Genomic DNA, 56114 nt, shown 5'->3' with positions numbered 1-56114 from the left:
CATCCCCTGGGCGAACAATTCGGCGGCCTCGAACCGCACCCGTTCCCGCCGGGCCCGTTGCTCCGCGGTCAGACCACCACCATCGGAATACCGCATCCCACCGGCATACACCCACCGGCATACACCCGCCGGCAAGAGCAACCGTCACCCCGAAACGAAAAGATCGGTATCCAGACCATCACCTCGCAGGGGCGGGCACCCGGCTACGCGGTCGTCGGCCTGGTGCAGGACCCGCGTAAGGAGGTCGTCTCCTTCCGGCACCTGTTCAGCACCCGCGTGGCTTTGCGACTGGACGAACCGCAACAGGTGGACATGGTCCTTGGCGACGGCGTTCGACAGCGCGGCGCGGCGGCCCACGTGATCAGTGAGAACACGCCGGGCGTGGCCTGGGTGAAGCAGGACGGGCAGCGGGAGCCGGAACGGGCTCGGGCCTTCCACGTGACCGATGCCGACCTTGTCGAGCTGAGTATCTACCTGGCCGACGCGACCGTTCATGACTTCCAGACTCGGCCGGATGGCACCAGGGAGGAGGCGGCGTGAGCGAGTACCTGACTCGGGCGGACCGGATGAAGCAGCCGGCGGCGCTCGATGTGGCTCGGGCGGTGGCTGAGGAGCACGGCGTCTGTGTCCGGCCGCTGGCGAAGGAGCGGATCGACCTGGACACCGGTCGGGTGGAGATCGTGCCCGTGGCGTGCGGTTCGACCGTGGCCAGTGTGTGCCCGACCTGCGCGGAGAAGAACCGGCGGTTGCGGATGGCGCAGTGCCGCGAGGGGTGGCATCTGACCGAGGAACCCGACTTCACTCCGCACGCTCCCAGCGACGATCAGCGGGCGTTGACGGCGTACCGGGCGGATCTGGTCAAGGCGTACCGCCAGGCCGTGGAAGAGGGAGATGAGATCGGCGCGGAGGAGGTGCGGGAGGAGGTTGCCGGTGTCGATGCCGAACTTCGGCAACGGGGAGTCCGCGGTGCGTTTCCTCCGTTGGAGGTGCGGTCTCGGGCGGTGCGGAAGCGGTCTACGCGTCGGCGGCAGGATGCGCCGAACCTGCCTCGGCGGCCGGTCCAGAAGCGGACCGTTGGCCGGGTCTTCGGGGGCAAGTACCAGCCTTCGACGTTCCTCACGCTGACGCTCGACAGCTACGGGAAGGTACGCAGCGACGGCACGCCGGTTGATCCGGCTCGCTACGACTACCGGCGGGCGGCTCGGGACGCGGTGCACTTCGCGGCACTGCTGGACCGGTTCGTACAGAACCTGCGGCGGTGCGTCGGGTGGGATGTGCAGTACTTCTCCACGGTCGAGCCTCAGCGGCGTCTGGCGCCGCACTGGCACGCGGCTGTTCGGGGTTCGATCTCGCGCGCGGAGCTGCGGGCGGTCGCTGAGGCCACCTATCACCAGGTCTGGTGGCCGAACCATGACGAGATCAAGTACAGCGGCGACAACCGGCCGGTGTGGGACTCGCGGACGAAGGGGTTCGTCGACCCGGTCACCCGCGAACCGCTGCCTACCTGGGAGGAAGCTCTCGACCAGGTGGAGCGTCCGGCGCATGTGGCGCGGTTCGGAGTGCAGGTGCACTCGAAGGGCATCCTCGGCGGCACCGAAGAGGCCGGTCGGCACATCGGCTACCTGACGAAGTACCTGACCAAGAGCATCGGTGAGTGCTTCGACGCCCAGACCAGCCGCCAGGAGGACCACGCCGAACGGCTGTGTGCGGAGCTGGCCGTGACGCCGTGCTCTCCGCAGTGCCCGGTGTGGCTGCTCTACGGCGTCCAACCGAAGGGCGCTCGGCTGTCGATGGAGCCCGGCCGGTGCAAGGGCAAGGCGCACAAGCGCTCCACCCTCGGCGTGGCCGGTCGCCGGGTGTTGGTGTCGCGGAAGTGGTCGGGCAAGTCGCTCGCTGACCACAAGCACGACCGGGTGACGTTCGTTCGGCAACTGCTTGCCGATGTCGGGATCAAGCAGGAAGACCAGCCCGCGCGGGTTGTGTGGAACAACGTCCAGCCCGGCGATCCGAACGTGCCTCCTCGGCCTCACCTGCTGCTGCGGGCGGTCGCGGAGCGGCGGCGCTGGAAAGCGGAGTACACGGCGGCGCTGCTCGCGTCGGCCGGTGCGCAAGAGAGTTCGGCAACTGACCAAGCGGCTTGATCTGGGGGGATCACCGATGCACGAGAAAGAGCACTTCAGCGTGCCCGAAGCGGCCGAGTACATGAGCACGACCGAGCGGTTCGTCCGCCGGCTGATCGCGGAGCGGCGCATCCCGTTCCACCGGCTTGGGCGGTTCATCCGGTTCAAGCGGGCTGACCTCGACGCCTTCATCGAGGCCGGTCGGGTGGAGGCGTTCGACCCGGCTGCCGTTCGGCAACACCTGCGGCGGGCGTCATGAGTGACAAGCGACGTCGGTTCGGGCGGGTCCGACAACTGCCGTCGGGGCGGTGGCAGGCGCGATACCAGGGGCCGGACGACAGGCAGCACACCGCGCCGATGACGTTCGAGCGGGAGAAGGACGCTGACCAGTGGCTCGCTGAGGTCGAGACGGACATTCGGCGGAACGACTGGACCAACCCCGACGCAGGCAAGATCAAGCTGCGCGACTACGCCGAAGCGTGGATCAAAGAGCGGGACCTGGCTGTGCGGACGGTCGAGCTGTACGACGGCCTGCTTCGCAACCACGTCGGACCGAGGATCGGTGACGTGATGCTCGCTGACCTCACCCCGTCTCGGGTCCGGAGGTGGCGGAAGGAGATGCAGGACGACGGTGTGGGTGACGTGACCGTGGCCAAGGCGTACCGGTTCCTGCGGGCGGTCCTCAACACGGCGTCGGCACCGGAGGAACGGCTCCTCAAGCACAACCCGTGCACGATCAAGGGCGGCGGCAAGGAGGAGAGCCCGGAGCGGCCCACCGCCACGCTGAAGCAGGTGTTCGCGGCGGCTGACGCCATCGAGGAGCGGTACCGCCTGATGGTGTTGCTCGCGACGTTCGGCAGCCTGCGGTTCGCTGAGATGGTGGGTCTCAAGCGGGGTGACTTCTCGGTCGTCCACGACGGTGAGCGGACGTTCTGCGTGGTCCAGGTCGAGCGGCAGACCGTGCAGCCGGACTCCGGGCCGTTGTTCGAGGACGATCCCAAGGCCAAGAGCAAGCGGCCGGTCACGCTGCCGCCGTTCCTCGGTGAGGAGATCGAGCGGCACCTTGACGCCTTCGTGGACGACGACGAGGACGCCTGGGTGTTCGTCGGGCCGAAGGGTGGCAGGCCGAAGCGCAACAACTTCTGGCACATCTGGAACGCGGCCAGGCAAGCCGCGGGAATGCCTGACGTCCACCTCCACGACCTCCGGCACACCGGCAACACCCTGGCGGCCGAGACTGGGGCGACGCTTCGGGAGCTGATGGATCGGATGGGCCACAGCTCTACCCGCGCGGCTCTCATCTACCTCCACGCGCGGGAGGAGAGGGGGCGGAAGATCGCCGCTGGGATTGAGGCGATGATCACCGCCGAGAAGGGCACGCCGGAGGAGAAGGGGCACGCGAGGGGCACGGAAGATCATCAGAAAGCAAAAGACCGTCCACGTGGGACGGTCCGCAAGCGATCTACCAGCAAGAAGAAGGTGGAGCGGGTGACGGGAATCGAACCCGCATGACCAGCTTGGAAGGCTGGGGCTCTACCATTGAGCTACACCCGCGACGCGCCTACCGGGGTGGGCGCGGGGTTAGCTTAGCGGGTCGCGATAGGCTGGGGTGGACCGGGGCGTGGCGCAGTTTGGTAGCGCACCCGCTTTGGGAGCGGGGGGTCGCAGGTTCAAATCCTGTCGCCCCGACGAGGTCAGAGGCCCTTTCCTCCTCCGGGAGGAGGGGGCCTCTCCCCATCTCGGGAGAAATCTGGGAGATGATCTTGGGTTTGTGAGCCATCGCGACACCCCCGTAGCAGGCGACCGGACGGAGGCCTCAGCGTCCGGAGGCCACGCCGAGTCCCATCCTGACCTGCGCGAAGTCGACCAGCCCCGCGCCCGCTGCTCGGCCTGCGCTAGCCACGTGGGCACGACCGGTCGGCCGCGCGCTGCACGTGCTGTTCCGCCGTGAGGGCTTCGCCGATGTTCAGTACGGCTGGCGATCCCGTCGCGCTGGAATCACCCAGATGGATCAACTGTCCGGTGCGTGGCCGGATGGCGGAGGCGGTACTCGTCGTCATTCAGCGACAGCACTGGAGGAGATGCGTGCAGGCGAAGGCTGGCTCACGAACTCGGCGACTCAAGACCCGCGAGGTCGCCGAGGTCACAGGCATCCCTGAGTCGACCCTTCGAGCCTGGCGGCACAGAAACCGCGGTCCTGAGTCCTACACGCTGTGCGGATCGGTCGTATACGACGAGGATCAGCTGAACGCCTGGATCGCTGAGCAGAAGGCGCAGAGCGTTCGTGGTGGGACACGTGAGTCGGTCCGCGCCCGTGAGCGCCGTCGTGGTTCCCGCCAGTAGAGCCCGCGCGTCGCTACTTGAGATGCCGCACGGCGGTCACGCGCTCAACTACGGTGCCGCGCATGACGGAGCCTTTGATCCCGACTGAGTTGCCCGAGTCGGACCAGAAAGACCAGCCCACCTGGACAATGCGCGGTGAGCAATGGGCCAGGGTGTCCCGCCACCAGTGGGGCGTTGACGTCGACCTGGAGATCGACGGCCGGTTCGCTGCGGTGCTCAATCCCGAGCGGGCCTATGCCCTGGGCCTGGCCTTGATGGCGGCAGCTCAGGGCCCGCACTTGCCTCGGGAGACAGGCGAGTACTGGGGTGGCGGAACGTGGAGGAGCCCGAACGACTGAGGGCAGCCGCCACGCAGTTCCGGGGCCCGTCGCCATCCGCGACGGGCCCCGGCAACCCGAACCGAGTCGTCATCTCGCGGTCCGACCTGCTCGGCTGGCGTTCAGTCGCCGGCCTGGAGTGTTGCCGCCACGCGTGCGAGCAGTGTTCGCGCGTCGTTGCCTTCGAGCGCGACCGTCCACAGCCGGTCGGTGAGCTTGCTGTAGATCGCGACCTGCTCCGGGTCGTTCACCCGCACCTCGGAGTGCACCAGCTCGATGAAGACCTCGTCATCGACGATCCAGTAGCCGTGCGGCAGCAAGTGCGGGTACTGGACGTGCAGCGGCAGCACGCCGAGACGCACGTTCGGCAGGCCGATTACCGACTGGAGGCGGTCGACCTGGGCGCGCATCTCGGCGGCCGGGCACACGGCCATGCCGAGCGCGGCTTCGGCGACCAGGAGTTCGATCCGCCTGTCCGGCTCGTACAGCACGCGCTGACGCCGCATCCTCGCGTTCACGGCGGCGTCGACGTCGCCAGCCGGCACCTCGAGCAACTCCGCTTGGGTCACGAGGATGCGGCGGGCGTAGTCCGGCGTCTGCACGAGGCCGGGCACGGCCATCACGTCGACGGCGCGGATAACCGCAGCGGCTTGCTCCTCCCGCTCATCCTGCTCCTGGCGGGCGCGGTGACCGCTGCGCAGCTGCCGCCGCCAGGTCGACTGCGCGATGCGGAGGTCACGCAGCTGGTTGCGGAGTTCGTCGACCAGCTCGGCCGGTGCGCCCACGGCGTCGAGCCACGTGCGGAGCTCGTCGTCGCTGGGCGTCTGCTTGCCGGTCTCGATCCGGGAGACCTTCGAGGCGTGCCAGCCGAGCGACGCGGCGAAGTCCTTGGCCGCCAGGCTGGTCCGCTCGACTCGCAACGCCACCAACCGGTCGGCGAAGGCCAATCGCTGGTTCTCGAAGGTGCTGCTCACGGTCTCCTCAGGAGTGGTTCACGGTTGCCTCGCGGCCCATTCGCGGTACGGCACCGCGGCGGAGAGCGCGCGGTGCTGCACGGCACGGTAGCGGTTGACCTCGGCCGGGTCGTCGATCAGCTCGGCGGTGGCCACGCCCGTGTCGCCGAACCGGAGCACGGCCACCAGGTGGTCGTCGAAGAACCAGAAGTCTTCACGCGGAAGGTCGAGCCGAGCAGCATCGGCGGGCGTGAGTAGTCGGATGTCCTCGCCGGCGTCGACCGCGTGTCCGGTGAAGGACAGCTCAAACCGGAGGTAGTCCGTCAGCGGCTCCGTCAGGACCCGTACACGCCCGATTCGACGGCCGGACGCGCTCTGCTCCGTGACCCATTCGAACCAGTCGGCCATCCACTCCAGATCATCAGGCTCACCGGCCAGAAACCGGCGCAGGGGTTCGCGCTCCTCCGGTTCGTCGTAGGTGCCCTGGATCTCCAGCCGCCAGGCCGAGCTGTGGAAGTCGTCGAACAGCCGCTCGAACCCGGCTCGCTCGACCAGTCGCCCGGTCACTGCTCGGTGACCTGCGGGAAGTGCTGGAGGAGGTCAGCCGGGATCTCGACGGCGTCCTCGTGGGCGGGCAGGCCGCGCTTGGCCAGCTCAGCGAGCGCGTCGGGGTCCGTCACCTTCCAGCCCTGGACGACGTAGGTACCGCGGTCGGTGGCGAAGACGCTGGGGCAGCCGCTCTTGCCGGACTCGGTGCCGAGGTGGGTCAGACGCATGATCGGTCCTCTCAGGGCTCGTGACGTTGTGCATCGGACATCCAAGCGGAGTGCAACCAGGCTGCAATGCCCCTAATCAAGTGGTCTTTGATGATCAATTGCACAAATTGCTTGTCAGTGGCAGGCAAATCGCACGAGACTGACCGCTCCGGAGCCCGAACGGGCCAGCGCACCCCTGCCGGAGGTCCCCATGTCGAGCCCACCGAACGCCGCTGCTGATAGCAGCCCCGACAGGCCCATCAACGTGGCCTGCTTCGACGCCGCCGGCCGCCAACGCGTCACGCAGGTGTACCTGCGAGACGCCCGGATCGTGGTGCTTCAGCCCAGCCCCGGGACGTCCTTCTACGACTGGCACGGCGCCGCCGAACTCGCGTCGGCCGTCGACCAGCTGCGCAAGCGGCTGCCCGGGACCGCGCAGTGACCGCCGCCCGTAGCGGTGGCAGGGGCCCGATCGTCGTGCCCACCGATCGGCGGGTGGCGACGTGTTGACCCGTCAGACGGCCACCTGGGAACACGTCAAGACGGTCTCGACCTTCGAGCAGGCCCGGCACCTACTCGGCCTGTTGTCTCCCGCTCCCGACGCGTCGGCGGATGCCTGGATCGCCTACCACCGGAAGTCCGCGGCGGTGTACCGGCGCGTGTCCAAGACCGACCCCGACCACCAGCATGAGGCGACGGGGTACGCCGCGGCCGAAGAGATCTACGCCGAGAGGATCGGCCGGAAGGCCGCTTCCTGATCGCCAGGTTTCCGTTCCCGGTGCGTAACCCCTGGGAGCGGATGGACGCCCCCTCGCGCCCCTCGCGAGGGGGCGTCGTCTTACCCCGATCGACTCGACCACGGAGAGCAGACGATGAGCGCCGACGACACCCGCCCGTCCTGGCTGATCGGCGTTGCCCAGCGCGCCCACGAACTCATGAACGGCCACCCGTTGCCCAACGACCCTGGCGACGAAGACCAGGAACCCGTCACTACTGATGACGGGTCCAGCTGACCACGGACACCACGAACGGCCCCCACACCACCACCCGAAGGCGGCGGTGTGGGGGCGTCTGCGTTTCAGGACTGCGGCGGTTGAGGTTGAGCTGGCCGCACGGGGCGCTTCGCGCCGGGTTCTCCGTTGAGCCAGGCGAGCGCGGCGTTGATCCATGCCGCGCGGTTGGTGCCGATCGCCTCGGTGTTCACCTCGGCGGCAGCCCACCGCGCATCTTCCACACGGACGTGGCGCCCTGTTGTTTTGGGCTGGTTGGGCATGTCGGGAGGCTAGCACGGTGTAGCCACACCGGCTAGCGAAGGTGTGGCTACACCATTCGTGTGACACGGGGTTGAGGTGTAGCCACACCTGTGGTTAGGGTGTAGCCACACCGGAACGAAGAACGGGTCCAGCCGACAGGTCACACTGCGGGGGCCGGTCAGCAGGGCCCGAACTTCGCGAAGGTGTCCCCGGACCTGTACCCGCAGGCAGGACCTGGGCAGCCTGGCCAGGCTCAACCGGGACCGGTTGGCACCAAGGGCGCGTGCGTCTCTCGGCCTCTGCACGGCCGGACGACATCGCCCGCCAACCGGTCCCACCCGTCCAGCATCACCAACGCTGAACGGGTTCTGTAGCGAGTGATCGACAGACCGTGAAATTTCTGCTCCGTGCAGGTGAGTTTGAGCAACGCCCTGTAGCGCGGGACGTCCGACCTGCTGATACCCGAATTGAGCCCGCTGGACGCGCGGGTCGTCGTCTCCCGGAGGTTGCTGTGCAGCGCAAAGCCGCGTTACTGACCGCGAGTGCAGTGGGTGTGCTGCTCGCTGGCATCGGCGTGACGGTGGCCATCGCCGCCGGCGGGCCGGCGCCCGCGGCGCCCGCCGAGCAGCAGCTGGTGACGGAGTCCGCGTCCACCAGCACGACGGCACCGACCACGGTGGACGCGTCGTCCACGGTGGTCGAGCCGTCGCCGACATCCTCGGGTGTGGCCGCGCGGCCGGACGTCCAGCAGGGTCAACCGCCCGCGCCGGTCGCACCTGCCGCCGAGCCGGTGCCGACGACCACCACGGAGCAGCCGCCCGCACCGGAGCCTCAGCCGGGTGACCCGCCGATGGTGGTTCCCACGCCTACGCCGACGTGGCCGATCCGGTGTGTGGGTCCGGAGGACCAGACGCCGGGCTGTATCCGGGACTAACCGGAATCACCCCGCCGTCCGGTGCACGCTGCTCGCCAGGCATGAGCGGGGCCAGCAGCTCGTCAGGGCGTTCGGGCTCGGGCAGCGTCGCGGGTGCGGTCACGTCTGGACACCTCCAGCTTCACGGATGTGGGCTGAAACCGGCCCCGCGCCGCTCGTGACACGGGCCTGCACGTCCAGGTTCAGCGGTGCCAGGTGCGAGCCGGTGACCGCGAACGAGGCGAAGGCCACGGTGATCACGCTCGCCGTGATGGTGCCGGAAGCGCGCACGGCCCCGTCCTGCAACACCCGCCACTCTCCGGCCGATCCGACTGCCGCACCCGTCTTGATCGACATGTTCACTCGGGGGTGCTGCTTGTAGTAGCGCACCTCATCGAGCGTCACGAACGATGCCGAGGTGGTCTTCGGCATCACGTTCCAGTCGGTTTGGTTGTGCGGTAGCGGGATGTAGGGCCGGGCCAAGCCCTGTCCGCTGTCCGCGTCGTCGGCCACGGCGACCTGACCGCCAGGGTCGAACAGGGACCACGCCTGACCGAACGCGGTGAAGTACGTGGTCAAGATCGCTGCACCGCCTTCACGGCGCAGCTCGAACACCTGCCTATCTTCCGCATCGGGACCGGCGTACAGCACGAGCACGCCGTTGTCGTCGACCATCTTGAGGAACGCGTCCTCAAGCAGGCTCAGTCCGCCCTGTCGCAGGATGGCGGAGGACAGCCCGGAGTTCTTGCGGACCTCCGCGATCTGCCGCCGCAGGTCGCGGATCTGGTCGAGGATGTTGCTCGGCTGGTTCACCTGGCCCATGAGGCAGCCCCACTGAGGATGGTGTTCGGCTGCACGTGGATGTGACAGCCGGGGGTCTCGCCGATCTCGGCGTAGCGCTTGGCCTTCACGACCTCGGTGACTTGGGCGTCGTCGTGCCACACGCCGGCCGACCCAACGGCGTCGAGCACGGCGCGTTCGAGCTTGTCGACGTCCGGGCGCTTGGTGTGCGGCGGTGTCGCCCTGGTCTTGGGCAGGCCGGACGGGCGGGGCATCACGAACACCAGGCGCACGAGGACGGGCACGCCCTGGTCGAACCGGACTCGCGGGGAACCCTCGGTGAGGAACGCCTCGCGGACGTCCTGCCGCCAGGGCTTCACGGCCTTGGACGACTCGACCATGACGCCGTTGCCCACGTGCCGCTTGCTGCCCTGCGGCGCCGGTCGGCCGGGTACGAACACGGCAACGGCGGTCAGCTGTGCGATCAGGCCGGCCATTACTCGGCCTCGCTGATCAGTGCTTCCCGCACCATGCCCATGAACTGGTCGTTGGTCTGGTGGAACCACTGGGGCAGGTTGTGCATTCGCTCGGGCAGCGCGGCGGTCAGCAGCTCGTGCAGCTCGGGCGTGGCGTCGATGAGGTCCTTGAGCGCGGCCCGGTCCTCGGTGGCCCGGTCCCCGGTGCGCATGATACCCGCGGTGGCCGCGGTGAACACGGCACTGGCGACATCCTCGTCGGGCATGGCCGTGATCTGGCGCCGGTCACCCTCGAACAGGCGGACCGCGTCCCGCGAGACCACGACACCACGCACCCGCTGTCCATCCTGGACGGTGCCGCTCGGGTCGGTCGCGCCGACGCGGCTCAGGGCGGCCTCGTAGCGCTGGCGTAGCGCGAGGATGGCGCCGCGCCTCGCGGCCATGACCCGCACTGCGGCGTCCATCGCCCGGACCGCGGTCTGGAACGCCTCGGCGAACTCGTTGGTGCCGGTCGCCAGGATCGCCTCGGCGTCGCTGCGGACGGCGTCCAACTCGGCGTTCAGGTCTGCCTCGGCTCGCTGGGCCGCGCGTCGCTGGGCCGCCTCCACCTGTAGTTCGGCGAAGTCGATGGCGCCCTGCCGTTCGGCGAGCATCGTTGCGGTGATGCTGGTGTCGCCGTCGAGCACGCGCTGCTTGAAGACGGCCAAGTCCTGCTTGGCGTCCTGGACGGCCTGCTCCGCGGCCTTGATCTCGTCGTTGGTCACAGTCCTGCCTCGTAGCTGTATCGGGGGTTGTCGGCGTGGTCCTGCAAGGCCACGGCGGGCCGGACGCCGGTGCGCTGGACGTCCTGGCGGAGCTGGTCGACGCGGCGGAGGTAGTTCGCCTGTTCGGTGAGCCAGGCCAAGCGCTCGGGGCCGGACTCCGGGTCCTCGGTGAGGGCCAGGCCCTGCCGGCGGAACCTGTCGAGCAGCCGGCGGTTGTCGGTGAAGCACACGCCCTGGACCCACCAGATACGGGTGTCGCCGAAGTCCTCGGGGCCGTGCGCCAGTTGGTGGCGGGATTGGACGCGGGTGTCGGTCATGCCGCGCTCTCGGCGCCCTGCTGGCGTGCCCAGGCGGCGACCTGGGCACGCCGCGGGGTGGGTAGGGCTTCCCATCCGGCCGTGCCGTACAGCGCGGCGTCAGCCGCCAGGGCGGCCTCGTACGCCTCGCGCTCCGGACGCGCCGTCTCGTCGGCTGCGGCCTGGTCAGCTTCGCCCTTGGCCTGGATCGCCTGCCACAGGCTCGGCCTGGGCGAGGTGTTCGGCTCCATGCTCGTCGTCCTCCAGTTCGGGGAGGCTGTTCGCGTCGAACAGCCAGACCCCTCCGACAACGCGCGCCGGCAGGTGGCCCGTCAACGCCAGCCGGCGCGCGTGCCGGGGGGTGCACCCGAGGCGGAGAGCGGCCTCTGCGGTGCTGATCTCCACAATGGCCGCAGGCTCGGACTCAGGTCCGTCTGCGGACATGGGCAGCCGGACCGGTTCGGCTGCCGCCTGGTGCAGGTCGGTCAAGAGCGCATCGAGGTGCGGTGAGGGACGGCCGCCGCCGCCGAGCTGGAGGCGCGCGCCAAGACCGAGCTGCACCAGGCGGATGAGCATCCGGGCGTCGTCCGGATCGAGCACGATCACGGCTACCGGGTCGCTCGGATCGCGGGGCAGGATCACAGCCTCTCCTGGTCGCTGGGGATCACCTCAGCGGTACTCGGGGCAGTGGTGAGCAGGATGCGGATACGCGGCCAGTCCCGTGGTGCCCACAGGTAGCACTCGACGCCGTGCAGCTCGGCGAAGCGACCGGGCAGCGTCTCGTGGGCCCGCCGCACGTTGGTCCGCAGGAACACCAGCACCACGCGAGTGGCGCGCACCAGGACCACGCTGGGCTCGTGGGAGCGCTCGTTGCGCAGGTCCTGCACGTAGGTGGTCCAGCCAGCGCGGCGCGCGGTGTCGAGCACCTGGCGCTGCCAGTCGAGTTCACGGGGACCGAGGATCACGGGTACCTCCAGCAGGGCAGACGGGTGTGTCCCGCGCGCCCGCGCGTCTATGTGCGAAGCGGCCGGGGGGCGACCGGTCGCCGGCCGGTGGGTTCCGGTCGCCCTGCGGCGTCTTCAAGGGGTGGTGGTGCGTCGGCGTTCGCGGGCCTCGGCGAGGGCGCCGCGGACGCGTGCGGAGCCGCGCTCGTGGTCGCCGGGGCGCTGGGGTGGGATGTGGAGTTCGGCGCGGCGGCGGTCGTGGCCGAGGTGTGGTCGGCAGATGAGGCAGGGGACGGGCTTGTCGGCGTTGCGGTCGATCCAGCCGGTGTCGCAGTGGTGCGGCGGGGGCTGTGCGGCCTGCTGTGGGCGGTTGGTGTCCGGCTGGTCGTCGTGGTCGTCGACGCGCTCGCCGTAGCGGTCACGGCGCACTGGAGGTCACCTCCTGGGCTTGGTAGGCGCGGTAGATGGCGCGGTTGAGGGCATCGCGGTGTCTGGGGCTGGTGATGACGCCGGCGGGCAACCCGAGTGCTCGGCGTGCGGCTGTGCGCGTCGTGCTGAAGCGGACCGGGTCGTGGGCCTTGAGCGTCTTCGTGAGGTGTGCGAGTTCGTCGGAGCTGAGGTCGTTCGGGTCTGTGCTGAGGTCGAGCGCGGGCGTGGCCTCGCGCGCGGGGGTACCGGACTTCGACTGATCAGCTTCCGTGGATGGATCTGGGAGCACGTCGGTTGCGGTAGAAGGGTCTTCGTCCCGGCCTAGCGAAGCGCGGCCGGTGCGCAGGGGGTCCGGGGGCAGCGTGCCCCCGAGAGGTTCACCTGGTGGTTCTACTGGTGGTTCCCCCGGTGCTGAGTGCGTTACCGAACGGACGGAGAGTGCGTTACGTACGGACGCAGAATCCGTTACAGACGGCGGGGTAACGGACGCAGAATCCGTTACGTCAGCCTTCCCGCGGTGCTTCCGGACCCGTGCCGCAGTCGCCTCCCGTTCGGCCTTCAGGGCGGCCTCGATCTCGGCCCAGTCGCTCGCTGGACGCTTGAGGTCCAGGTCCAGCCGCCACCGAACGGCACCCATCGAGGTGAGGCCGTCGCGGACGAGCAGCCCTTTGTTCTCCAGCCGACGAACGGCCCGTTCGACCGTGCGCACGTCCAGCCCGGTCGCGAACTTGACGCGCGCCGGACCGGGGTAGGCGTTGTGGCCCGTCTTATTGGCGTGCTCGGCGAACACCACGAGGACGAACCGGGCGCTGGTGTCCGGCTTGCCGGCTGGGGTGAGCAGCATGGGCGCCTCGTACAGCGCCCATGCCACCGCTTCGATGCTCACGCCGCCCACCGCCTGCCGTAGGGGCGTTCGACGACCAGCGCGGCAAGGTGGTCGCTGACCGGTCGCCCGTCGGCGTGCACGGGGCAGGCGACGCCGCGCCAACAGCAGCCGCGGACGGCGCACGGCCGGGCCTGGCGAGGGGTTACCCTCGCCAGGCTGGTACCTCGCGTCAGGTGAGCGTGGGAGCGGCCGGGCTGCCGGGCCTGGCCGCTCCGCTCGTCGGGCTGGTGGGTCATCTCCTCCGTCTTCCTTGCGGCACGCGTGACGTGACTGCGGACCTCGGGGTGCAACGGCGGGAGTGCCGAGGTGAAGTGGTGCGGGGTGCTGTAGCGGGTCAGGACCTGTCCGCGGCGGTGGACGTGTCCTGGGTGGGGTCGTCGAGCGGGTAGCCCAGGCCGCGCGCCAGGTCTTCCACGTCGGCGGTGGCCGACGCGTCGACGTGGTCGTGGTCGAAGGCGGCGACCTCCGCGGCGACCTGGGCCAGGTCCTCCGTGTCGGCCTCGCGCTGCTGGCGGAGCCGCTCGCTGCCGTTCACGACGACCAGGAGCAGGTCGAGCGCGTCGGGGTCGGTCGGGATCAGGCAGGCGCGGCGGCGGGCGTCTTTGGTGTCGTCGAACGCCTCGGCGACGAGACGGAGCATCCGAGCACGCTCCTTGTTGGAGTAAGCCCAGAGGGCGCTGTAGATGGTGCGCAGCAACTTCGCTCCCGCCCCGGCCGCCACCATCGCGAAGGTGCGACGTTCGGCGGGCACGTTCGCGGCTTGGGCGAGCAGCTGCGCTCGGGTCGGTCGGTCGGTACCGTTCTGGTTGGCGGCGGACTGGCTCATGAGGCTCTCCGGTTTCGTGTTCGGTTCGTCGCGGGGCTGCTCGGCCTGGCCGTCGGGCAGCCCCGTCTTCTTCGTCTGGGATCGGGGCGCGGCGCTAGGCGGCGTCATCGCCACCCGCCCTGCCACCGGCCCGGTTGCCTCGCTGCGGTCGTGACCGCAGCTGCGCTACCGGCGCGGGCGCCGTTGTGCGCTGTACGACGCGACGTCGCGGTGCTGCGGTGGTCGTCGCTGGCTGGCCCCGGTCTTCGGGGCGCTGCTCGAACGTCGCGACGATCTCGTCCAGGTGCTTGCTGCTGAACCTGTACGCGCCGCCGACCATGACGAACGGGATACGGCGTCGGCGGGCCTGCTCCTTCACCCACCACTCGGAGCAGCCGAGCGCGTCGGCGATCTCCTGAGGGGTGTGCAGGCGGGGGAGTTGGCCAGCCGAGTTCACGCCCGGTTGTGCGGCGGTCATGCCGACAGCCCTTCAGCGTCGATCGGCTCGACCTCGAACAACTCGCGCACCGGCACGTCCAGCCGTCGCGCCACCTTGACCTTCGCAACGGCGGACAAACCGCGCTCGCCGCGCTCGACGCGGCTGAGCATCGACTTGGACAAGCCGACGAGGTCGGCCAGCTCATCGAGGCTGATGCCGTTATCGGTCCGCCAGCGGCGGAGCCGGTTCGGCGTCCTCCATTCGGTGATCGGTTCTTTCACCTGACGGACCATATGTTCGAGGGTCATTCGGAGTCAACCGTCTGGACAACGAACAGTTCACCTGAGACTCTCGACGCGTGGCAACAGAAGAGGCAACACCTCCCAAGATCGGGCACGTGGTCGGCGAGAACCTTCGTCGGCTACGCATGGACCTAGGGCTGACACAGGACGAATTGAGCCTTCTGCTGAAGCAGCACGGCCTTGGATGGCAGCGCAGCCACATCGCCGCCATCGAGGCGGGCAACCGGGAGTCGATCGAGCTGGACACGGCTGTGGCGTTGGCGCGCGCCCTGGACGTACCCGTGGCCGAGTTGGTGGCAGGGGACGGGCCCGTGCAACTGACGCTGGACACCGAGTTCACCCGTGCCGGATTCCGTGAGGTGCTGTCGCAGCCAGCGACCGCCTGGACCGAGGCCGCAGCGATTTCCGGCCGCAGCGCGCTTCGGTTCATTGAGGCTGTCGGGGAGAGGTCTGCGGCGAAGCAGGTCTCCTTCCAGGCCGACGCCGAATTGGCTGCTCGCCTTGGGGTCAAACCGGAAGACGTCTACCACGCGGCCGAACGGCTCTGGGGGCACAACCTCCACCAAGAGCGCGATCGCCGCATCGCTGAAATGGGCGAGATGTCCGCCGCGCAGCGCCGTGCGCGCCGTGGCCACATCACCAGGCAGCTCGCGAAGGAACTCTTGCCGCACCTGCCGGGCGGTAAGAGTGCCAACGCTGAGCAGGACTAGAAGGGAACCCGATGGGGTTCGCGGAGAAGCGAGGGGACTACTACCGGGGCCGGTACAAGATCGCGCCGGGCAAGTACGGCACGGTCGCCGATGCCACCGGCGCCACGATCAGGTTCCGCACCAAGCGGGAGGCCGAGCAGGCCGCCAACGACGAAGAGTCGAAGGTGCGCGGAGGCACCTGGCGCGACCCTGCGGCCGGGCAGACGAGGTTCGGCGACTACGCCTCGCGCTGGTACGCCGCACAGGACCTGGCACGGTCCACAATGGAGAACTACCGCTCGAACCTCGAAGTCCACCTCCTGCCCTATTTCGGCGAGATGGAACTATTCGCAATCTCCTCCTTCGACATCGCCGAATGGGAGAAGCAGGAGAAGGCCGAGGGGTACGCGGCGAGCAGCATCAAGGGCTGGCGCGGCAACCTGCACCTGGTCCTGGCGGACGCGGTCGACGACGGCCTGATCGACTCGAACCCCGCGACGAAACGCCGAGGTCGAGGCAAGCGCGCCGGCCGCGCCCGAGACCGAGGACCCGAGAAGGTCATCACCGACGCACTGGGCGCACTGCTGATCGCCGAGCGGGCTGCCCTGCTTTCCGGTCGTGACGACGAGTTCGTCGTCGTGGTGCTGAAGTACTTCACCGGGATGCGCTGGGGTGAACTGGTCGGCCTGGAGACCGAGTACACCCGGCTGCGGTCGATCCGCGTCGAGCACCAGCTCTATGAGCTCGACAGCAGCGAGCTGCACCGGTGTCCACCCAAGGACGACTCGTACCGCACGATCGACACCCCTTCGTGGTTGAGCCGCCTGGTGTCCGACCACATCGCCCGGACTGCGCCGCAACCGTGCCCGTGCCACGGCCGTACGTACGTGTTCCGGGGCCTGGGCGCGGCGAACGGTGCCGCGCGGCGCCCTGGGGCGAAGCTGGTCGACGTCGCCCGCCGTGCCGGGGTGTCCACCGGCACGGTGTCGAACCTGCTCAACCATCCCGACCGTGTCGCCGAGGCGACTCGCGTCAAGGTGGAGGCCGCGATCGCTGATCTCGGGTTCGTCCGCGGTGCAGCCGGCGGTGAGACGGCGCCGCACTGGCGGCGTAACGGGTTCGCCACGTGGCTGTTCGGGCCGGCAGCGAGCGGCTGGTACCCGCGCAAGGCACCGCAGGACACGCACCCCGTGCCGCTGCTGGCCGAGCCGTGGCCGGGAGTGCCAGCGCGGGGCCGGAACGCCAGCGGACGCGCTGACGCCTGCTGGACGCCGATCGCCCGAGGGCTGACGCCGCATGGGCTGCGGCACAGCCACAAGACGCTGATGCGAGAGCTGGCCACGCCGCCGCCGCTGATGGACGACCGACTGGGGCACCTGGACGGCTCGGTGCAGGCTCGCTACGACCACGTCACCGCGGACATGCGCGCGAGGCTGCTCGACGGGCTCACCGACGCGTGGGAGTCGGCGCTCGATGCCCGATCGGCGATGTTCTCGCGGTCGCCGGTGTCGGTGCTGGACGAGCTGTTGCGGGCGCGGGAGCGGAAGGTCGGCGAGGCCGCGCGGAACGAGCTTCGCGCGGCCTATGGGGTGAAGCGGGAGAAGTTCGGGAGATGATCAAGCCAGTGCGGCCTCTTCAGGCCAACGGGGACCAACCGCAACCAAGGGCCTGACCTGGGGCGACGGAATCGCGGCACGTCACGGGAGTATCCGAACCTGGTTTGGGAGCGGGGGGTCGCAGGTTCAAATCCTGTCGCCCCGACGGTCGCCCTGGCCAGCCACTGTGGTTGGTCAGGGCTTTTCTTGGTTGCCGGGGGCCTCAAGGCGACGGCTGGCCGCCCAACTCGTTCACGGCGGTCGAGATCGCGGCCGCCTGGCGTTCCAGCTCTTCGTCGCTCGAGTCCTCGTCGACACCTCGCGCCAGCAGTTCCGATCTCGACAGCAACAGCAGGGCACCGCGGAGACGATCCGCGTCGAGGTCGTCCACCGGGACCACCTCCAGCCGTCCTTCGATCAGGACCAGGTTGGGGTCGGGCACGTCGGAGGTCAGCAACTCACGCAGATCACGAGCCTTGACGGTCATGTGTTCGGGCCTACCCGGCGCCCGCGCCGCGAAACGAACCCGCCGCGAAACGCGGGCCGTTCTTGAGCACACCCGCGCCCGGGCGCTCAAGAACGGCTCCCCAGTGTCATGCCGGAGTGGCCACCTGTTCGCTCACCACCTGCGCCGCCGCCGACACGAGTGCCGTCACGGACGGGTTGGTGGAGTTGTCCTGGCGCCACGCGAACTGGGTGTAGACCCGGAACGGCGGGACCCAGGGCAGCCGGCACAGCCTGCCGTCGGCGAGCTCCGCCGCGACCGTCACCTCGGGGACAAGTGAAATCCCCAGACCCGAGGCGACCGCCCGCTTGGCGGCGTCGATCGAGTCGAGCGCCAACACCGGCGACTTCGACTCCGCTTCCTGCAAACCCAACGCCTGTTCGAACTGCTCGTAGTAGCTGGCGCCGTTCTCGGCCCGGATGAGCGTGCTCCCGCGCAACTCGTCCTCGGTGATCACCGAACGCCTGGTGAGGGCGTGGGTCGGACCGGCGACCATGACCAGCGGCTCCGGGCACAGCACCGTCGTCTCCAACCCCTCGCGGGGCTCCACGGAGCCGATGAAGAAGGTGCAGTCCAGCCGCCCCTCACGCACCGCGGTCAGGTTCGACTGGGTGTTCCGCGAGTGGAGCGAGATCTGGACGCTCGGGTAGCGCCAGCACATGTACTCGATCAGTGGTAGCAGACGGTAGTCGGTCAGGCTCTGTGCGCTACCGATGACCAGCTTGCCGTGCGGCTCGCCGTTCATCGTGATTGCTTTTCTGGCCTTGTCGGTCAACGTGATGATGTTCCGTGCGAACGGCAACAGCTCGACACCGGCAGAGGTCATCTGGATGCCGCGCGGAAGTCGACGGAACAGTGGCACCCCAAGGGTCTCTTCGAGTGCCTTGATCCGAGTGGTTATGGTGGGTTGCGAGCAATTCAGCGTGGCGGCTGCCTTGGTGAAACTGCCCGTTTGAACCACAGTTGTGAACGCCAAAAGCTGACGCGTCTCCATGGAGCTCCCCAGCGGTGCGGATAAGTGGTCCACGAGAGGCCGGTGTGGGGCGGCATCGTGATCTCTTGTGCATGGCGGCAGACGACCTGGCTGCGCCCCTGCGAGGGCCTGGCCTGAGGTCGATCAACATCGCCGCTCTACCGTGAGGGGCGGTACCCGGTCGGCGGGCGCTGTGCCCGGAACCCGTCGGACACCGAAGTGACAGCCGGCGCCCAGTGGCGGTCCTGGGTTAGTGTTCGGCAGCGGCGGAATGGATCTCATCGGGTCATCGGCACCTTGTCTGGTAGGTGGTTAAAGAGCTCGATGACATTGTCTCGCTCGTTCCTTGTCGGTCCCGGTTGCCGGTTGCGTCCGCTGCTGACCCCCCAGAACGTCCGGCAACGTGAATTATTCATGGTCCAACATGCGGATCCGGGCGTCACGCTACCTGAAACCCACACTAATGGACTACGGCGAGTGGAGTCATCTCGACAAGTGAAAGTTTTCTGTCGAGCGTTACTCCAAATGGCCTCAATTCACTCCTTGTGGTGAACCTCCCCCCGGTGACGGTTGCCGACCGTTAGTCGGCACTACGACATACGTGTTACACGACTGTCGGACGGCTCCGCTCGGTGATGACGCAGTCCGCCGTGGTCGCGGCTCCCAGTGCCACTCGAACGGCCTAGTCGGACGGCGTGTCGATCGACCGTTGGGTCGCAGTCGTGCGACCGAACCGCCGCAGGTGAGACCGCAAATTTGCGGGCAGCTGCCTGTTGACAGCGCGTCAACGTGTCCGGAGCAGCCCCGCGGCCGGCCCGGGTCAAGCCCGGGACGAGGCCGGATCGAGCCCGGATCGAGGCCCCGAACGAGGCTCGGATCGAGGGCTGGGACGAGGGCCGGGACGAGGGGCCGAACGGCGCTCCGGCGAGGGGTGCCGACGCGGGCCGCGCGGCACCGAAGTTAAGAATCGCTGTTGTGATTTCCACCGCCCGGCGGAGCACGTCGCCGCAGCCGTCGCGGGAGGGCGCTCGACGCGACCCGGAAGGACCATCCCCGCCGCCGGAATTCCTCCCGACGTCACGAATTCCGCGAACGATCCGACAAACGATTCCGGTAGCACCCGTATTGCCGGAACAATGCCCGGACGGCCCCGTGCCACCGCCACCGCACCCGCTTGCGGCCCCCGGAGCCGGGGTGCTAGCGCCCCCGCGTCGGCGGACCGCCTAGACTCAGACGGAATCCCGACGCACCATGACGCGTTTCGGGATGTTCCGCACGTCCTGCCCGTTACGAGGAGACCACGTTGAAGAGCACCGTCGAGCACCTGAGCCCGACGCGGGTCCGGATCAACGTCGAGGTGCCGTTCGACGAGCTCAAGTCGGACTTCGACCGCGCGTACCGGAAGCTGGCCAAGCAGGTCCGCATCCCCGGCTTCCGCCCCGGCAAGGCCCCCGCCCGCGTATTGGAGAGCCGCATCGGCCGCGCGCCGGTGCTGGACGAGGTCGTCCAGGAGGCGATCCCGGCCAAGTACCTGGAGGCCGTCAACTCCGGTGAGCTGCGCACCCTGGGCCGCCCCGACTTCGAGGTGACCAAGATCGAGGACGGCGAGTCCCTGGCGTTCACCGCCGAGGTCGACGTCCGCCCCGAGATCACCGTCCCCGCCTTCGGCGAGCTGACCGTCAGCGTCGACGACCAGGAGGTCACCGACGAGGACGTGGACACCCAGCTCGACGAGCTGCGCGCCCGCTTCGCCACCCTCACCGGCGTCCAGCGCCCGGCCGAGAACGGCGACTTCGTCGTGGTCGACCTGTCGGCGACCGTGGACGGCGAGGAGGTCGAGGAGGCCAAGACCGCCGGCCTGTCCTACGAGATCGGCTCCGGCCAGCTCGTCGAGGGCATCGACGAGGCCCTGATCGGCGCCTCCGAGGGCGAGTCCCGGACCTTCACCACCACCCTGGTGGCCGGTGACCACGCCGGCCGCGACGCCGAGGTCACCGTGGTGCTGAACTCGGTCAAGGAGCGCCAGCTCCCCGAGCTGGACGACGAGTTCGCCCAGCTGGCCAGCGAGTTCGACACGCTGGACGAGCTCAAGGCCGACCTGCGCGTCCGCCTGGGCCGCGTGAAGAAGATGCAGCAGGGCGTCCAGGCCCGCGACAAGGTCCTGGAGGCGCTGCTCGCCAGCGTCGAGGTGCCGCTGCCCGAGGCCGTCGTCAAGGGCGAGATCGACGCCCGCGAGCACGACGCGATCCACGCCCTCGACCACGACGAGACGCGCTTCGCCGAGTGGCTGGCCGAGCAGGGCCAGACCAAGGAGGAGTTCGACGCCGAGGTGCGCGAGGCCTCCGAGCAGGCGGTCAAGACCCAGCTGGTGCTGGACGCCATCGCCGACGCCGAGCAGCTGAGCGTGTCCGACGCCGAGCTCACCGAGCGGATCATCTACCAGGCCCAGCGGTTCGGCATCAGCCCGGACGAGTACGTCAAGCGGGCGCAGCAGTCGGGCCAGTTGGGCGCGATCTTCGCCGACGTGCGCCGCGGCAAGGCGCTGGCCTCGGTCGTGCGCCAGGCCACCGTCACCGACGCGGCCGGCAACGCCCTCGACCTGGACGAGCTTTTCGGCGAGACGAAGTCCACTGAGGAACCCGCGAACGCGGAGTGAAGCCCTGAGCGAACGCGGGCGGTGTCGGGACGTCGACGCCGCCCGCCTTCGTTAAGGTCGTTGCTACGAGACTCTTTTCGGCACAGCTAAGTCGGCAAAGTTAGGCAGGCAGACGTGACGCAGCACTCCTTCCCGGCGCCCGAGATGCGAGCGGCCACGGGGATGAACCTCAACGACTCGGTCTACGAGCGCCTGCTCCGCGAGCGGATCATCGTGCTGGGGTCGCAGGTCGAAGAGGGCATCGCCAACCAGATCACCGCCCAGCTCCTGCTCCTCGCCGCGGAGGACCCGGAGAAGGACATCACGCTCTACATCAACTCGCCCGGCGGCTCGGTGACCGCGGGCATGGCGATCTTCGACACGATGCAGCTCATCGAGCCGGACGTGGCCACCTACGCGATGGGCCTGGCCGCCTCGATGGGGCAGTTCCTGCTCTCCGCGGGCACGCCCGGCAAGCGGCACGCCCTCCCGCACGCCCGCATCCTCATGCACCAGCCCTCGGCCGGTGTCGGTGGCACGGCGGCGGACATCGCGATCCAGGCGGACATGCTCACCAAGACCAAGCACGAGATGGCCGAGCTGATCGCGCAGCACACCGGCCAGACGGTCGAGCGCATCGTCGCCGACTCGGACCGCGACCGCTGGTTCACCGCCCAGGAAGCCCTCGAGTACGGCTTCGTGGACAAGGTGATCAGCCGCGCCAGCCAGGCGTCGAGCAACTGACCGCGAGCAGAGCACCAGGAGACCTGAAGTGAGCCAGTTCCACGCGCCGCAGTCCCGGTACGTGCTCCCGTCGTTCGTCGAGCGCACCAGCTACGGCATCAAGGAGTCCAACCCGTACAACAAGCTGTTCGAGGAGCGCATCATCTTCCTCGGCGTGCAGGTGGACGACGCGTCGGCCAACGACGTGATGGCCCAGCTGCTCGTGCTGGAGTCGGAGGACCCCGACCGCGACATCCTGATGTACATCAACTCGCCGGGTGGCTCGTTCACCTCGCTGATGGCCATCTACGACACCATGCAGTTCGTCCGCCCGGACATCCAGACGTACTGCCTGGGCCAGGCGGCCTCGGCCGCGGCCGTCCTGCTCGCGGCGGGCACGCCCGGCAAGCGGCACGCGCTGCCGAACGCCCGGATCCTGATCCACCAGCCGGCCACCGAGGGCGTCTACGGGCAGGTCTCCGACCTGGAGATCCAGTCCAACGAGATCCAGCGGGTGCGCAGGCTGCTGGAGACCACGCTCGCCCGGCACACCACCCGCTCGCCGGAGCAGGTGCGCACCGACATCGAGCGCGACAAGATCCTCACCGCCGAAGAGGCCAAGGAATACGGGCTCATCGACAGCGTTCTGCCCTACCGGAAGCTCTCGGCGAAGTAACCACGGCGTGGCGCCCGACACGCCGAACTGACCAGGGGTCCTGCTCAGTTCGGGGTGTCGGGGGCACGCTGGTCCTCCCGCACATGCGGGTTGGACAGGTACCGTCGAGGGGAACGCGCGAACCCCGCATCCAGCGGGTACTCGCCACATCAGCAGTCAGGCGCACCTCACCAGGTCGTGCGCCGGAGGGGACAGAGGTCAGCGGTCATGGCACGTATCGGTGACGGCGGCGACCTGCTGAAGTGCTCTTTCTGCGGTAAGAGCCAGAAGCAGGTGAAAAAACTCATCGCCGGCCCGGGTGTCTACATCTGCGATGAGTGCATCGACCTCTGCAACGAGATCATCGAGGAAGAACTCGCGGAGGCCGGTGACGTCAAGCTCGACGAGCTGCCCAAGCCCGCCGAGATCCACGAGTTCCTCGACCAGTACGTGATCGGCCAGAACGAGGCCAAGCGCACGCTCTCGGTGGCGGTCTACAACCACTACAAGCGCATCCAGGCGGGCGACCGCGGGCGCGAGGGTCGCGACGACGGCGTTGAGCTCGCCAAGTCGAACATCCTCATGCTCGGCCCGACCGGCTGCGGCAAGACCTACCTGGCCCAGACGCTCGCGAAGATGCTGAACGTGCCGTTCGCCATCGCGGACGCCACGGCGCTGACCGAGGCGGGCTACGTGGGTGAGGACGTGGAGAACATCCTCCTCAAGCTCATCCAGGCGGCGGACTACGACGTCAAGCGCGCCGAGACCGGCATCATCTACATCGACGAGGTCGACAAAATCGCTCGAAAGAGTGAAAACCCGTCGATCACGCGCGATGTGTCGGGCGAGGGCGTGCAGCAGGCGCTGCTGAAAATACTGGAGGGGACGACGGCGTCGGTGCCGCCGCAGGGCGGTCGCAAGCACCCGCACCAGGAGTTCATCCAGATCGACACGACGAACGTGCTGTTCATCGTGGCGGGCGCGTTCGCGGGCCTGGACAAGATCATCCAGGACCGGGTCGGCAAGCGCGGTCTGGGCTTCGGCGCCGAGGTGCGCACCAAGGCGGAGGTCGACGCGGCGGACTACTACGCCGACTCGATGCCCGAGGACCTGATCAAGTTCGGTCTGATCCCCGAGTTCATCGGCCGGTTGCCGATGGTCGCGAGCGTCACGAACCTGGACAAGGAATCACTGGTCCGGATCCTCACCGAGCCGAAGAACGCGCTGGTCAAGCAGTACCAGAAGCTGTTCGAGATGGACGGCGTCGAGCTGGAGTTCACCCGGACCGCCATGGAGGCCGTCGCCGACCAGGCGATCCTGCGGGGCACCGGGGCGCGCGGCCTGCGGGCGATCATGGAGGAAGTCCTGCTGCCGGTGATGTACGACATCCCCAGCCGCTCGGACGTCGCCAAGGTCGTCATCACGGAGCAGACCGTGAAGGAGAACGTGAACCCGACCATCGTGGCCCGGCAGCCCTCGCGCCGGGAACGCCGCGAGAAGTCGGCGTGAGTTGTCCCTCCCGCACACGCTGATCCTGCACGGCCTGGGTGGTTCCGGGCCGACGCACTGGCAGAACTGGCTGGCAGGTGAACTGGCCCACCACGGTGGGTCGGTGGACCTGCCCCAGTTCAGCTCACCGGACGAGCCGCGGCTGTCGGTGTGGCTGGACGAGCTGCGGTCGCACCTGGCCGCCATGCCCGCCGACGGTTCAGTCGAACGGGTGGTCGTTGCGCACTCGCTGGCCGGGCTGCTGTGGCTGCACCACGCGGCGGGTCCGTTCGACGAGTCGTTGCGGGTGGACCGGGTGCTGCTGGTCGCGCCGCCGGCGCCGGATTTCGCCGGTGAACCGTTGATCGCCGAGTTCCTGCACCCCGTGCTGGACCCGACGGCGCTGCGGCGGGCGGCGGGGTCGACCCGGCTGGTGGTGGGGGAGGGCGACCCGTACTGCGGGTTGACGCAGGCCAAGGAACTGGCCGAGGCGTTGCGGATCGAGCTGGACGTCATCGTGGGTGGCGGGCACCTGAACGTGGACGCCGGGTACGGGCCGTGGAGCGCGGTGCTGAAGTGGGTGCGCAGCTCCCGCGTGCCGCTCACGCCGCGCTGACCGTGGCCTCCGAGCCGACCTCCGAGCCGACCTTCGGGGAGTTACGCCGGGCCGCCCGTTCCGTGAAGCGGGCGGAACTCGGAGGGGCGGTCTTGCGGGCGCTGCGCCCGAGAAAGCTCAACGTCGTGTTCCGGTCCCGCGCGCCGCTGGCGCTGCAGTTGAAGCTCGCCCACTTGGACGGCCGCCTGATCTGGCGCTCCGAGGACACGTTCGTGCTGGTCAAGCCGCCGATCGCGGCGAAGGTGAAGAGGAGTGCCCAGGCCCGGGTCATCCACGTGCTCGACAACTGGTGGGACGCGTGGGTGCTGGGCGTGCCCGGCTCGTTCTGCCTGCTCGTCGCCGTCGTGCTGGGTCTGGTGTTCAACCTCTTGGTTCCCGCGCTCCTCGCGATCCTGGCGGCGGTGTCGTGGGTGTTGGTGTTGGTGGGCTTGGTGGCGCTGGTCGTTTCGCTCGGACGGACGTTCTCGCCCTCCCCGGCGAGGGTGACGAAGCGGGTCGGCGAGGCGTTCCTCGGCGACAACTGGTCCATCACGGTGTGCCACGTCGCCGACCCCGGTGAGGTCGAGGGCCTGGTGGAGGAGGCCGTGCGGCTGGTCGACCGGTTGAGCGGCCGGTACGAGTACGCGGCGGACAAGGTGCTGGTGTGCTCGCCGGACGCGGCGTCGACGCCGGTGACGCTCCGCGCACTCCGCGATTGCGCCCGGGTCCGGTCGTTCGGCGAAAAGGGCTGGGACCTGCTGCTCGTCCGAGACCCGGGTCGGACGCCGTCGCCGCCGTCGGGCACGGTCAACGGTGTGCCCCTGCTGCTCCTCGGGTCCGTGGTGATCTTGCTGTTCAATGCGCAATTCGTGGCCGAATGGGAGACGAAGGCGTGCGCCACGGCCTGCACGGGTGGTCCGACATCGTTCGGCGACGCGGTGTTCTGGCTGGTCCGGCACTACGTGGTGGTGGGGATCCCGGGCGCCGCCCCGGCGACGTTACCGTCGACGGGCGTGGCCCTGATGATGCCGTTCATGGGCGCGGTGGTGCTGCTCAACGTGGTGATGGTGGCGCGGGGGACGATGCGGAAAGCACGCGACACGAAGTTGATCCCGAGGGTGTGGAGGGCGCTGGAGTCGCCGCGGTAGCGGATCGTGTCCTTGTGCAGTGCGACGCGGACGTGCAGTCCGCTGTGCACGGCCATCTGCGCGAAGTGTTCCCGGAGGTGGTGCAGGTCGTCTCTGACCAGCCTGCGGCCCGCCAGCAGCGCGGTGTCGAGGGCGACGCTCTCGTTGTCGTCGTGGAGGGCGAAGATGCCGCCGTCACCCTGCCAGGACCACAGCTCCGCGCGGGCGCAGCCGTTGGCCGCGGCCAGGTCGGATATGCCGGTCGCGGTGCGGGTCCTGAGCAGGTCGAACGCGCCGGCCACCCGGTCGCGCGGGTGGTCGCGGACCGCGTTCGAGTAACCCGCGGCGTCCACGACCAGGAGGTAGACGTTCTCGTACGTCCGTCCGGCTTCGAAGCGTTCCACCACAGCGACCTTCCCCCCTCGACCGCCTCGGCCCCCCTTGGCCTCGTGGGATCAGCATGCCGTAGCGGAGGGTCACGCCGCGCTGACCACCACGCTGAACAGGGTGAACGTGGCCAGGAACGGGCCCGCTTCGAGGTCGGCCAGCCAGGCGTCGGCGGCCGGGCGGGTGATGCGGCCCGCTTGGACGGCGCCGTAGGCGTTGCGGGTGAGGCCGAGGAGTTCGTCGGCGGTGGAGAAATCCCGTAGTACCGGGGCTTCGGTGTCGACCGTCATTATTCGGAGGCCGGCTTGTTCGGCGAGCCTGGCTAGTTGGCGGCCGATGACGGGGTTGCGCACGATCCGGTCGCACACGAATCGGTTGAAGGCCAGGTTCGTGGCTACGGAGCCGGGGTCGATGGCGATGGTTTCCCAGTCGGGTTGAGCCAGGGCGGCGCGTCCGCCTGGGCGCAGGACGCGGCGGAGTTCGGCCAGGACGCCGGGTGGGTCGGCCACGAGGTGGAGGACGCGGTCTACGCGGGCGCGGTCGACGCTGTGGTCTTCGACGGGGAGGGCGTGGGCGTCGCCTTGGCGCACGTCGACGGGTAGGCCGGTGGTGCGTCGTTTCGCTTCTTCGACCATGGCCGGGTCCAGGTCCACGCCGATGACTGTGCCCGCGCGTTCGGCCATGGCGGGGAGGTCGGTGCCGGGGCCGCAGCCTATGTCCAGGGCGGTGTGGTGGGGGTGGAGGTCCAGGGCGTCCAGCAGGTGCTGCTTGTAGGCACGGCCTGCTACGGCGGCGTGGTCCAGGTACGTGATCAGGTCTGGGCGCGAGGTTTGTCGCTCGGGCATGCCGTTAGGCAACCACAGGCCTGTGGAGGTCTTGTGCAGGGCGAGGGAGGTCTTGTGCAGGGGCTGTGGTCCAGTCCGGCCCCCTGCGGTCGGGGTGCGGGGCGGGTGGATTGGTGGCCTCGTTGGACGGTGGCGGGCCTGTCGGGTGGTCAGCGGGGGACGCGTTTGCCCAGGAAGCGGATGACGTCGGGGACGACCTTGCGGTAGTAGACGTCGTCGTGGCCGCCTGGGGTGATGGAGGCGACGGCGAGTTTGGTGCCCGCGATGAACTGGCGGGTTCCGACGATGAAGCGGTCCTTGTCGCCGGCCCACACGCCGATCGGGGCGGCGCCGAGTTTGTCCAGGTTTTTGAGCGGGTCCAGTGATGCCCACTGTTCGGGGCTCGCGAAGGCGTTTCGCTTGGACATTTCCGGCCAGTCGGTGATCAGGGCCGGTGCGACGGCGGCGATGGCCTTGGTCTCTTCACGTCGCTCATGGCGTCGCCGGGCGTAGAGCAGTGCGCCGAAGCCGCCCATCGACACCCCCGTGCAGGCGAACGGCGCGCCGTAGCCGCGTTCGGCCAGCCAGCGGGGCACTTCCTCCAAGAGCATCGCCATGGGGTCGTCGCCGGGGACGTTCTCGTGCCAGTAGTGGTCGCCGCCGTCCACCGCGACGAAACCGAACGGTGGGATCTGGCCGCGACCGACGGCTGCGACCAGGACCTCCGGCATACCCCCGAAGGCGGCCAGGCGGGCCGTGCCGTAGCGGCCGTGCAGGAGGATCGACATGGGCAGGTTCTTGGTGGACACGCCTGGTGGGACGAGCGTGAGCAGGTCGACGTCACGGCCCCGGTACTGCGACCACACGCGTTCCACCTGGACGATCGCCCTCTTCACGGCGGGCACGGGGCCCGCTACGCCCAACGCGTGCCGCAGCGCCTCACCGAAGGGCGCGTTCCCGTTCAACGCGGCGGTGACGCCCGCGGTGGCCAAGGCGCTTCCGCCCAATGCGGTGAGCACCGTTCGCCTGCTGACCATGTTCTCCCCCACCCGAAATCCTCGTCTACAAGTCGCGCGAGGCGGGCCGTGTGTTGCGTCAGATCGCCGATTGCGTCCGAAGGGCCGCGATGCGTTCCGCCGAGTAGCCGAGCCCGTGCAGGACGTGGTCGGTGTGCTCGCCGAGCGCGGGCACGGGGCCGGGTGTCCACTCCCAGGCGGTGGAGTCGACGGGTGGCCGGAGGACGGTGATCTCGCCGTCCGGCACCGGGACGTCGGCCAGGCGGTCGCGGGCGGTGAGTTGGGGGTGGGCCGGGAGGTCGGCGACGCTGCGGGTGCGGGCGGCGGGGACGTCGGCCTTGTCGAGTGCCTCGATGAGGTCGGCGGCGGTCCAAGGGGTGAAGTCGAGTTCGGCGTGGAGGGCGGGGCGGTGTGCGACGCGGGAGGTGACGGTGCCGAAGCGCGGGTCGTCGGCCAGTTCGGGTCTGCCCAGGACGGTGCAGAGGCGGCGCCACTGGGGGTCGTTCTGGACGGCCAGGTGGACGGCGCCGTCCGCGCACGGGAACGGGCCGTACGGTGCGATGCTCGGGTGGTGCGCGCCGGTGCGCGGCGCGGCTTGGCCGGTGCCCGCGGCGTAGAGCATCGGCTGGTGCATCCACTCGGTCATCGCCTCGAACAGGGAGAGGCTGAGGGTGGCGCCTTCACCTGTTCGGGAGCGGTGGAGGAGGGCGGCCAGGACGGCGGACTGGAGTTGCACGCCCGCGGCGATGTCGGCGACCGAGATGCCGGCACGTGCGGTGACGTCGCCTTCTCCGGTCAGTTCGACCAGGCCGGCCTCGGACTGCACCAGCGCGTCGAACGCCTTGCGGGACTCGTACGGGCCGGACGTGCCGTAGCCGGACAGTTCGCCGATCACCAGATCGGGTTTCACCGTGCGGAGTGAGGAGGCGTCCACAGCGAGTCGACGCGCGGCGCCGGGTGAGAGGTTGCACAGGACCACGTCGGCGGTGGTGACCAGGCGGTTCAGGATTTCGCGGGCCGCCGGGTGTTTGAGGTCTAGGGTCAGCGACTCCTTGCCGACGTTCGTCCAGGCGAAGTAGGACGACACCGAGCCGCACGCGGTGTCGTAGTGGCGGGCGAAGTCGCCGCCGTCGGGTCGCTCGACCTTGATCACGCGCGCGCCGAGGTCGGCCAGGAGTCTGGTGGCGTACGGGACCGCGACGGCCTGTTCGAGGCTGACCACTAACACACCGTCGAGCGGTTTCACGCGAGGCCGCGTCGGTAGGTCGAGACTCATTTCGCGGCGATCACGCTTTTCGATCGTCGCGAAATCAGGCTCGACCTACCGACTCCCGGGCTGCCGAGCCGTCCGAGCGGAGCGAGGACCATCAGACACTGACAATCCGGTCTTGACCTGTGTAGACGTTCATGGAGTCGCCGCGCAGGAAGCCGACCAGCGTCACGCCCTGCTCCTCGGCCAGTTCGGCGGCCAGGGACGACGGCGCGGACACGGCGGCCAGTACCGGGACGCCGGCCATCGCGGCCTTCTGCACGAGTTCGAACGACGCCCGCCCGGACACCATCAGGACCGTGCCGGTCAGCGGCACGCGGTTGTTCAGCACCGCCCAGCCGAGCACCTTGTCCACCGCGTTGTGCCTGCCGACGTCCTCGCGCACGACCAGCGCTTCACCGGATGTGGTGAACAGCCCGGCCGCGTGCAGGCCACCGGTCGAGGAGAACACCTTCTGCCGTTGGCGCAGTGTGTCCGGCAGGGTCGTCAGGACGTCCACGTCCACCGTCGACGCGTCGCCGGCGGGGGAGAAGCGGGTCTTGAGCTTCACCGCGTCCAGTGCCGCCTTGCCGCACACGCCGCACGACGACGTGGTGTAGAAGTTCCGCTCCACGCCTGTCTCGGGTGGTGCGACGCCGTCGGCCAGCGTCAGGTCCAGCACGTTGTAGGTGTTCAGGCCGTCCGGGCCGGTGCCCTCGCAGAACCGCGCCACGGCGATGTCCTCGAGGCCGCCGATGACGCCCTCGCTCAGGAGGAACCCGTGCGCCAACTCGACGTCCTGACCGGGTGTACGCATCGTCACGGTCAGGGCCTTGCCGCCTACCCTCAGTTCCAACGGCTCCTCGGCGGCCAGCGCGTCGACCCTCGTTCGGGACGTTCGTCGCGAATAGGTGACCACTGGGCGACGCACGGTGACTCGCCCCATCGTGTAACTCCTTCTCCAGGCTAAGTTTTCTCGCAAGCCACTCACCAGGTTACGGAGGTCTCGGGCAGTGGGTTTCCTGGACCGCTCTCACACGATCGCCCCACCGGGGTGGAACCGCTGGCTGATCCCGCCGGCCGCGCTGTCGGTGCACCTGGCGATCGGCCAGGCCTACGCGTGGAGCGTGTTCAAACCGCCGCTCGAGAGCGCGCTGGACCTGACGGGGACGCAGAGCGCGCTGCCGTTCCAACTCGGCATCGTGATGCTGGGCCTGTCGGCGGCGTTCGGCGGCACGCTGGTCGAGCGCAACGGGCCGCGTTGGGCCATGTTCGTGTCGGCCACGTGCTTCTCGTCCGGCTTCCTGATCTCGGCGCTCGGCGCGTGGACGGAGCAGTACTGGCTGGTCGTGCTCGGTTACGGGTTCGTCGGCGGGATCGGGCTCGGCATCGGCTACATCTCGCCGGTGTCGACGCTGATCAAGTGGTTCCCGGACCGGCCGGGGATGGCGACCGGTATCGCGATCATGGGCTTCGGCGGCGGCGCGTTGATCGCCTCGCCGTGGTCGGCGCAGATGCTGGAGTCGTTCGGGCGGGACAGCGGGGGCATCGCGCAGACGTTCCTGGTGCACGGGATCGTGTATGCGGTGTTCATGTCCGTCGGTGTGCTGCTGGTGCGGGTTCCCGCGGACGTGGTCGACAAGCCGGGTGTGGTGGTGCGGTCGGGGGTCAACGTGTCCGCCCGCAACGCCATCCGCACGCCCCAGTTCTGGTGCCTGTGGGTGGTGCTGTGCTTCAACGTCACCGCGGGCATCGGCATCCTGGAGAAGGCGTCGCCGATGATCCGGGACTTCTTCGCCGAGACGTCCACACCGGTCGCCGCGGGCGCCGCGGCCGGGTTCGTGGCGCTGCTGTCGCTGGCGAACATGGTCGGCCGGATCGTGTGGTCGTCCACATCGGACCTGGTGGGCCGCAAGAACGTCTACCGGCTGTACCTGGGCGTCGGCGCGTTGACGTACCTGGTCCTGGCGCTGCTGGGCAACGCGTCCAAGCCGCTGTTCGTGGTGTGCGCCATGCTGATCCTGTCGTTCTACGGCGGCGGGTTCGCCACCATCCCGGCGTACTTGAAGGACCTGTTCGGCACCTACCAGGTCGGTGCGATCCACGGTCGGCTGCTGACCGCGTGGTCGTTGGCCGGTGTGCTCGGGCCGCTGATCGTGAACGCCATCGCGGACAGCCAGAAGGCGGCCGGCAAGGCCGGGCCGGACCTGTACACGGCGTCGCTGTTCATCATGATCGCGCTGCTGGTCGTCGGGTTCGTGGCGAACGAACTCGTCCGGCCGGTGGCGGCGAAGTACCACGAGCCCGAGGTGGAGGAGGCGGTCCGGTGAATTCCAGGCGTGGGCTGGTCGTGTTCGCGTGGTTGTGGGTGGGCCTGCCGTTGACCTACGGGCTGGTGGAGCTGATCCGCAAGGTCACGGCGTTGTTCACTGGTTAGGGTCGGCCGGTGGATACCTACGACGTGGTGGTGGTCGGCGGCGGGCACAACGCGCTGGTGGCGGCGGCCTACCTGGCGGGGGCCGGTCGCACGGTGCTGGTGCTGGAGAAGCTCGACCACGTCGGTGGCGCGGCGGTGAGCGAAGAGGCGTTCGCGGGCGTTGACGCACGGCTGTCGCGGTACTCGTACCTGGTCAGCCTGCTGCCGGACCGGATCGTCGCGGACCTCGGGCTGCGGTTGTCGCTGCGGTCCCGTGCGGCCTCCTCGTACACGCCGGCGGGGGACCTGCTGGTGGAGCGCGATCCGGGTGAGGCGACGGCGGCGTCGTTCCGGGCGTTGACCGGTTCGGACGCGGAGTGGGAACGCTGGCGGCGGTGGTACGACGACCTGGAGGTCCTGGCCGGGGCGTTGGCTCCGACGATGCTGGAACCGTTGCTGTCACGGGAGCGCGCGCGGCTGCACGTCGACGCGGTGGCACGGGTGCGGCTGTGGGACCAGGTCGTGGAACGGCCGCTGGGCGAGACGTTGGAGGAGTTGTTCGCGCACGACGTGGTGCGCGGTGTGGTCGCCACCGACGGGTTGATCGGCACGCACACGTCGTTGCACGACCTGAAGGCGAACCGGTGCTTCCTCTACCACGTGATCGGCAACGGCACGGGCGAGTGGCGGGTGCCGGTCGGCGGGATGGGCGCGGTGACGGCGGAGCTGACGCGGGCGGCGCGTGAGGCCGGTGCGGAGATCGTGACCGGCGCCGAGGTGACCAGGGTGGACGCGGACGGTGCGGCGGCCGAGGTCGAGTACGACGGGCGCACGGTGGGTGCGCGGTTCGTGCTGTCCGGGGTCGCGCCGTCCACTTTGGACCGGTTGCGCGGTCGGCCGGGTGCGCCGGTGGCCGAGGGCTGCCAGGTGAAGGTGAACATGCTGCTGGAGCGGCTGCCGCGGTTCCGGAGTGGTGTGGACGCCCGGGTGGCGTTCGCCGGCACGTTGCACCTGGACGAGTCGTACGAGCAGTTGGAGACGGCGTACCGGGAGAGCGCGGCCGGGCGGGTGCCGTCGGTGCTGCCGGCGGAGATGTACTGCCACACGTTGACCGACCCGTCGATCCTCGCGCCGGATTTGGTGTCGCGGGGCCGGCACACGTTGACGTTGTTCGGGCTGCACACGCCGGCGGCGTTGTTCGAGCAGGACAACGTCGAGCTGCGTGACGAGCTGGTGGGGCGGTACCTGGCGGCGTTGAACGCGCACCTGGACGAGCCGATCGAGTCGTGCCTGGCGACGGATGCCAACGGTGAGCCGTGCCTGGAGGCGCGTACGCCGTTGGACCTGGAGGCGGAGCTGGGGTTGCCGCGCGGCAACATCTTCCACGACGAGCTGGCCTGGCCGTTCGCGGAGAGCGAGGACGAGGTCGGCCGGTGGGGCGTGGAGACCGACGTGGCGAACCTGTTCGTGTGCGGTGCGGGCGCTCGGCGTGGCGGCGGGGTCAGCGGGATCGGCGGCCACAACGCGGCGATGGCCGTGCTGGAGCGCTGAGCCGCAACGGTGGACACGGACGAGGGCGACGTCGACACCGCGGGTTCGGGCACGACGTACAACGAGATCAGCGGGACCGTGTTCGGCCCGGTGCTCCAGGTCGGGCGGATCGACACCCTCAACCTGGTGCAGCCCGCCGCACCGGTGACCCCGGCGAGCCTGCCGGTGGACGAGGGGTTCGTGGGCCGTGCCGCCGAGTTGGCCGTGCTGCGCGAGTTCCTGGCGCCCGGCGGCGAGCAGTCCGCGTTGGCCGTGGTCGGCTTGGCGGGCGTCGGCAAATCCGCGCTCGTGATCCGGGCCGCGCACGTGGCGGTCGGCGCCGGGTGGTTCCCCGGCGGCGTGCTGTTCGTGGACGCTCAGGGGTACAACGACGATCAGCGGCTGGAGGCGAACGACGCGCTGGCCTCCCTGCTCCGGGCGCTCGGCGTCGCCGGTGACGCCATCCCGCCCGGTCAGGGTGAACGGGAAGCGCTCTACCGGTCGCAACTCGCGGCGCGTCCGCCGGTGTTGGTCGTCGTGGACAACGCGTCGTCGGCCGACCAGGTGCTGCCGTTGCGGCCTGCGGGTCAGGCGCACCGGCTCGTGCTGACCAGCCGGGACAACCTCCCGGTGCCGAGGGCGCGGCGGATCGAGTTGGACGTGCTGGCCGCCGCCGAGGCTGTCGAGGTGTTGGACGACGCGCTCCGGTCGGTCGATCCGGCCGACGACCGGATCACCGCGCATCCCGACGCGGCCGGCGTGTTGGCCGAGTCGTGCGGGTTCCTGCCGCTGGCGTTGCGGATCCTCGCCGAGGTCGTGGCCGACCGGCGCGGCGAGGACCTGACCCGGTTCGCCGAGTCGATCGCCGCGGCGCACGACCGACTCGGTGAACTCGCCTACGACGATTCGGTCAACGTCCGGACGGCGTTCAACGCCTCCTACGGCCGGCTGCCCGCGGACCAGGCCCGGATGTTCCGCCTGGCCGCCCTGCACCCGGGGCGGACCATCACGGTGGAGACCGCCGCCGCGTTGGGTGGCATCACGCCGGCCGACGCCCGCGAACTGCTGATCAGGCTGCGCCGTGCCCACCTGCTCCAGACCGGTGTGGTGGCCGACGAGTACCGGTTCCACGACCTGCTGCGGATCTACGCCGCCGAGCGGTGCGCCGCGGTGGGCGACGAGGCGACCCGGCAAGCGGCCGAGCGCGCGCTGGTCGGCCACTACGTGTCGCACGTCAAGGGCGTGCACAGCCACTTGGACCCGAGTGCCGCGCACCGGGAGGTGTTCCCCGATCGGCTCGCCGCACTGCAGTGGTTCGACGGCGAGCTGCACAACCTGCTGCCGGTCCTCGAGTCGGCCGCGCACAACGGGTGGCACGCGGAGGTCAGGGACGCGGGCGAAGCGGCGTTCCGGTACTTCAACCTGCGCCGGTCGGCGGAGTGGGTGCCGGTCGACCTGCTGGCCCTGGCGTCGGCCCGCGCACTCGGCGACCGCATCGGAGAGGGCAGGATCCTCAACGGCCTGGGCAGCGCTCACCACCGGCTCAGGCGGTTCGACGAGGCGCTGCGCCACTTCCAGGCCGCGCTGGCGTTGTTCCGCGAGGTCGGGTCGGTGCGGGACGAAGCCCACTCGCTCAACAACATCGCGTCGACCTACGCGTCGACCGGTCGCGTCACCGAGGCGATCCGGCACATGGGGGACAGCGCTGCCGCGTACCGGAGCGCCGGTGACGCGGACGGCGAGGCGAGGTGCCTGGCCAACCTGGGCAAGATCCACAGCGACCGGGGCGAGCACGCGCCGGCCGTCACGTTCTACCAGCGTGCCCTGGAGTTGCGTCGCGAGGTGGGTGACCGGGACGGCGAAGGAGACTGCCTCAACGGCCTCGGCATCGAGTACGACGCCCTCGGCCGGGTGGACGATGCCGAGGCGCACCACCTCGCCGCGCTGGCGGTGTACCGCACGACCGGCAACCGGCACGCCGAAGGCCAGGCGCTGAACAACCTCGGCATGATCGCGGCGAAGAAAGGCCGCCTCGCCGAGGCGCTCGAATACCACCGGCAGAGCTTGGCGATCTCCCAGGAGACCGGTAACGCGCACGGCGAGGGGCTCACGCTGTACAACGTGGGGCTGACGTACTGGTCGCTGGGCAGGAACGAGGAGGCCGTCGAACACCTGCGGCGGGCGGCCGAGCGGTTGGAGGAGGCCAACGACCCGGATACCGCCGGGAGAGTCCGCGACGCGATCCGTGAGATCGAGGCCGAAGGGCGTGGCCGGCGGTGGTCCAGAGGTCGGTGGTCCAGAGGTCGGTGGTTCAGAGGTTGGCGAAGAGGTCGGTGATGAGCTGCTGCGCCTGGTCGGCGTTCGCGCCGGAGGTCACCGTGATCTCGACGGTGCCGGCGCGGGCCACCACGGCGGTCTGGACGACTTCGCCCGTGACGGCGATGGCGCGGTAGGCCTCGTCGTGGAAGCCGGGCAGGTCGGTGATGTCGGTGTGGTCCTCGCGGCCCTCGGCGAACGACGCGGCGTCCGCGCCGGTCTCGAAGCGGACCTCGGTGTTGCCGCCGTCGTAGGAGCAGCGCACGACGTTGTCGGTGATCGTCTGGCGAGGGTGGTTCAGGCGTAGGCGGAGCGCCGCGCCGACCACGTCCTCCGGTGCGTCCTCGCAGTTCACGCCCGCCGAGTCGGTGGGGGTCGGAGGTGGGGGCGCCTCCGTGGTCGGCGGAGGCGTCGGCGCGCTCGTGCACGCGCCGAGCGCCACCAGCGCCGAGGCGGCGAGCACGGTCCTGATCACGTCGAACTCCCTGTTCGTCGGTTGCCCGTAGGTTCGCCCGAACGGCCGCAGACGTTACCGAGGACGGCGTATGAAGGGCTCTTCACCGCCGAGGAGCGAATGCAGGACGACCACCACGCCGCCGAACGCCGCCGGCTGGTCGGGGCCAAGCGTTTGCGCGCCCTGTCCGGCCGGGTCAGCTTCGACTGGCGGGTGGTGCGGGAACACCGCGTGCTGGTGGCCGGCGTCGGGTTCTCGTGGCGACGAGCAGCAGGCTGACGATCCCGCCGAGCAACGCCAGCGCCATGTCCTTGTGCGCGTCCCACATGTCGCCCTGCTGGCCGTTGTACGCCTCGGCCAGGTCCGGGGCCAACGCCACCGCGATGCCCCACTCGAACAACTCGTAGACCGCGCTGGTCGACACGACGACTTCCAGCGTCCGCAGCCACCCGAGCCGTGCCGCCACGATCCCGGCCAGGCACAGCCCGTACGCGAAGTGCACGAGCCGGTCGAAGTGGTTGCGCCGCCAGGAGAACACCTCCGACAGCCGGAACCCGAACACCGCGTCGGTCCACGAGTCGTACGGCACCGCCGAGTACAGCCACCGCGCGGCGATCGTGTGCAGGGACAGGAACAGCAGCACCAGCAGCCAGGAGCCCAGGGGGAGCGGGTGACGGCGCTGCAGCCACGCCAACGCGACCAGCGCGAACGCGGTCAGCGAGGTGTGCAGCGCCTGCTCACCCGGCCATGACGGCTCCCACCAGGTGGCCGCCAACAGGATCAGGAACGCGCCCAGCGACCACCAGTGCCCCCTCGTCATGCGGCGGACGGTACCCCGATCAGGTGGCGATCTTCTCCAGCCGCACCACGATCGACTTGGACGTCGGCGTGCCGGACACGGTGGCGGTGGAGTCCAACGGCACCAAGGCGTTCGCCTCGGGGAAGTACGCCGCCGCACAGCCCCGCGCCGTCGGGTACGCCACCACGCGGAACCGCTCGGCACGCCGTTCGGTCACGCCCGTCGGGTCGTCCGGCCACTCGCTCACCAGGTCCACGTGCTGCCCGTCGAGCAGGTCGAGCACGTCGAGGTCGTCCGGGCTGACGAACACCACCCGCCGGCCGTCCTTCACGCCCCGGTAGCGGTCGTCCAGGCCGTAGATCGTGGTGTTGTACTGGTCGTGGCTGCGCATGGTCTGCAACAGCAGCCGCCCCGGCGGCACCCGCAGCACGGTGAGGTCGTTGGCCGAGAAGTGCGCCTTGCCGCTGCGCGTGCCGGTGAACTCGCGGGCGTCGCGCGGCGCGTGCGGCAGCACGAAACCGTCCGGCCGGCGCACCCGCTCGTTGTAGTCGTCGCACCCCGGCACGACCCGCGCGATCCGGTCCCGGATCAGGTCGTAGTCCTTCTCGAACTCCTCCCACGGCACCGGGTGCTCCGGCCCGAGCACGGCCCGCGCCAGCCGGCACACGATCGACACCTCGGACAGCAGCCGGTCGCTCGCGGGCGCCAGCCGTCCCCGTGACCGGTGCACCACCGACATCGAGTCCTCGACCGTGACGAACTGCTCGCCGGTGTGCTGGAGGTCGCTTTCCGTGCGGCCCAACGTGGGCAGGATCAACGCCGTCCGCCCGTGCACCACGTGCGACCGGTTGAGCTTGGTCGACACGTGCACGGTCAGGTCGAGTTTCCGCATGGCCGCCTCGGTCACCGGCGTGTCCGGGGTGGCCGCGACGAAGTTCCCGCCCACCGCGAAGAACACCTTCGCCGCGCCGTCGCGCATGGCCCGGATCGACGCCACCGTGTCGAACCCGTGCTTGCGCGGCACCGGGATGCCGAACTCGGACTCCAGCGCGGCCATGAACTTCTCCGGCATCTTCTCCCAGATGCCCATGGTCCGGTCGCCTTGCACGTTCGAGTGGCCGCGCACCGGGCACAGGCCCGCGCCCGGCTTGCCGATCATGCCGCGCAGCAGCGCCACGTTCGCGATCTCGCGGATCGTCGGCACCGAGTGCTTGTGCTGGGTCAACCCCATGGCCCAGCAGAAGATGGTGCGCTGCGAATCGGCCAGCATCCGGGCCAGCAGCTCGACCTGGGCGCGCGGCAGACCGGTCGCCACGTCGACCGAGTCCCAGTCCACTCGGCGCACGTGGTCGGCGTACTCGGCGAACCCGTCCGTGAAGCCCTCCACGAACTCTCGATCCACCGCGTCCCACGACAGCAGCAGGTTGCCCACCGCCTGGAACAGCGCCTGGTCGCCGCCGAGCCGGATCTGCAGGAACTCGTCGGCCAACTGCGTGCCCGAACCCACGAGCCCGCGCACGTTCTGCGGGTTCTTGAACCGCAGCAACCCCGCCTCCGGCAACGGGTTCACCGCCACGATCTTCGCGCCGGCGCGCTTGGCCTCCTCCAACGCCGACAGCATCCGCGGGTGGTTCGTGCCGGGGTTCTGGCCGACCACCACGATCAGGTCGGCGCGGTTGAAGTCGTCGATGCTGACCGAGCCCTTGCCGATGCCGGTCGTCTCCGACAGCGCCGCGCCGGACGACTCGTGGCACATGTTGGAGCAGTCCGGCAGGTTGTTCGTGCCGAACGAGCGGACCAGCAGCTGGTAGAGGAACGCGGCCTCGTTGCTGGTGCGGCCCGACGTGTAGAAGACGGCCTCGTCCGGGCTCGCCAGCCCGTTGAGCTGCGAGGCGATCAACGAGAACGCGTCGTGCCACTCGATCGGCTCGTAGTGCGTCGCGCCCTCGCGCAACACCATCGGCTCGGTGATCCGGCCCTGCTGACCCAGCCAGTAGTCGGTCTTCCCGGCGAGGTCGGCGATCGGGTGCGCGGCGAAGAACTCAGGCCCGACGCGCCGCCGGGTCGCCTCCTCGGCCACCGCCTTCGCGCCGTTCTCGCAGAACTCGGCCAGCTTGCGGTGCCCCTGCGGCTCGGGCCACGCGCAGCCGGGGCAGTCGAAGCCCTCGCGCTGGTTGAGCAGCCGCAACGTGGCGGCGGTCCGGGTGACGCCCATCTGCTCGACACCGCGCTTGAGCGACACCGCGACACCGGGGATGCCCGCTGCCCAACGCTTGGGTTCGGTCACGTCGAGCTGCGACTCATCGATGTCCTGCTGGGGTGGCTTGCGGTCCATACCCCATAGTGTGACCCCAAGGTGTGCCGCCGGCGCGCCCCGCGCGAGCGCGCCGGCGGTCTGTCCGATCGCCGGTCGCGTCAGGCCGACGCGGGACCGCTGTCACGGGCCCCAAGGGGTTGCGAACGGCCCGTGTATCCGGCGTCCTCACCTGCGACGAGTCGGTGATCAAGGTTAATTGTGAGCGGCGCCACACCCGAGCGAATCCTCCGAACGGGTGACCTCACCCATGGCAGTCGTCAGCGACCGGCAGAGGGCGATTCGGGTCGAAGTGGCCGTGGCTGCCGTCGCTGAACTCCGGGCCGGAGCGCACTGCCGATCCGGAGCGCACTGCCGATTCTGACGACCGGTTCAGTCCGGGCAGCCGTCGGCCGGTGACGAGGGCGCGCCGAGGTCGAAGTCCAGGCCCGGCGGCAGGGACGGTTCGGTGAACGCGGGCGCGAGGTAGCCGCGCTTGGCGGTCGAACACGCGATCGAGTGCAGCGAGCCCGTCGACGCGTCCGCCCACAGCCCGGCCACGCCGGGGTCGCCGGTGCGGACGGCGTACCGCACCTGGAACCGCGACAGCGCCACCACGTCCATCGGCCCGCGCACCGCCTCGGGCCGGTCGGGGGTGAACGCGTAGGCGAACGTGTAGTCCGTCCGCACCACCAGCTCACCGCCCGGCCCGGCCTCGGCGGCCATCTCGCCGCGCACCTTCGGCGCCACCTCCGCCAGCCGCGAGTCCTTGTCCACCCGCGTCACCACCAGCGCCGCCTCACCGTCGTTGCGGCCGTCGAACAGCACCCGCAGCGAGTCGCGCAGGTCCGGCGCGAACAGCCCGAAGAACGGCTCCAGGTCGTGCTCCACCACCACCCGCCGGTCGAGCCGGGCCGTGACCACCGCCTGGCGAACCTGTGCGTAGGCCTGTGCTACCTGGTCCGCGGGGAACGTGCCGACCTGCCGCGGCTCCGGCACCACCACCCCCGCCTCGCCGTCGGCCCAGGACGCCGCCGCGGTGCCCGCGAACGGCTCGTCCAGGTCCACCGCGCGCTGTCCCGCAGGCGAGTCCGACTGCGTCTCGAACACCGCCCACGCCAGCACCACCGCCGCCACCGCGATCGCCAACCCGCCCCAGAACCGCCGCCGCCGCAGCCTGGGCCACCTCCGCACCCGCCCCAACCGCGCCTCGCGCTCGGCCCGCCGCACGGCGTTCCGCGCCCACCCGGCGTCCTGGAGGTCGGGATGGTCCTCGATCCGGTAGTCGTCCACTGGGCCCCCTCGTGTCACCTCTAGGCGTTAGCACGAAACGGTGACGAATGCGATACCTGCCGTCACCGGCCCCCTGCGTCCGATCACGTTTGAGGGCAGGAACACCACACGCGGAGGCCGCTAGCAGGTATCTGGTTAGAAGTCGATACCCGCGCCTCCGTAGACTTCGACCGTGACTGAGACCCCCACCGCACCGCAGCGCTCCGAACTCCCGCCGGCGTGGAACCCGGCCGAGGTAGAGGCCGGGCTGTACGAGCGGTGGGTCGAGCGCGGCTACTTCACGGCCGACGCGAACAGCGACAAGCCGCCGTTCTCCATCGTGCTGCCGCCGCCGAACGTCAACGGCAGCCTGCACATGGGCCACGCGATGAACCACAGCGTGATGGACGCGCTCACCCGCCGCCGCCGCATGCAGGGCTACGAGGTGCTGTGGCTGCCCGGCACCGACCACGCCGGCATCGCCACCCAGACCGCGGTCGAACGCGCCCTCGCGGGCGAGGGCAAGTCCCGCCACGACGTGGGCCGCGAGAAGTTCGTGGAACGCGTCTGGGAGTGGCGCGAGGAGGTCGGCGGCCGGATCCTCGGCCAGATGCGCCGCCTCGGCGACGGCGTCGACTGGACCCGCGTCCGCTTCACCATGGACGAGGGCCTGTCCCGCTCCGTCCAGACGATCTTCAAGAAGCTCTTCGACGACGGCCTGATCTACCGCGCCGAACGCATCATCAACTGGTGCCCGCGCTGCCAGACCGCGCTGTCCGACATCGAGGTCGACCACTCCGAGGACGACGGCGAACTCGTCTCGATCCGCTACGGCTCCGGCGAGAACTCGATCGTGGTCGCGACCACCCGCGCCGAGACCATGCTGGGCGACACGGCGGTCGCCGTGCACCCCGAGGACGAGCGCTACGAGCACCTCATCGGCACCGAGGTCGAGGTGCCGCTGACCGGCCGGTACGTGCCGATCGTGGCCGACGAGCACGTCGACCCGAAGTTCGGCACCGGCGCGGTCAAGGTGACCCCGGCGCACGACCCGAACGACTTCGAGATCGGCCAGCGCCACCAGCTGCCCGCGCTCACCGTCATGGACGGCCGCGGCGTGATCACCGCGCACGGGCCGTTCCAGGACATGGACCGGTTCGAGGCACGTCCGGCGGTCGTCGCCGCGCTGCGCGAACAAGGCCGGATCGTGGCCGAGAAGCGCCCGTACCAGCACTCCGTCGGCCACTGCTCGCGCTGCGACACCGTCATCGAGCCGCGCCTGTCCATGCAGTGGTGGGTGAAGGTCGCCCCGCTCGCCGAGGCCGCCGCCGACGCCGTGCGCGACGGCCGCACCACCATCCACCCGCCGGAGCTGGCCAAGCGCTACTTCGACTGGGTCGACAACCTCAACGACTGGTGCATCTCGCGCCAGCTGTGGTGGGGCCACCGCATCCCGGTCTGGTACGGCCCGAACGACAAGGTCATGTGCGTCGGCCCCGACGACGAGCCGCCCGGTGAGGGCTGGGTGCAGGACGAGGACGTGCTCGACACGTGGTTCTCGTCCGGCCTGTGGCCGTTCTCCACGCTGGGCTGGCCCACGCCGACCAGCGACCTGGCCAAGTTCTACCCGACCAGCGTGCTGTCCACCGGCTACGACATCCTGTTCTTCTGGGTCGTCCGGATGATGATGTTCGGCCTGTACGCGATGGACGGCAAGCAGCCGTTCGACCACGTGTTCCTGCACGGCCTCATCCGCGACCAGTTCGGCAAGAAGATGTCGAAATCGCGCGGCAACGGCATCGACCCGATCGACTGGATGGACGCCTACGGCGCCGACGCCACCCGGTTCACGCTGCTGCGCAGCACCAACCCCGGCTCGGACATGGCGCTGGCCGACGAGTGGGCCGCCGGCTCCCGCAACTTCACCACGAAGCTGTGGAACGCCTCCCGGTTCGCGCTCAACAACGGCGCCACCGTGGCACGCCCGCTCCCGGCGCGCGACGAGCTGACCGACGCCGACCGCTGGATCCTCGACCTGCTCGACCAGCTGGTGTCCGATGTGGACGGTCAATTCGAGGCGTTCCAGTTCGCCAAGCTCAGCGAGGCGCTCTACCACTTCACCTGGGACGAGTTCTGCGACTGGTACCTGGAGCTGGCCAAGGTCCAGCTCGCCGAGGGCGGCACCCGCGCCGAGGCCACCCAGTCCGTGCTCGGCCACGTCCTCGACGTGGTGCTGCGGCTGCTGCACCCGCTGACGCCGTTCATCACCGAGACGCTGTGGACCACGCTGACCGGCGGCGAGTCGCTGGTGATCGCGGACTGGCCGAAGCCGACCGGCGCCGCGCGCGACGAGGACGCCGCCACCCGGATCGAGGGCCTGAAGAAGCTGGTCACCGAGATCCGCCGGTTCCGCTCCGACCAGGGCCTCAAGCCCGCGCAGAAGGTCGCGGGCAAGGTCCGCGGCGCGTGCTGCGTCGACCTGCTCGACCAGGTGGCCGCGGTGCGGTCGCTGACCAGGATGACCGAGCCCGGCGACGAGTTCTCGGTGACCGTGTCGCTGGACGTCGGCCTGCCCAAGGGCACCGTCAAGGTCGAGCTGGACCTGTCCGGCGCGGTCGACGTGGCCGCCGAGCGCAAGCGGCTGGCCAAGGACCTGGCGGTGGCCGAGAAGGAACGCGCCCAGTGCGAGGGCAAACTCGGCAACGCCGCGTTCCTCGACAAGGCGCCCGCCGAGGTGGTGGCGAAGATCCAGGCGCGGTTGGCCGCGGCCAACGCCGAGATCGACCGCATCCACGCCCGCCTCGACACCCTGCCGCAGGACAGCGGGCAGTCGTGAGCGGCTTCGAGACGGGGGCGTTGGAGGAACTGCGCCAGGTCGAGGCGGAGCTGAACACGCGCTGGCCCGAGACCAAGATCGAACCGAGCCTCGACCGCATCCGGGCGTTGGCGGACATCCTCGGCGACCCGCAGCACGGCTACCCCGTGCTGCACGTCGGCGGGACGAACGGCAAGACGTCCACGTCGCGGATGATCGACGCACTGCTCGGCCGGATCGGGCTGCGCACCGGCCGGTACACCAGCCCGCACCTCCAGCTGGCCACCGAGCGGATCAGCGTGGACGGCGCGCCGATCAGCCCCGAGCGGTACGTCGAGATCTACCGCGACATCGAGCCTTACGTGTCGATCGTGGACGCGCGCGGCGACGTGCCGATGAGCAAGTTCGAGGTGCTCACCGGCATGGCGTTCGCCGCGTTCGCGGACGCGCCGGTGGACGCCGCCGTGATCGAGGTCGGCCTCGGCGGGTCGTGGGACGCGACGAACATCGCCGACGGCCGGATCGCGGTCATCACGCCCATCGGGCTCGACCACGTCGAGTACCTCGGTTCGGATCTGGCGGGTATCGCGGAGGAGAAGGCCGGGATCATCAAGCCCGGCGCGGTCGCGCTGCTGGCCCAGCAGGACGCCGCCGTCGAACAGGTGCTGCTGAAGCGGTGCGCCGAAGTGGACGCCTCCATCGCGCGGCTGGGGTCCGAGTTCGGCGTCATCCAGCGCGACGTCGCGGTGGGCGGGCAGATGCTGCGGCTGCAGGGGCTCGGCGGCGAGTACGACGAGATCTTCCTCCCGCTGCACGGCGCGCACCAGGCGGCGAACGCGGCGCTGGCGCTGGCCGCCGTCGAGGCGTTCTTCGGGGCAGGCGCCGAGCGGCGGCTGGACGTGGACGCGGTGCGCGAGGCGTTCGCCACGGTCAGCTCGCCCGGCCGGCTGGAACGGGTCCGCTCCGCGCCGACCGTGCTGGTGGACGCGGCGCACAACCCGCAGGGCGCGGAGGCGCTGGCCAAGGCGCTGGACGAGGAGTTCGGCTTCCGGAAGCTGGTCGCGGTGGTCGGCGTGATGCAGGAGAAGGACGCGGTGGGCATCCTCAGCGCGCTGGAACCGGTCGTGCAGGAGGTCGTGCTGACCGCCAACTCCTCGCCCCGCGCGATGGACCCCGACCTGCTCGCCGGGATCGCGATCTCGATCTTCGGCGAGGACCGGATGGTCGTCCAGCCGCACCTGGACGACGCGATCGAGGAGGCCGTGCGGCTGGCCGAGGAGAGCGACGACGGAGACATGGTGTCCGGCGGCGGCGTGGTGGTGACCGGCTCGGTCGTCACGGCGGGCGACGCGCGGGCCCTGTTCGGCAAGGAGCCCTCGTGACCTCGGCCTCGGCGCCCAAGGACGTTCCGGCGCCCAAGAAGGACCCGATGAAGGCCTTCCGGGGCATCATGGCGGTCACCCTGATCCTCGAGGTGATCGTCGTCGCCCTGGCGCTGCCGGTGGTGGCGAAACTGGGCGGCGGTATCGGGACGGGCACCGGGTACCTGGTGCTCGGGCTGATCGTCGCGCTGATCGCCACGTGCGCGCTGCTCAAGCGGTCGTGGGCGGTGTACGTGATCGCCGCGATCCACGTCGTGATGGTGGCGTCGTGGTTCGCGATGACCGCGCTCGGCGGCATCGGCGTGGTGTTCAGCCTGGTGTGGGTGTACCTGCTGTGGCTGCGGCGTGACGTGGCGAAGCGGATGGCCGAGGGCCGGCTGCCCAGCCAGCAGGGCTAGGTAAGACGGGCCAGGGTAAACGGGCCTGGGTAAAAACGGTTTGGTGCGGGTGCCGCCGGGCGGCCAGGGTGGCGGCATGGACGTGGAGTTCCGCCGGTTCGACGTCGGCGAGGCAGACGAGCTGGCGGGCTTCCTCGCCGGGGAGACGTGGCCCTACCACGGGACCGCGCGGGTGGATCGGGACAGCGTGCGGAGCCGGGCGGCCGGCGGCTTCTACGACAACGCCTCCACGCGGACGTTCTGGATCACCGCCGGTGGTTCGGCGGTGGGTGTGGTGCGGCTGTTCGACCTGGAAGACGACACGGCCATGTTCGACCTGCGGGTGCGCGCGGCCGACCGGGGCAAGGGCGTCGGGCAGCGGGCGGTCCGGTGGCTGACGGCGTACGTGTTCACCGAGTTCCCGGCGGCGCACCGCATCGAGGGCACCACGCGCCAGGACAACCACGCGATGAGGGCGGTGTTCCGGCGTTGCGGGTACGCCAAAGAGGCCCACTACCGGCAGTCGTGGCCTGGTGATGGCGGGGCGCGGTACGACGCGGTCGGGTACGCGATCCTGCGTGACGACTGGTCCACCGCAACCGTGACTGTGCCCGACTTCGACGACGAGCCCGCCTGAGCCCGTCCGGGGGCGGGCAGCCCGGCCACCACACGACCAACGTCCCCGAGCAATACAGCTAGCTCGCGAGGCGGCGGGCGAGCAGGGCGACCATCGTGCGGAACCGGCCGTTCGGGGTGTCCAGCGGCCAGCCGAGCACGTCCTCGGCCCGTGCCAGCCGCGCGGCCACCGAGCTGTGGTGCAGGTGCAGCGACTCCGCCGCCTTGCGCAGTGAGCCGCTGACGCAGAACGCCTCCAGCGCGGCGACGTCCAGCCTGCCGCTCGGCGTCGCCGCCAGCGCGTTCAACGCGGTCACGTCGGCGTCGTGCCGCAGCAGCTCGACCGGCACCTCGGCCAGCAACGCCGTCGCGCCCAGGCTGGTGAAATCGGCCACGGGGTGCTCGGCGGAGGTGAACCGCAGCGCCTGCTGCGCCTGCTGCCACGACGCGTGCGCGTCCAGACCGCCGACCGTCCCACCGAGACCGAGCCGCACCTCGCCGCCACCCCGCCCGTTCAACGCCTCCGCCAGCCCCGGCGAGTCCGGCGGTTGCAGGACGAGCGCGGCACGCCGTCCGACGAGCGCCACCCGCACCGGCACGTGCCGACCCGTGCGGGCGACGAGCCGGACGGCCTCCGCACCGGGATCGAGCCCCGGACCGCACTCCACGGCCGCGATCCGCAACGGCCGGTCGTGCGCGAGTCCCAGCAGCTTCACCGCCCGTGCCCGGTCCTCGGGCGCCTCCCGTTCGGACAGCACCAGCTCGACCAGCGCCGGGTCCGCCAGGTGCGGCGCGGCGGTGTGGTGGGGCGGTTCGAGCACGCGGATGGTGATCGCGCAGCGTTCCAGCACCAGGTCGTCCAGCGGACGGGGGCCGTCGGCGCGTTCCAGCCACACCCGGCCCGACTCGCCGATCGGGGCCTCACCGGTCACCGCGCCCGGCTCACCCGTCGCCGGCTTGCCGTCGGGGCCGTGGCGCAGCGGCGGCCTGCCTTCGAGCTCCACACCGACCACGCAGTCGGCTAGCCCGGCCGTCGAACGCACCACTTCGGGTAGCGTCGCCCGCGCCTCGACCAGCGTGTCGAAGTACGCGATCACCCGGATCGCGGTCTCGGCATCGGCGTCGAGCGCCGAGAGTTTGCGCAGCAGGCCCCGCACGTCCACAGCGTAACCACCGGGGGCGTTGTCGCAGGCCGGCGCGACTGTCGGGTTCCCGGCGGCGGAAAACCGACGCGTGTCGGAGGTGCTGCCGAGTGGCGCCGACCACACTCGGAAAACGAGTCTCGGCAGCGGAGCCGAGTCCTCGACCGCATCGGAGACCACCATGCCCTACGCGATCGACCCGGAACTCGCGGCCGCGGTGCAGTTGCTGCCGGAGCTGGACCTGACCGACCTGCCCACCGCCCGCAAGGGGATGGACGAGCTGGCCCGCGAGCTGGGCGAAATCGACGAGACGGGCGTGACCGTCACCGAACGACAGGCGATCAGGGCGGACGGGACGGAACTGGCGCTGCGCGTCTACCGGCCCGACGACGCCGCGCCCGCCGCGGTCCTGGCCATCCACGGCGGTGGTTTCGTGATCGGCAGCGTCGACGCCGAACACGGCCGCAACGTGCGGCTGGCCAAGGAGACCGGCGCGGTGGTCGTGGCCGTCGGCTACCGGCTCGCGCCCGAGACGCCGTTCCCCGGTGGCCTGGAGGACTGCTACACGGGCCTGGAGTGGCTGGCCGCGCACGCGCACGAACTCGGCGTCGACCCCGGCCGGATCGCGATCAACGGGCACAGCGCGGGCGGCGGCCTCTGCGCGGCGCTGGCGTTGCTGGCCCGCGACCGGGGCGGCCCGCGGATCTGCTTCCAGTACCTCGGCGTGCCCGAGGTGGACGACCGGCTGGAGACCCGCAGCATGCGCGAGTTCACCGACACCCCGGTGTGGAACCGGCCGCTCGCCGAGCTCAGCTGGGACAGCTACCTCGGCGAGGGCAAGCGTGGCGGCGACGACGTCTCGCCCTACGCCGCGCCCGCCCGCGCCACCGACTTCACCGGCCTGCCGCCCGCGTACGTCTCGGCGATGGAGTTCGACCCGCTGCGGGACGAGGGCATCGCGTACGCGCTCAAGCTGATCGACGCGGGCGTGCCGGTCGAGTTGCACGTGTTCAGCGGCACGTTCCACGCCTCCGTGCTGGTGGCGTTCGCGCAGCAGTCGCAGCGGGAGATGGCGGAGGAGGCCGTGGTGCTCCGCCGTGCGTTGGGCCTGTAGGCGACGGGTCCCGTTCACCCGGAATTCGGCTTCACCGGTTACAAACCCGCGCATGAGCGATGGTGTGGTGAACCGGCGGACGCTGCTGCGCGCCGGTGCGATCGGTACGGCCGCGGCGATTGTGCCTGGAACTCTGGCGTTGCCCGGCGGTGTGGCGTTGGCGCGTGGTGGCGACCGGCCGGTGCTCACGCACGGTGTGCAGTCCGGTGACGTGACGTTCGACGGCGGTCTGGTGTGGACCCGGGCCGACCGTCCGTCGCGGATGCTGGTGGAGGTGTCGTCGGACCCGTCGTTCCGGCACGTCCGCACCGTGCGCGGGCCGCTGCTGACGCCGGAGTCCGGCGGCACCGGACGGGTGCGGCTGCGTGGTCTGCCGGGCGGGCGGGAGGTGCACTACCGCGTCGTCGCCGAGGACCTGGACGGCCGCACCCGCAGTGAGGCCGTGGTCGGCAGCTTCCGCACCGCGCCGCTGGGCCCTGATGACGTGCGGTTCGTCTGGTCCGGTGACGTGGCGGGTCAGGGTTGGGGCAGCAACCCGGACCTGGGCGGTATGCCGATCTTCGGCGCGATGGCCGCACGCCGTCCCGACTTCTTCATCAACAGCGGTGACACGGTGTACGCGGACGGGCCGTTGAAGGAGTCCGTGACGCTGCCCGACGGGCGCGTGTGGCGCAACGTGGTGATCCCGGAGAAGCTGAAGGTCGCCGAGACCCTGGACGAGTACCGGGGCCAGTTCGCCTACAACCTGCTCGACCCGCAGTACCGGTCGTTCGCCTCGCAGGTGCCGATGATCGTGCAGTGGGACGACCACGAGGTGGTCAACAACTGGTACCCCGGTGAGATCCTGACCCTGCCGCAGTACACGGAGAAGCGGGTGGACGTGCTGGCCGCGCGGGCGTTCCAGGCGTTCCACGAGTGGCAGCCGATCGACCCGCGGCAGGCGGTGGACGGTCGGGTGTACCGGAAGTTCCGGTACGGCGCGCACGTCGAGGTGTTCGTGCTGGACATGCGGTCGTACAAGGACGCCAACACCTCGCCGAAGGACGGCGCCGGGCACGTGCTGGGGGAGAAGCAGGCCCGGTGGCTGGTGGACTCGCTGGACCGCAGCCGGGCCACCTGGAAGATCATCGCCGCCGACCTGCCGATCGGCCTGACCGTGCCGGACGGCACGGACATCGAGGGCGTGGCCAACGGGCTGCCGGGTGCGCCGGGCGGGCGTGAGCACGAGTTGGCGTGGGTGCTGAGCGAGCTGAAGCGGCGGCGCGTGCGCAACACCGTGTGGCTGACGGCGGACGTGCACTACACCGCCGCGCACCACTACTCGCCGGCGCGGGCGTCGTTCCAGGACTTCGACCCGTTCTGGGAGTTCGTCTCGGGTCCGCTCAACGCGGGCGCGTTCGGCCCGAACACGCTGGACCCGACGTTCGGGCCGGAAGCGGTGTTCGTCAACGCCCCGCCGGCCGCGAACACCACGCCGTTGGACGGGTTCCAGCACTTCGGCGAGGTCGAGGTGTCGCGTGACGGTGAGCTGACCGTGTGGCTGCGTGACATCAAGGGCACGTCGTTGTGGAGCAAGACCCTTCAGCCCCGGCGTTGACCCTCGGGTGACCCGAGACCCCACAGTGGAGGGGTGACGGACGAGCTGATGACCATCGGGCGGTTCGCGCACCTCAGCGGGCTGACCGTGCACGCGCTGCGGCACTACGACGACGTCGGGCTGCTCGCGCCCGATGTCGTCGACCCGGCGTCGGGCTACCGGCGCGAGCAGGTGCGCCGCGCCCGGCTGATCCTGGCGCTGCGCTGCCTGGACCTGCCGATCGAGGAGATCCGGCGGGTGGTCGACGGCGGTGACGCGACCGCGGTGCTGACCGGCCACCGCAAGCGGCTGGAACGGCAGCGTGACGTGCTCACCGCCCGGCTCGGCGACGTAGACCGCTACCTGGAGGAGGGGATCACCGTGTCCACACCCGGCACGGGCGTGCGCCCGGTGCAGATGAAGATCGCGGTGGACGACGCGGCCAAGGCCGCGGAGTTCTACCAGACCGCGTTCGACATGCGGTACGAGGTGACCAGGCGGGCCGGGAACGACGAGTACTCGTCGCTCATCATCGGTCAGCCCGGCACCGACGGGTTCTTCCTGATCCACCTGCTGGACGACCGCACCGACACCGACCGGCTCGGGCCCGGCACGTTCGGGCTGCTCGTGCCGGACCTGGACGAGTACCACGCCCGTGCGGTGAAGGCCGGCGGAACGGAGGTGGTCGCGCCGCGTGACTCGGTCGGCATGCCGCGCAACTCGGCGGTGAAGGACCCGTCCGGCAACTGGATCTGGCTGTACCAGGAGTAACGCAAGGTTCTGCAAGGACTTGCAGCCGGATGGACCTTGTTCGACCAAGATTGTCGTGGTTTTGTGCACCTCGCCCCACGCTCGATGCCGGGGCGGGGTTGCAAAATCTTGCGACAAGGAGGTCGCGTGATGCGTCGGGCCGTCGCCGCGCTCATCGCCCTGGCCGTTGTGCCGTTCGTGCCGCTCGTGTCACCACCGGCCGGCGCCGCGCCCGAAGTCCAACGGCTCGCCGTAGGAGCCGTCACCGATATCGCGCCCGGTGTGCGCACCGAAGACCGGAACCTGGCCAAGGACGCGTTGCGCGCCGATCTGACCGGTGAGCGGTTCTACTTCGTCATGCCCGACCGGTTCGCCAACGGCGACCCGGGCAACGACCGCGGCGGCACGAGCGAGACCGACCGGCTCAAGAGCGGCTACGACCCCGCTGACAAGGGCTTTTACCACGGTGGCGACCTCAAGGGCCTGCGCGACAAGATCGGCTACCTGGACGACATGGGGATCACCGCGATCTGGATGACCCCCATGTTCCAGAACCGCTGGGTGCAGGGCTCCGGTGACGACATCTCGGCGGGCTACCACGGCTACTGGACCACCGACTTCACCAAGCTCGACCCGCACTTCGGCACGACCAACGACATGCGGCGGCTCATCCAGGACGCGCACCGCCGCGGTATCAAGGTCTTCTTCGACATCGTCGCCAACCACACCGCCGACCTGATCGACTACGCCGAGGACGAGCACGACTACGTCAGCACCGGCGCGCAGCCGTACCTGGACGAGTACGGCAACCCGGTCGACATCTCGGAGATCGCCGGTCGACCGGACTTCCCGGAGCTCACCGCCCCGTACACCCCGGTGGTGAAGGGCGAGAAGACCCCGGCCTGGCTCAACGACCCGCGGCTCTACCACAACCGCGGCGACTCGACGTTCAGCGGCGAGTCCAACGAGTACGGCGACTTCTTCGGCCTCGACGACCTGATGACCGAGCACCCGGCGGTCGTGAAGGGCATGAAGCGGATCTTCACCAGCTGGATCGACACGCTCGGCATCGACGGCTACCGCGTCGACACCGTCAAGCACGTCAACATGGAGTTCTGGCAGGCCCTCGCGCCGCACGTGAAGCAGTACGCGGCGATGCGCGGCAAGGAGGACTTCTTCGTCTTCGGCGAGGTCTTCGACGCCGACCCGGCGTTCACCTCCCGCTACACCACCACCGGCAGGATGCAGGCCACGCTGGACTTCCCGTTCCAGAGCGGCGCGGCCACGTTCCTGTCCGGCGGAGGCGCGGCGCGGCTCGGTGAAGTGCTGGTGGACGACGACCGGTACACCGACGCGGACTCCAACGCCTCCTCGCTGCCGACGTTCCTCGGCAACCACGACATGGGCCGGATCGCGTGGATGGTCCGGCAGAGCCGTCCCGGCATCTCCGAGGCCGAGTTGCTGGACCGGCTGGAGCTGGGCAACGCCCTGATGTACCTGTGGCGCGGCAACCCGGTCGTCTACTACGGCGACGAGCAGGGTTTCGCGGGCACCGGCGGCGACAAGCTTGCCCGGCAGGACATGTTCGCCTCGATCACGCCGGAGTACGCCGCCGAGGATCTGATCGGCAGCGACCGGACCGGCGCGGTGGACAACTTCCGCACCGACCACCCGCTGTACCAGCAGCTCAAGAGCCTGGCGAAGTTCGCGGACGCCGACCCGGTGTGGCGTGACGGCAACCAGGCTTTGCGCCTCACCCGGGGTGACGTGATCGCGTTCAGCCGCACGGGTCGCACCGAGCAGGTCGAGCACGTCGTGGTGGCCAACGCGGGCACCGCGCCCGCGACCGTCGACGTCCCGGTGTCCGGCAAGGGCTACCGGCCGATCTGGCCGTCCGCCGGTTCCCGGGTGAACGCCGCCAACGGCAAGGTCACCGTGACCGTGCCCGCGTTGTCCGCCCTGGTGCTCAAGTCGACCGGCAAGCTCGCCTCCGCCGCGCCCGCGCCGACGTTGGCCGTGCCGCCGACCGGCGCCGTGCTGGACGACCGGGTCGAACTGCGCGCCGACGGCGTCACCTCGCCGTACGCGCAGGCCACGTTCGCCGCACGGGTCGAGGGCGAACGCGACTGGCAGGTGCTCGGCACCGACGACGCCGCGCCGTACCGGGTGTTCGCCGATCTCGCCGGGCTACCGGGTGCGGCGGTGGGCAAGAACGTCGAGGTCCGGGTGGTCGCCAAGGACGCCAAGGGCACGTTGGGCGCGGACGGCGCCCGCGTCGGCCTGGTCGCCGCGCCGCCGGTCGAGCCGCCCGGCACGGTGACGTCCGACTGGCTGGTGGTGCACTACAACCGCCCGGCGGGCGACTACGACGGGTGGGGCCTGCACGCGTGGGGCGATGTCGAGAACGCGCCGACGTGGGACGCGCCGCTGCCGTTCGCCGGTGAGACGCCGTACGGCCGGTTCGCCTGGATCAAGCTCAAGCCGGGCGCGAGGTCGGTCGGCATCATCGCCCACCGCGGTGACGAGAAGGACACCGACGGCGACCGGTTCGTCGACCCGAGCGTGACGCCGCAGGTGTGGCTCAAGCAAGGGCAGACCGCCGTGCACGCGAGTGAAGTCGCCGCTAATGGCCAAGCCGTGGTGACACATACAGGTGACGCCACCGGGCTCGCGGTGCGCGCGGGCGGTGTCGACTACCCGTTCAGCGGGGGAGTGGCGACGATTCCGGCGACCGCGCCGGTGGAGTTCTCCGTGGTGCGCGGCGGCACGGTCGAGGCCTCCGGTCGCACGGCGGGACGCGCGTGGGTCAACGGCGACAAGGTGTACGCGAGCCTGGCCGCCGCGCAGAACCGGGCAGTGATCCACTACAACCGGCCCGCCGGCGACTACGGGGACTGGACGCTCTACCACTGGACCGGGTCGTTGGAACCGAGTCCCGGCTGGAACCAGTCACGGGTGCCGGACGGCGCGGACGGGTTCGGCATGTACTGGTCGGTCCCGCTGGAACCGGGCGCGGCGGGGTTGAGCAACATCATCCACCGGGGCGACGCGAAGGACCCCGGCCCGGACCAGTTCCTCGACGTCACCGGCACCGGCTACGAGGTCTGGTACGTGTCCGGCTCCACCAAGCCGGACGGCTCGATCTCCTACGTGCTGCCGCCGTCGGGCGGTGAGGGCGCGGACGACGACCTGACCAAGTCCAAGGCGATCTGGGTGTCGGAGGACCTGGTGGTGTGGGACGTGCCGGTGGTGCCGTCCGACGGCTACCGGCTGGAGTACGACGGCAGGGTGCTGCGGCTGGAGCCGTCGTCGGACACCGTGCCGTTGCCGCACTTGCGGGGCAAACCGGTGTTCCGGGTGCGTGACGGTGAGCGGCTGGACGAGGCGTTGCGCGGCAAGCTGTCCGCCGTGCACGTCGACTCCGGCGGTGGTCTGCGGCACCGCACGGGCGTGCAGATCGCCGGTGTGCTGGACGACCGGTTCGCCGCCGCGGCCTCCCGGTTGACGTACGGGCCGACGTTCGACGGCGACCGCGTGACCGCGCGGTTGTGGGCGCCCACGGCGTCCTCGGTGAAACTCAAGCTGTTCGACCAGCCCGGCGGCACGGCGACGACCGTTGACCTGGCGCGGGACGACGCGTCCGGCTCGTGGTCGGCCTCGGGGGCGTGGCGGGACGAGTTCTACCTGTACGAGGTGACGGTCGCCGGACGCACGGTGACCGTGACCGACCCGTACTCGGTGGCGCTCGCGGTGAACTCGACGCACTCGCAGTTCGCCGACCTCGGCGACGCGCGCACCATGCCCGCCGACTGGGCCGGGCACGTCGCCCGCGGCCTGGACGGAGACCCGACCGAGCACGGCATCACCGAGCTGCACGTACGGGACTTCTCCATCGGCGACACGTCCGTTCCGCCGTCCGACCGGGGCACGTACCGCGCGTTCACGCACGCGTCGTCAACGGGCATGACGCACCTGCGGGAGCTGGCCGCCGCGGGTCTGGACACCGTGCACCTGCTGCCGACGTTCGACATCGCCACCATCCCCGAGAAGCGTGCGGACCAGCAGCAACCGGCGTGCGACCTGGCGTCGTCGCCTCCGGATTCGCCGGCGCAGCAATCGTGTGTGGCCGCGGTCGCCGCGAAGGACGGCTTCAACTGGGGCTACGACCCGTACCACTACGACGTGCCCGAGGGCTCTTACGCGACGGACGACGCGCAGACCGGGTGGGCGCGCTCGAAGCAGTACCGCGAGATGGTGAAGTCGTTGCACGACAACGGCAACCGCGTGGTGGTGGACGTGGTCTACAACCACACGGCGGCCTCCGGTGACGCGCCGACGTCCGTGTTGGACAAGGTGGTGCCGGGGTACTACCAGCGGCTCAACCTCGACGGCACCGTGGCCGACTCGACGTGCTGCGCGAACACCGCCACCGAGAACGCCATGATGGGCAAGCTCGTGGTGGACTCCGTGGTGCGGTGGGCGCGGCTGTACAAGGTGGACGGGTTCCGGTTCGACCTGATGGGCCACCACCCGAAGGCGAACATCCTGGCCGTGCGGGCGGCGCTGGACGCCTTGACCGTCGCCGCCGACGGCGTGGACGGGCGCAAGATCCGCATCTACGGCGAGGGCTGGGACTTCGGCGAGGTCGCGGGCAACGCCCGGTTCGAGCAGGCCACGCAGCCGAACATGGCAGGGACGGGCATCGGCACGTTCAGCGACCGGCTGCGTGACGCGGTGCGCGGCGGCGGGCCGTTCGACGCCGATCCCCGCGTGCAGGGGCTGGCGTCCGGTCTGGCGGGTGATCCCAACGGCGCCCCGGCCAACGGCGACGTGACCGCGCGGCTGGCGAACCACACCGACCTGGTGAAGCTGGGCATGGCGGGGAACATGGCGTCGTACCGGTTCCAGTCCACCGGCGGTGGGGAGATCTCGGGCCGTGACGTGTCGTACAACGGCTCGCCCGCCGGGTACACGGGCGGGCCTGCCGACGTGATCACGTACGTCGACGCGCACGACAACGAGACGTTGTTCGACTCGCAGACCTACAAGCTGCCCGTCGCCACCTCGATGCCGGACCGCGTCCGGATGCAGAAGGTGGCCCTCGCGCCCGTGCTCCTGGGCCAAGGCCAACCTTTCCTGCACGCGGGCGCCGAGTTCCTGCGCTCGAAGTCGTTGGACCGCAACAGCTACGACTCGGGCGACTGGTTCAACCGCTACGACCCGTCGTTGCGGGACAACGGTTTCGGTCGCGGCCTGCCGCCGGCGGCGGACAACGAGGACAAGTGGCCCTACGCCGCGCCGCTGCTGGCCGACACCGCCCTGAAGCCTTCACCGGCCGACATGCGGTCCGCTCTGGGCAACACCCTGGAACTCCTCCGCATCCGCAAGTCCTCGCCGCTGTTCACCCTGAACGACGCGACACTGGTGCAGCAGAAGCTGTCGTTCCCGAACGCCGAGTCAGGCGTGGTCGTGGCCTTGCTCGACGACACCGCGGGCCCGGACACCGACCCTCGGTTGAACGGCGTCCTGGTGATCGTGAACCCGTACCCGGCGGAGAAGTCCGTCGCAGTCGCCGGCGACTGGCAAAACCACACCCTGACCAGCGACAAGGCCATCGTCGACGGCAGCACGATCAAGGTCCCGGCCCGCTCGGTCGTGGTGCTCACACGATGAGGCGAGATCCGTCGCGGTAATGGGCGTGCAGGCGGCACTCCAGGGCTCAGTGATCGGCCAGTTCGACCACCGGTGGTAGGTGATCACGTGCGCCACGAGGAACGCCACCAGCACGGCCACCGCGAGCGGAGCGGTGCGTGACCGCCTGCTGACCGCGTAGAAGACCGTCAACGGCACTATGACGATCAACACGAGACTGCTGACCCACACGTCCGCCATGAACGTCCCGAGGAACAACCCCGGCGCGTTCTCCAGGTCCAACGTGTGCAGCACCGCGAACGCCGTGTGCCAGTCGTAGTGCGATACCGCGAGCAGGCGCAACAGCACGAACATCACTGCGGCCCCGGTGACGAG

57 protein-coding genes, 2 tRNA genes and 1 pseudogene are annotated in these 56114 nt (G+C 69.9%); 31 read left to right on the top strand and 29 right to left on the bottom strand.

Translation table 11 applies throughout. From position 1 onward, the window contains the following. The 4 genes and pseudogenes from FM051_RS04805 to FM051_RS04790 all read left to right on the top strand — a co-directional run. A pseudogene (locus FM051_RS04805) lies at positions 1–540 on the top strand (hypothetical protein); the annotation flags it as partial. A 26-nt stretch (positions 541–566) separates the two neighbouring features. Continuing rightward, positions 567–2141 carry a replication initiator gene (locus tag FM051_RS04800; protein ID WP_158841094.1) on the top strand — a complete coding sequence of 525 codons (1575 nt, stop codon included), beginning with the start codon at positions 567–569 and terminating at the stop codon, positions 2139–2141. Between the two features lie 16 nt (positions 2142–2157). Further along, complete coding sequence (locus FM051_RS04795; RefSeq protein ID WP_158840982.1) at positions 2158–2379, top strand: helix-turn-helix domain-containing protein; 222 nt, start codon at positions 2158–2160, stop codon at positions 2377–2379. Continuing rightward, positions 2376–3632: a tyrosine-type recombinase/integrase gene (locus FM051_RS04790; protein WP_158840980.1), complete on the top strand. Its 1257-nt coding sequence runs from the start codon at positions 2376–2378 to the stop codon at positions 3630–3632. The genes FM051_RS04795 and FM051_RS04790 overlap by 4 nt, the downstream gene beginning before the upstream one ends. Here the strand turns inward: FM051_RS04790 and FM051_RS04785 are convergent. Next, a tRNA-Gly gene (locus FM051_RS04785) sits at positions 3601–3674 on the bottom strand. The genes FM051_RS04790 and FM051_RS04785 overlap by 32 nt on opposite strands. 61 nt (positions 3675–3735) lie before the next feature. Between FM051_RS04785 and FM051_RS04780 the strand changes: the two genes are divergently transcribed. From FM051_RS04780 to FM051_RS04770, 3 genes are all read left to right on the top strand, one after another. After that, positions 3736–3809 (top strand) — tRNA-Pro (locus FM051_RS04780). A gap of 273 nt (positions 3810–4082) precedes the next feature. Next, positions 4083–4463, top strand: coding sequence for a helix-turn-helix transcriptional regulator (locus FM051_RS53930; protein WP_202918669.1), 381 nt, complete (start codon positions 4083–4085; stop codon positions 4461–4463). Between the two features lie 62 nt (positions 4464–4525). Continuing rightward, positions 4526–4801, top strand: coding sequence for a hypothetical protein (locus FM051_RS04770; RefSeq protein WP_158840978.1), 276 nt, complete (start codon positions 4526–4528; stop codon positions 4799–4801). A gap of 101 nt (positions 4802–4902) precedes the next feature. Here the strand turns inward: FM051_RS04770 and FM051_RS04765 are convergent, their stop codons facing one another. The 3 genes from FM051_RS04765 to FM051_RS04755 are packed head-to-tail and all read right to left on the bottom strand — an operon-like array spanning position 4903 to position 6509. Beyond that, entirely contained in the window at positions 4903–5754 is an 852-nt protein-coding gene (locus FM051_RS04765; RefSeq protein WP_158840976.1) for a helix-turn-helix domain-containing protein, read from the bottom strand. A gap of 18 nt (positions 5755–5772) precedes the next feature. Then, the gene (locus FM051_RS04760) at positions 5773–6300 is read right to left on the bottom strand and encodes a DUF6879 family protein (RefSeq protein ID WP_158840974.1); all 528 of its coding nucleotides are present in this window, start codon (positions 6298–6300) and stop codon (positions 5773–5775) included. Further along, a complete protein-coding gene (locus tag FM051_RS04755; RefSeq protein WP_158840972.1) occupies positions 6297–6509 on the bottom strand; it encodes a hypothetical protein in 213 nt (70 codons plus the stop codon). The genes FM051_RS04760 and FM051_RS04755 overlap by 4 nt, the downstream gene beginning before the upstream one ends. Before the next feature lie 190 nt (positions 6510–6699). Between FM051_RS04755 and FM051_RS04750 the strand changes: the two genes are divergently transcribed. The 3 genes from FM051_RS04750 (at position 6700) to FM051_RS04740 (ending at position 7501) form a co-directional block, all read left to right on the top strand. Then, complete coding sequence (locus FM051_RS04750) at positions 6700–6930, top strand: hypothetical protein (RefSeq protein ID WP_158840971.1); 231 nt, start codon at positions 6700–6702, stop codon at positions 6928–6930. A 61-nt stretch (positions 6931–6991) separates the two neighbouring features. Further along, positions 6992–7246, top strand: a complete 255-nt coding sequence (locus FM051_RS04745) for an AMED_5909 family protein (protein WP_158840969.1) — start codon at positions 6992–6994, stop codon at positions 7244–7246. Between the two features lie 114 nt (positions 7247–7360). After that, positions 7361–7501, top strand: coding sequence for a hypothetical protein (locus tag FM051_RS04740; RefSeq protein WP_158840967.1), 141 nt, complete (start codon positions 7361–7363; stop codon positions 7499–7501). 65 nt (positions 7502–7566) lie between these two features. On the opposite strand, the gene FM051_RS04735 is transcribed toward FM051_RS04740, so the two are convergent. Then, positions 7567–7761 carry a hypothetical protein gene (locus FM051_RS04735; protein WP_158840965.1) on the bottom strand — a complete coding sequence of 65 codons (195 nt, stop codon included), beginning with the start codon at positions 7759–7761 and terminating at the stop codon, positions 7567–7569. A gap of 533 nt (positions 7762–8294) precedes the next feature. Between FM051_RS04735 and FM051_RS04730 the strand changes: the two genes are divergently transcribed. Further along, positions 8295–8675 (top strand): hypothetical protein, encoded by a 381-nt coding sequence (locus FM051_RS04730; RefSeq protein ID WP_158840963.1) that lies wholly within the window; start codon positions 8295–8297, stop codon positions 8673–8675. A gap of 99 nt (positions 8676–8774) precedes the next feature. Here FM051_RS04730 and FM051_RS04725 read toward each other — a convergent pair whose 3' ends face one another. From FM051_RS04725 to FM051_RS04665, 13 genes are all read right to left on the bottom strand, one after another. After that, the gene (locus FM051_RS04725; RefSeq protein ID WP_158840961.1) at positions 8775–9476 is read right to left on the bottom strand and encodes an early set domain-containing protein; all 702 of its coding nucleotides are present in this window, start codon (positions 9474–9476) and stop codon (positions 8775–8777) included. After that, positions 9464–9931 carry a RusA family crossover junction endodeoxyribonuclease gene (locus FM051_RS04720; protein ID WP_158840959.1) on the bottom strand — a complete coding sequence of 156 codons (468 nt, stop codon included), beginning with the start codon at positions 9929–9931 and terminating at the stop codon, positions 9464–9466. The genes FM051_RS04725 and FM051_RS04720 overlap by 13 nt, the downstream gene beginning before the upstream one ends. Then, a complete protein-coding gene (locus FM051_RS04715) occupies positions 9931–10674 on the bottom strand; it encodes a hypothetical protein (RefSeq protein WP_158840957.1) in 744 nt (247 codons plus the stop codon). The genes FM051_RS04720 and FM051_RS04715 overlap by 1 nt, the downstream gene beginning before the upstream one ends. Then, positions 10671–10991 carry a hypothetical protein gene (locus tag FM051_RS04710; RefSeq protein ID WP_158840955.1) on the bottom strand — a complete coding sequence of 107 codons (321 nt, stop codon included), beginning with the start codon at positions 10989–10991 and terminating at the stop codon, positions 10671–10673. The genes FM051_RS04715 and FM051_RS04710 overlap by 4 nt, the downstream gene beginning before the upstream one ends. After that, positions 10988–11221, bottom strand: coding sequence for a hypothetical protein (locus FM051_RS04705; protein WP_158840953.1), 234 nt, complete (start codon positions 11219–11221; stop codon positions 10988–10990). Before FM051_RS04705 ends, FM051_RS04710 begins: the two co-directional genes overlap by 4 nt. Continuing rightward, positions 11157–11612: a helix-turn-helix domain-containing protein gene (locus tag FM051_RS04700; protein WP_158840951.1), complete on the bottom strand. Its 456-nt coding sequence runs from the start codon at positions 11610–11612 to the stop codon at positions 11157–11159. The genes FM051_RS04705 and FM051_RS04700 overlap by 65 nt, the downstream gene beginning before the upstream one ends. Next, positions 11609–11935 (bottom strand): hypothetical protein, encoded by a 327-nt coding sequence (locus FM051_RS04695; protein ID WP_158840949.1) that lies wholly within the window; start codon positions 11933–11935, stop codon positions 11609–11611. Before FM051_RS04695 ends, FM051_RS04700 begins: the two co-directional genes overlap by 4 nt. Before the next feature lie 114 nt (positions 11936–12049). Continuing rightward, entirely contained in the window at positions 12050–12343 is a 294-nt protein-coding gene (locus FM051_RS04690; RefSeq protein ID WP_158840947.1) for a hypothetical protein, read from the bottom strand. After that, positions 12333–13229, bottom strand: coding sequence for a helix-turn-helix domain-containing protein (locus tag FM051_RS04685; protein WP_158840945.1), 897 nt, complete (start codon positions 13227–13229; stop codon positions 12333–12335). The genes FM051_RS04690 and FM051_RS04685 overlap by 11 nt, the downstream gene beginning before the upstream one ends. Beyond that, positions 13226–13465 carry a hypothetical protein gene (locus FM051_RS04680; RefSeq protein WP_158840943.1) on the bottom strand — a complete coding sequence of 80 codons (240 nt, stop codon included), beginning with the start codon at positions 13463–13465 and terminating at the stop codon, positions 13226–13228. The genes FM051_RS04685 and FM051_RS04680 overlap by 4 nt, the downstream gene beginning before the upstream one ends. Positions 13466–13563: 98 nt before the next feature. Next, entirely contained in the window at positions 13564–14163 is a 600-nt protein-coding gene (locus FM051_RS04675; RefSeq protein ID WP_158840941.1) for a hypothetical protein, read from the bottom strand. Beyond that, positions 14150–14512 (bottom strand): helix-turn-helix domain-containing protein, encoded by a 363-nt coding sequence (locus tag FM051_RS04670; protein ID WP_158840939.1) that lies wholly within the window; start codon positions 14510–14512, stop codon positions 14150–14152. Before FM051_RS04670 ends, FM051_RS04675 begins: the two co-directional genes overlap by 14 nt. Continuing rightward, positions 14509–14766, bottom strand: a complete 258-nt coding sequence (locus FM051_RS04665; RefSeq protein ID WP_158840937.1) for a helix-turn-helix domain-containing protein — start codon at positions 14764–14766, stop codon at positions 14509–14511. Before FM051_RS04665 ends, FM051_RS04670 begins: the two co-directional genes overlap by 4 nt. Before the next feature lie 104 nt (positions 14767–14870). Between FM051_RS04665 and FM051_RS04660 the strand changes: the two genes are divergently transcribed. Together FM051_RS04660 and FM051_RS04655 are read left to right on the top strand one after the other, a co-directional pair. After that, positions 14871–15485 (top strand): helix-turn-helix transcriptional regulator, encoded by a 615-nt coding sequence (locus FM051_RS04660; protein WP_202918668.1) that lies wholly within the window; start codon positions 14871–14873, stop codon positions 15483–15485. 11 nt (positions 15486–15496) lie between these two features. Then, on the top strand, positions 15497–17080 hold the full coding sequence (locus FM051_RS04655; RefSeq protein ID WP_158840935.1) for a LacI family DNA-binding transcriptional regulator: 1584 nt from the start codon (positions 15497–15499) through the stop codon (positions 17078–17080). 202 nt (positions 17081–17282) lie between these two features. On the opposite strand, the gene FM051_RS04650 is transcribed toward FM051_RS04655, so the two are convergent. Both FM051_RS04650 and FM051_RS04645 read right to left on the bottom strand, forming a co-directional pair. Then, positions 17283–17546 (bottom strand): hypothetical protein, encoded by a 264-nt coding sequence (locus FM051_RS04650; RefSeq protein ID WP_158840933.1) that lies wholly within the window; start codon positions 17544–17546, stop codon positions 17283–17285. Between the two features lie 106 nt (positions 17547–17652). Further along, entirely contained in the window at positions 17653–18558 is a 906-nt protein-coding gene (locus FM051_RS04645; protein WP_158840931.1) for a LysR family transcriptional regulator, read from the bottom strand. 1282 nt (positions 18559–19840) lie between these two features. On the opposite strand from FM051_RS04645, the gene tig reads away from it, so the two are divergent. From tig to FM051_RS04615, 6 genes are all read left to right on the top strand, one after another. After that, positions 19841–21193 (top strand): trigger factor, encoded by a 1353-nt coding sequence (tig, locus tag FM051_RS04640; RefSeq protein WP_158840929.1) that lies wholly within the window; start codon positions 19841–19843, stop codon positions 21191–21193. A 114-nt stretch (positions 21194–21307) separates the two neighbouring features. After that, entirely contained in the window at positions 21308–21916 is a 609-nt protein-coding gene (locus FM051_RS04635) for an ATP-dependent Clp protease proteolytic subunit (protein WP_202918667.1), read from the top strand. Positions 21917–21944: 28 nt separating this feature from the next. Continuing rightward, positions 21945–22571 carry an ATP-dependent Clp protease proteolytic subunit gene (locus tag FM051_RS04630; protein ID WP_158840927.1) on the top strand — a complete coding sequence of 209 codons (627 nt, stop codon included), beginning with the start codon at positions 21945–21947 and terminating at the stop codon, positions 22569–22571. Between the two features lie 207 nt (positions 22572–22778). After that, a complete protein-coding gene (clpX, locus tag FM051_RS04625) occupies positions 22779–24059 on the top strand; it encodes an ATP-dependent Clp protease ATP-binding subunit ClpX (RefSeq protein WP_158840925.1) in 1281 nt (426 codons plus the stop codon). A 1-nt stretch (position 24060) separates the two neighbouring features. Further along, complete coding sequence (locus FM051_RS04620) at positions 24061–24654, top strand: RBBP9/YdeN family alpha/beta hydrolase (protein ID WP_158840923.1); 594 nt, start codon at positions 24061–24063, stop codon at positions 24652–24654. After that, positions 24615–25781, top strand: coding sequence for a hypothetical protein (locus FM051_RS04615; RefSeq protein WP_158840921.1), 1167 nt, complete (start codon positions 24615–24617; stop codon positions 25779–25781). Before FM051_RS04620 ends, FM051_RS04615 begins: the two co-directional genes overlap by 40 nt. 455 nt (positions 25782–26236) lie before the next feature. On the opposite strand, the gene FM051_RS04610 is transcribed toward FM051_RS04615, so the two are convergent. From FM051_RS04610 to fdhD, 4 genes are all read right to left on the bottom strand, one after another. Next, positions 26237–26992, bottom strand: a complete 756-nt coding sequence (locus FM051_RS04610; protein WP_158840919.1) for a methyltransferase domain-containing protein — start codon at positions 26990–26992, stop codon at positions 26237–26239. A 149-nt stretch (positions 26993–27141) separates the two neighbouring features. Next, positions 27142–28008, bottom strand: a complete 867-nt coding sequence (locus tag FM051_RS04605; RefSeq protein WP_158841080.1) for an alpha/beta hydrolase — start codon at positions 28006–28008, stop codon at positions 27142–27144. Between the two features lie 58 nt (positions 28009–28066). Further along, on the bottom strand, positions 28067–29263 hold the full coding sequence (locus FM051_RS04600; RefSeq protein ID WP_158840917.1) for a CaiB/BaiF CoA transferase family protein: 1197 nt from the start codon (positions 29261–29263) through the stop codon (positions 28067–28069). Positions 29264–29354: 91 nt separating this feature from the next. Continuing rightward, positions 29355–30182, bottom strand: coding sequence for a formate dehydrogenase accessory sulfurtransferase FdhD (fdhD, locus tag FM051_RS04595; RefSeq protein ID WP_158840915.1), 828 nt, complete (start codon positions 30180–30182; stop codon positions 29355–29357). A 67-nt stretch (positions 30183–30249) separates the two neighbouring features. Here fdhD and FM051_RS04590 point away from each other — a divergent pair, with 67 nt between their 5' ends. From FM051_RS04590 to FM051_RS04580, 4 genes are read left to right on the top strand one after another with little or no spacing between them, the layout of a single operon-like run. After that, the gene (locus FM051_RS04590; RefSeq protein WP_158840913.1) at positions 30250–31566 is read left to right on the top strand and encodes an OFA family MFS transporter; all 1317 of its coding nucleotides are present in this window, start codon (positions 30250–30252) and stop codon (positions 31564–31566) included. Continuing rightward, entirely contained in the window at positions 31563–31673 is a 111-nt protein-coding gene (locus tag FM051_RS53925) for an MFS transporter small subunit (protein ID WP_420803570.1), read from the top strand. Before FM051_RS04590 ends, FM051_RS53925 begins: the two co-directional genes overlap by 4 nt. 9 nt (positions 31674–31682) lie before the next feature. After that, positions 31683–33203, top strand: a complete 1521-nt coding sequence (locus FM051_RS04585) for a phytoene desaturase family protein (RefSeq protein WP_158840911.1) — start codon at positions 31683–31685, stop codon at positions 33201–33203. A gap of 9 nt (positions 33204–33212) precedes the next feature. Further along, a complete protein-coding gene (locus FM051_RS04580) occupies positions 33213–35519 on the top strand; it encodes a tetratricopeptide repeat protein (protein ID WP_158840909.1) in 2307 nt (768 codons plus the stop codon). Here the strand turns inward: FM051_RS04580 and FM051_RS04575 are convergent. The 4 genes from FM051_RS04575 to FM051_RS04560 all read right to left on the bottom strand — a co-directional run bounded on the left by FM051_RS04575 (position 35494) and on the right by FM051_RS04560 (position 40337). Continuing rightward, on the bottom strand, positions 35494–35973 hold the full coding sequence (locus FM051_RS04575) for a hypothetical protein (RefSeq protein ID WP_158840907.1): 480 nt from the start codon (positions 35971–35973) through the stop codon (positions 35494–35496). The genes FM051_RS04580 and FM051_RS04575 overlap by 26 nt on opposite strands. Before the next feature lie 175 nt (positions 35974–36148). Then, positions 36149–36772, bottom strand: coding sequence for a DUF2238 domain-containing protein (locus tag FM051_RS04570; protein ID WP_158840905.1), 624 nt, complete (start codon positions 36770–36772; stop codon positions 36149–36151). 19 nt (positions 36773–36791) lie between these two features. Beyond that, positions 36792–39086, bottom strand: a complete 2295-nt coding sequence (locus tag FM051_RS04565) for an FdhF/YdeP family oxidoreductase (protein WP_158840903.1) — start codon at positions 39084–39086, stop codon at positions 36792–36794. A gap of 351 nt (positions 39087–39437) precedes the next feature. After that, on the bottom strand, positions 39438–40337 hold the full coding sequence (locus FM051_RS04560) for a hypothetical protein (protein ID WP_158840901.1): 900 nt from the start codon (positions 40335–40337) through the stop codon (positions 39438–39440). 172 nt (positions 40338–40509) lie between these two features. Between FM051_RS04560 and FM051_RS04555 the strand changes: the two genes are divergently transcribed. Genes FM051_RS04555 through FM051_RS04540 form a run of 4 tightly spaced genes read left to right on the top strand, consistent with a single transcriptional unit; the run spans position 40510 to position 45527 of the window. Further along, positions 40510–43152 carry a valine--tRNA ligase gene (locus FM051_RS04555; protein ID WP_158840899.1) on the top strand — a complete coding sequence of 881 codons (2643 nt, stop codon included), beginning with the start codon at positions 40510–40512 and terminating at the stop codon, positions 43150–43152. Continuing rightward, a complete protein-coding gene (gene folC / locus FM051_RS04550; RefSeq protein WP_158840897.1) occupies positions 43149–44513 on the top strand; it encodes a bifunctional tetrahydrofolate synthase/dihydrofolate synthase in 1365 nt (454 codons plus the stop codon). The genes FM051_RS04555 and folC overlap by 4 nt, the downstream gene beginning before the upstream one ends. A gap of 47 nt (positions 44514–44560) precedes the next feature. Beyond that, complete coding sequence (locus tag FM051_RS04545; RefSeq protein WP_158841078.1) at positions 44561–44911, top strand: DUF4233 domain-containing protein; 351 nt, start codon at positions 44561–44563, stop codon at positions 44909–44911. Between the two features lie 43 nt (positions 44912–44954). Continuing rightward, positions 44955–45527, top strand: coding sequence for a GNAT family N-acetyltransferase (locus FM051_RS04540; protein ID WP_238412126.1), 573 nt, complete (start codon positions 44955–44957; stop codon positions 45525–45527). A 58-nt stretch (positions 45528–45585) separates the two neighbouring features. Here the strand turns inward: FM051_RS04540 and FM051_RS04535 are convergent, their stop codons facing one another. Further along, positions 45586–46662, bottom strand: a complete 1077-nt coding sequence (locus FM051_RS04535) for a PucR family transcriptional regulator (RefSeq protein WP_158840895.1) — start codon at positions 46660–46662, stop codon at positions 45586–45588. 166 nt (positions 46663–46828) lie between these two features. Between FM051_RS04535 and FM051_RS04530 the strand changes: the two genes are divergently transcribed. The 4 genes from FM051_RS04530 to pulA all read left to right on the top strand — a co-directional run bounded on the left by FM051_RS04530 (position 46829) and on the right by pulA (position 55760). Beyond that, positions 46829–47761, top strand: a complete 933-nt coding sequence (locus FM051_RS04530; protein ID WP_158840893.1) for an alpha/beta hydrolase — start codon at positions 46829–46831, stop codon at positions 47759–47761. A 52-nt stretch (positions 47762–47813) separates the two neighbouring features. Beyond that, positions 47814–49358: an alkaline phosphatase D family protein gene (locus tag FM051_RS04525; RefSeq protein ID WP_158840891.1), complete on the top strand. Its 1545-nt coding sequence runs from the start codon at positions 47814–47816 to the stop codon at positions 49356–49358. 33 nt (positions 49359–49391) lie between these two features. After that, positions 49392–50108: a MerR family transcriptional regulator gene (locus FM051_RS04520; protein ID WP_158840889.1), complete on the top strand. Its 717-nt coding sequence runs from the start codon at positions 49392–49394 to the stop codon at positions 50106–50108. A 129-nt stretch (positions 50109–50237) separates the two neighbouring features. Then, positions 50238–55760: a pullulanase-type alpha-1,6-glucosidase gene (gene pulA, locus FM051_RS04515; protein WP_238412132.1), complete on the top strand. Its 5523-nt coding sequence runs from the start codon at positions 50238–50240 to the stop codon at positions 55758–55760. The last annotated feature ends 354 nt before the right edge of the window (positions 55761–56114 follow it).

The organism is Saccharothrix deserti (assembly GCF_009769385.1).
GTDB classification, from domain to species: Bacteria; Actinomycetota; Actinomycetes; order Mycobacteriales; family Pseudonocardiaceae; genus Actinosynnema; species Actinosynnema deserti.
The sequence above is the reverse complement of the archived record's forward strand: the minus strand, read 5'-3'. Positions and strand labels throughout refer to the sequence as shown.

Coding starts and splice junctions, on each gene's coding strand:
- FM051_RS04800 (WP_158841094.1), top strand. CDS start 567: ATGAAGCAGCCGGCGGCGCTCGATGTGGCTCGGGCGGTGGCTGAGGAG.
- FM051_RS04795 (WP_158840982.1), top strand. CDS start 2,158: ATGCACGAGAAAGAGCACTTCAGCGTGCCCGAAGCGGCCGAGTACATG.
- FM051_RS04790 (WP_158840980.1), top strand. CDS start 2,376: ATGAGTGACAAGCGACGTCGGTTCGGGCGGGTCCGACAACTGCCGTCG.
- FM051_RS53930 (WP_202918669.1), top strand. CDS start 4,083: ATGTTCAGTACGGCTGGCGATCCCGTCGCGCTGGAATCACCCAGATGG.
- FM051_RS04770 (WP_158840978.1), top strand. CDS start 4,526: ATGACGGAGCCTTTGATCCCGACTGAGTTGCCCGAGTCGGACCAGAAA.
- FM051_RS04755 (WP_158840972.1), bottom strand. CDS start 6,509: ATGCGTCTGACCCACCTCGGCACCGAGTCCGGCAAGAGCGGCTGCCCC.
- FM051_RS04750 (WP_158840971.1), top strand. CDS start 6,700: ATGTCGAGCCCACCGAACGCCGCTGCTGATAGCAGCCCCGACAGGCCC.
- FM051_RS04740 (WP_158840967.1), top strand. CDS start 7,361: ATGAGCGCCGACGACACCCGCCCGTCCTGGCTGATCGGCGTTGCCCAG.
- FM051_RS04735 (WP_158840965.1), bottom strand. CDS start 7,761: ATGCCCAACCAGCCCAAAACAACAGGGCGCCACGTCCGTGTGGAAGAT.
- FM051_RS04725 (WP_158840961.1), bottom strand. CDS start 9,476: ATGGGCCAGGTGAACCAGCCGAGCAACATCCTCGACCAGATCCGCGAC.
- FM051_RS04720 (WP_158840959.1), bottom strand. CDS start 9,931: ATGGCCGGCCTGATCGCACAGCTGACCGCCGTTGCCGTGTTCGTACCC.
- FM051_RS04710 (WP_158840955.1), bottom strand. CDS start 10,991: ATGACCGACACCCGCGTCCAATCCCGCCACCAACTGGCGCACGGCCCC.
- FM051_RS04705 (WP_158840953.1), bottom strand. CDS start 11,221: ATGGAGCCGAACACCTCGCCCAGGCCGAGCCTGTGGCAGGCGATCCAG.
- FM051_RS04680 (WP_158840943.1), bottom strand. CDS start 13,465: ATGACCCACCAGCCCGACGAGCGGAGCGGCCAGGCCCGGCAGCCCGGC.
- FM051_RS04675 (WP_158840941.1), bottom strand. CDS start 14,163: ATGACGCCGCCTAGCGCCGCGCCCCGATCCCAGACGAAGAAGACGGGG.
- FM051_RS04670 (WP_158840939.1), bottom strand. CDS start 14,512: ATGACCGCCGCACAACCGGGCGTGAACTCGGCTGGCCAACTCCCCCGC.
- FM051_RS04665 (WP_158840937.1), bottom strand. CDS start 14,766: ATGGTCCGTCAGGTGAAAGAACCGATCACCGAATGGAGGACGCCGAAC.
- FM051_RS04655 (WP_158840935.1), top strand. CDS start 15,497: ATGGGGTTCGCGGAGAAGCGAGGGGACTACTACCGGGGCCGGTACAAG.
- FM051_RS04650 (WP_158840933.1), bottom strand. CDS start 17,546: ATGACCGTCAAGGCTCGTGATCTGCGTGAGTTGCTGACCTCCGACGTG.
- FM051_RS04645 (WP_158840931.1), bottom strand. CDS start 18,558: ATGGAGACGCGTCAGCTTTTGGCGTTCACAACTGTGGTTCAAACGGGC.
- clpX (WP_158840925.1), top strand. CDS start 22,779: ATGGCACGTATCGGTGACGGCGGCGACCTGCTGAAGTGCTCTTTCTGC.
- FM051_RS04610 (WP_158840919.1), bottom strand. CDS start 26,992: ATGCCCGAGCGACAAACCTCGCGCCCAGACCTGATCACGTACCTGGAC.
- FM051_RS04605 (WP_158841080.1), bottom strand. CDS start 28,008: ATGGTCAGCAGGCGAACGGTGCTCACCGCATTGGGCGGAAGCGCCTTG.
- FM051_RS04600 (WP_158840917.1), bottom strand. CDS start 29,263: ATGAGTCTCGACCTACCGACGCGGCCTCGCGTGAAACCGCTCGACGGT.
- fdhD (WP_158840915.1), bottom strand. CDS start 30,182: ATGGGGCGAGTCACCGTGCGTCGCCCAGTGGTCACCTATTCGCGACGA.
- FM051_RS04570 (WP_158840905.1), bottom strand. CDS start 36,772: ATGACGAGGGGGCACTGGTGGTCGCTGGGCGCGTTCCTGATCCTGTTG.
- FM051_RS04565 (WP_158840903.1), bottom strand. CDS start 39,086: ATGGACCGCAAGCCACCCCAGCAGGACATCGATGAGTCGCAGCTCGAC.
- FM051_RS04545 (WP_158841078.1), top strand. CDS start 44,561: ATGAAGGCCTTCCGGGGCATCATGGCGGTCACCCTGATCCTCGAGGTG.
- FM051_RS04530 (WP_158840893.1), top strand. CDS start 46,829: ATGCCCTACGCGATCGACCCGGAACTCGCGGCCGCGGTGCAGTTGCTG.
- FM051_RS04525 (WP_158840891.1), top strand. CDS start 47,814: ATGAGCGATGGTGTGGTGAACCGGCGGACGCTGCTGCGCGCCGGTGCG.
- pulA (WP_238412132.1), top strand. CDS start 50,238: ATGCGTCGGGCCGTCGCCGCGCTCATCGCCCTGGCCGTTGTGCCGTTC.